We start from the raw sequence: 57,671 nt of genomic DNA, 5'->3' as shown, positions 1-57,671 counted from the left end.
AGTTGTATCCAGAATTTGCTCGTATTGCAGAAGAGGAAGGTTTCAAGAAAGTAGCTTCTGCTTTTAAATTGATTGCCAAGGTTGAGCAGGTGCATGAAGAGAGATATTTGAAACTATTGGCTAATTTGGAAGAGAATTCTGTTTTCGAAAAAGAAGAAAATGAAAAGTGGTATTGTCGAAAGTGTGGATATGTTCATGAAGGTAAAAAAGCACCAAAGAATTGTCCGGCATGCGAGCATCCTCAGGCGTACTTTGAGATTAAAGGAGAAAATTACTAGTATATTATATATGAAAAGAGACTCAATTGAGTCTCTTTTTTTTATTCTTTTAACAGGTCCGGGCGCAATCGCCTCGTCCTTTCGTAGGCTTGTTCTTCTTGCCATTTTTCAATTTTTTTATGGTCTCCTGATATCAATATATCCGGTACCTTCCATCCTCTGAATTCTGCAGGCCGAGTGTAGAGAGGTGGAGAAAGCAGATTGTCCTGGAATGAATCTGTGAGAGCAGAAGTTTCATCGCCCATAGCACCAGGTATAAGCCGGATTACGCTGTCTGCAATAATGGCGGCGGCTAATTCTCCTCCGGTTAAAACAAAATCACCAATCGAAATTTCTTTAGTGATAAAATGATCACGAATTCGCTGGTCAATTCCTTTATAATGCCCGCAAAGGATCATGATGTTTTCTTTTATCGATAAGGTATTTGCCGTTTTTTGATCGTAAAGATCACCATCGGGTGTGGTAAAAATGATTTCGTCATAGGTTCTCTGAGCAGTTAAAAACTCAATTGCTTTAACGATTGGCTCTAGTCTCATAACCATTCCCGCTCCACCGCTAAATGCGTAATCATCAACCTTTTTGTGCTTGTCTTCAGAGTAGTCGCGAATGTTGTGGATATGGATTTCGGCAATGCCATTATCCTTTGCTCTCTGAATTATGGAGTGATTAAGGGGGCTTTCCAGCAGCTCTGGAACAACGGTAAGTATATCGATTCTCATTTTTTAAATTTTGTGTAAAAGTATGCAACCCAAGCTTGGCTTGCAAGAGAAATTGAAAGACGATCCATGTAATTCTAAAAACAGGACAATATGTCATTGTGCTTTACGAATAAGCAGACAGGTTGTCGTAAGTTTCAGGGGTTTTTCTGTCATTAATCAGTAAAAATACCGGTTGGTATAAACTTTGGAAATAACAGGATGAAAATGAAAATTATTTTTGGATTCCGGAGCCCCAAGAAGATAGTATTAACTTATAAAAGGTAAACGTTATGACAATTTTAAGATACTCAAAAGGAACAAACGATTTTTTTACAAATCAAATAATGGATCAATTGTTTAGAGAAACAAATGGTAGTTTGCAAAATTCAGCACAAAGAGTTGCTTCTTTGAATCCACGTACAAATGTTGTAGATGAAAAGGAAAAATTTGTGATTGAAATGCTTATCCCGGGCTTTTCAAAAAAAGATGTGGCTATAAAAGTTGAAGATGGTTTTTTAAAAATTACCGGAGAGAAAGAGGACGTTGCAGATAGAACATACTTAAGAAAGGAATTTGGTGCAACTAAGTTGGAGCGAGCCTTCAAGCTTTCGAAAGGAATAGATCAGGAAAGTATTTCTGCAGAAGTTCGGGATGGAATTCTGTTTGTTAGTCTTCCAAAATTTAAGGAGGAAGAGCTTAAAGTTAAAGAGATTACAATTCAGTAATTTAAAAAAAAAATCAGATAGTTGTTTAGGCTTTTGTCAGGTGTGAGAATGCTAAGTAGGAAGCCGTAATCTGTTGCATGAATTGTTTATTTTACAAATAAAATAAAAATGTTAGATTTATTAATTTGTTAGTTTTAGTTAAGGGGTTCGTGTAGTGCATGAGCCTCTTTGTTTTTATAAGGAAAAGAAAAATGTTGAAAATCTTTGAGGATTAACACTTAATTAGTTAAATTCGTAAGGAATGGACCTAAAATTCCTTTGAAAATTGTATTGTTAACAAGGCACTTAAATTATTGAGTTGCTACTCTAATGCAAACTACATGAAAGCAAAAGATCTATCGAACCTCTCACATGAGAATGAAGAGAATGAAAATTTAGATACACCTGAAGCAGGTGGTGATTCTCATGAGAATGAATCTGTTGAAGAAAAAGCGACAGAGGATCAGTCTGTAATAATGGAAACTCCTGAAGATAAAAAGGAATCTTCCGAAATAATAAATGAGGATATGGAATCAGAAGGGGAGGTTCCCGAAATAGAAGTTAAAGACGACGAAGATGTTTCTGTGGCTGAGGTTGCAGAGGAAAAATCTGTTGATGATTCAGAAGATCAGAAAGAGATAGTAGAAGTGCAGGCAGAGCCCGATTATACAATAATGGAAAAAAGTGAGTTGGTTGACCGCTTAACTCTTTTGCTGGAGCATAAGCCTGCGAAAGGTTTAAAGGGCAAACTGGATGCAATAAAACACAATTTTTATAAAAAGCACAATGAAGAGGTTGCCGAAGCCAAAAAGAAATTTTTGGAGGAAGGGGGAAAAGAGGAGGATTTTGATTTCGGAAAAGATGAATTAGAGCTGAAAATGAAGGAACTGCTTCATGATTATAGAGGGAGCCGGATCGTTCAGACCCGAAATTTGGAAGAGGAAAAGGAAAATAACTTACAGATTAAGTATCAGATTATTGAGGATATAAAGGATCTGGTAAATAGAAAAGAAGCTTTTGATAAAACTTTTCAGGAATTTAGAGATTTGCAGAAAAAATGGCACGATACCGGTATGGTTCCTCAGGCAGCTCTTAAAGGTTTGTGGGATACATATCATCATCATGTTGAGAATTTTTACGATTATATAAAAATTAATAAAGAGCTGCGTGATCTCGATTTAAAAAAGAATTTGGCAGCTAAGGTTCGTTTGTGCGAGGAGACTGAAAAATTATTGGAAGATCCGTCGGCAGTGAAGGCTTTTAATACTTTGCAAAAATATCACGAACAGTGGAGAGAAATTGGACCGGTTCCCCGTGAACAAAAAGAAGAGATTTGGGAACGATTTAAGGAGGCCACAACAATAATTAACCGAAATCACCAGGAATTTTACGAAGGCTTAAAATCAGAACAAAAAACGAATCTTGAGAAAAAAGAGGTTCTGTGTGATAAAGTGGAATTAATAGCTAATTCTAATATTGAATCTCATAAAGATTGGAACTCAAGTTCTAAGGAGATTTTGGATTTGCAAAAAGAGTGGCGAACTATTGGTTTTGCACCTAAAAAAGACAACAATAGAATTTATCAGCGATTCAGAACTGCCTGCGATCTGTACTTCGATAAAAAGCGTAAGTTCTATTTGAATCTGAAGGATCAGCTTGGTGATAATTTGGAGAAGAAAACTGAATTGTGCGAGCTGGCAGAGAGTTTGCAGGACAGTACAGATTGGAAGGAAACAACAGACAAGTTAATCGCTATTCAAAAAGAATGGAAAAAGATAGGGCCTGTACCTCGTAAGGTTTCAGAAGAATTGTGGGTTCGATTCAGAGCTGCATGTGATAAGTTTTTCAGCAATAAATCGAAACATTTTGATCATGTAGATACTGATCATGCTGAAAATTTGAAACTTAAAGAGGAAGTGATTGATAAGATTCGAAATTTTCAATTTAGCGATGATGATGAGGAAAATTTAGCCGTTCTTCGTGAACTTCAGAAAGAATGGACACAAATAGGGCATGTTCCTTTTAAGAAGAAAGATAAAATACAGGAGGATTTTAGAAGAGCATTAAACGCTGTTTATGACAAGATGGATCTGGAAACAGAGGATAAGGAAGTTCAGAAATTTCAATCAAAAATTGATAATTTCCTAAGCATGAATCATTCTGAAGACAAAATTATTGGCGAGAGAAATAAAATTGTCGGTAAAATTAAGCAGCTGGAAACTGATATAGGCTTATGGGAAAATAACATTGGATTCTTCTCTGCCTCAAAAACATCTGATTCTATAGTTCAGGAAATTGAAGAGAAAATCGAAAAAGGAAAACAGAGTTTGAAACTTCTTCAGGAAAAATTGAAAGTTATTGATGGGTTGGTTTCATAGAATAAATTGATCGGAATAAATATCATCCTCCATTTTTTACAGTGGAGGATTTTTTTGATTAAATACAAAAGCTTTGAAGACTCTAACTATCAGATATATTTCAGGTTAATTTAGGGAAGAGTAAAACGTATGTATTTTCTCATTTTCTATATGGAAAATATCTGAAAAGCAGGATTCTCTAAATTTGATCTTGTGAAACATGGAAATAGTTTCCTAAAAATGCATAAATTAACTACTTTTGCACCTTTAATAATTCATAAAACGTTCAGCAAGTGTCAACAACCAAATACATCTTCGTTACAGGTGGGGTAACCTCCTCATTAGGAAAAGGAATAATAGCATCATCATTGGCTAAATTATTACAAGCCAGAGGTTATTCTGTTACCAATCAGAAACTGGATCCTTACTTAAATGTAGATCCAGGTACATTAAATCCTTACGAGCATGGTGAGTGTTTTGTAACCGATGATGGGGCTGAAACCGATTTGGATTTGGGACATTACGAACGTTTCACCAACATTCCTACTTCTCAGGCTAATAATGTTACAACAGGTAGAATTTACCGTAATGTTATTAATAAGGAAAGAAAAGGAGATTTTTTGGGAAAAACAGTTCAAATCATTCCTCATATTACCGATGAAATTAAGCGAAATATCAAAATGCTTGGTTCCAAGCATAAATTTGATGTAGTAATTACTGAAATTGGTGGTACTGTTGGAGATATTGAATCTTTACCATACATCGAAGCTGTTCGTCAGTTAAAGTGGGAATTGGGACGCGATGCCATTGTAATTCACCTTACGTTGGTGCCATATCTTGCTGCTTCGGGCGAACTAAAGACCAAACCTACTCAGCATTCTGTAAAATCATTGTTGGAAACAGGAGTGCAGCCGGAAGTTTTGGTGTTACGTACCGAGCACGAATTGCCTAATGATGTTCGCAGAAAGGTAGCATTGTTTTGTAATGTTGAACCAAATGCAGTTATTCAGTCGATTGATGTGAAAACAATTTACGAGGTTCCTTTAAAAATGAGAGAGGAAAAACTCGATGTAATTGTTTGCGAAAAGCTTGGTTTGGATTTAAGAAAAGAGCCTAAATTAATTGAATGGACTAAATTTTTGAATCGTTTACAAAATCCTAAATCAGAAGTTAAAATTGGTTTGGTAGGAAAATACGTTGAATTACACGATGCTTACAAGTCAATTGCCGAGTCGTTTTTACATGCGGGTTCGGTAAACGAATGCAAGGTAAATATTCAGTGGATTCACTCCGAAAAATTGACCGATAAAAATTATCAGGAAGAATTAAAAGACCTAAAAGGAATTTTGGTTGCCCCGGGTTTTGGTCACAGAGGTATAGAAGGAAAGATTCTTGCCACTAAATATGCCAGGGAAAACAACATTCCTTTCCTTGGAATTTGTTTAGGTATGCAGGTTTCGGTAATCGAATTTGCGCGTAACGTATTAAAATTGGAAGATGCCGATTCCTTAGAGATGAATCCTAAATCTCCTTATCCGGTAATCGACCTTATGGAAGAACAGAAAAACGTAACTGAAAAAGGCGGAACTATGCGTTTGGGAGCTTACGATTGTGTTTTGAAAGATGGTTCGAAAGCATTAAAAGCATACGGACAAAAGGAAATATCAGAACGTCATCGTCACCGTTACGAATTTAACAATGAATATTTAGAGCAATACGAAGCAGCTGGAATGAAAGCCACAGGAATGAATCCTGATACAGGTTTAGTTGAAGTTGTTGAGTTGGAAGGACACAAATGGTTCGTTGGGGTACAATTTCACCCCGAATACAAGAGTACTGTTATCAAGCCACATCCTTTATTTGTAGAGTTTGTGAAAGTGGCAATGGAGGAAAAATAAGAGTGTCACGAGTCTTTATGCATTTAAGGATCTCCGGGGAGGTGTTTTGAGAAGCATATGTACTCGTTACTTTTAAGAACATAAGATTAAAAAAAATACAAAATGGATAGAAATTCGATTTTTGGCTTGTTGATCATCGGAGCGATTTTGATTGGGTATACGTACCTGACAAAGCCATCTGAAGAGGAAATCAAGGCCATAAACACCAGAGACTCAATTGCGCGGGTTGATCGTTTGCACAAAGAAGAGGTCGAAGCTGCCAGACTGGAAGGCTTAAAGGCACAATATGCTAAAGTAAAAGAGGATACTGTTGCAATGAAAGAAACCTATGGTGCTTTTTCAGGTGCGGTAAATCAGAAGGAAGAATTCATTACTCTTGAGAACAAATTTGTAAAGCTAACTCTGAATACCAGAGGAGGACGAATTCAGAATGTTCAGTTGAAGGAATTCCAAACACACGATTCATTGCCATTGTTATTATGGGCTGAGAAAAACTCTAAGTTTGGATTAACCTTTTATGCCGAAAACAAGCCGATGAGTACTCAGGACTTGTTTTTTGTTGAAGCAAATGGTGCCACTTCTGTAAATGCAACTACCTCGGAAAAAGGGGTTAGTATGAGATTGATGGTTGGAGATGATAAGTACATTGAGTATAAATATACTTTGGCTCCCGATTCTTACATGGTTGATTTTACCGTGAATCTGGTAGGAATGCAGGATGTGATTTCGCGCAATTCAAATTTCGTTACTTTCAATTGGCAGGAAGATATCCCAAGACAGGAAAAAGGACGTAAGTTCGAAAACCAATACACAGCTTTGTATTACAAATTTTTCGAAGATGAAGTTGATAATTTGTCTGCTGCAGGAGAAAAAGAGGAAGATTTGGCTACAAAAGTAAAGTGGATTGGATTTAAGCAACAGTTTTTCTCTTCCGTTTTAATTGCTGGTGATGCTTTTAAAGGAGTGAAGTTGAAGTCTGTTGATATGGATGAAAACTCTACAATTTTGAAGAATTTCTCTGCTGAAATTTCGTTGCCATACGCAGGAACTCAATTGGAAACACATCCAATGAAATTCTATTTTGGCCCCAATAAATTTAATACTTTACGTGAGTACGGTAAGAATTTAGATGGTCATGATATCCAATTGCATAAGCTGATTAATTTAGGTTGGTCAATATTTGGATGGATAAACAGGTATTTTGTGATTCCAATCTTTAACTTCCTGGAAGGATTTATTTCTAATTACGGAATCATTATCCTGATTTTAACCATCATCATTAAGTTGCTTTTGGCTCCATTGACATACAAGTCGTATATGTCGACAGCAAAAATGAAGGTGTTGAAACCTCAGATTGATGCGATTAATGAGAAAATCCCGAAAGACAAAGCAATGGAACGCCAGCAGGCAACTATGGCTCTGTATAAAAAAGCAGGAGTAAACCCAATGGGTGGATGTTTGCCAATGTTGGTACAGTTCCCATTCCTGATTGCCTTGTTCCGATTCTTCCCGGCATCATTCGAATTGCGTCAGCAAAGTTTTCTTTGGGCAAGTGATTTATCGTCATACGATTCAATCATGAAACTACCTTGGGATATTCCATGGTATGGCGATCACGTAAGTTTGTTCTGTTTGTTGATGGCAGGTACCAACTTAGTGTACACCAGTATGAACGGACAGATGCAATCATCGAATCAGATGCCAGGTATGAAATACATGATGTATTTAATGCCGGTAATGTTCTTAGGATGGTTCAATAATTATGCATCAGGTCTTTCTTACTACTACTTTATTGCAACCTTATTTACTGTTCTTCAAACCATAGCCATTCGTAAATTTATGGTTGATGACGACAAGGTATTGGCCATGTTGGAAGCAAATAAGAAAAAGCCGGTTAAGAAATCGAAATTCCAACAACGTTTGGAAGAAGCCGCTAAGCAAAGAGGCAAAAAATAAGATCTTATTACATTGATATATAGAAAGAGCTCCGGTATTGGAGCTCTTTTTTTTTGTTTTGCAGTTCCCTCTCCTTCAGAAGAGGGCTAGGGTGTTTTTGCCAAAGGGCCAGGGTGAGGTGTTTCGAAAAGATCAGTCTGAGGTTTTTATATTGAGAGAAGTTTTACAATTAGTAAAAAGTAGGGAGAGGTATTATTCAATAATAAACGATTAAACACAGGAAGTTTAAGTTGAATATAAAAAACACTTTAACAGAAGATTATTTGTTTGTTATGATTTTAAAATGTGTCAGGCTGTGGCACTCCAAGTAAACAGTGAAGATGTAGATTTGTTGAATATAAATCATTGAAAAAAAAGTATAAAATATGATTAGCCGATATCCGATGGTGAATTCACTGTTTGCAGGTAAGCATCTCATTATTTGTGATGAAATGATTAGTTCCGTAAATAAGCAGGATAGTTGCTGTTGATTGTTATTTGTTTGTATCGTTAGATAGAAGGTGTGGTTATTAAGAGTCGGTCATCTTCTTTTAAATGAGAATGAATAGGGAATTATTTTTTTTGGTTGCATTAAATATGATTAACTTAAGTATTGCTAAAAATGAATAATCTCATACCTGTTTGAGCAATATCTTTAAAGCGAAAATAATTTGAATGAAAACCGGGATAAATGGTGTTGTAAGGATTACTTGATTCGTTCACGTAACATTTTACAAACGGGAAAATTGAATACAGCCAAATGTTGTCCCCTGATTATTTGTAAAACACGAAACAAACTATATCTGTCAAAATCAAAAATAAACAAGCATGGAAACTAAATTTGAAGCTTTTGAAAGTATTGGACTTTGCTTTAGTGGTGGAGGATATCGGGCCACGTTTTTTTCATTAGGAGTAATATCTTATTTAAATAAGATAGAATTTAAGAAAAAGCCACTCCTTAGCAATGTTGAGGCCATTAGTTCGGTTAGTGGAGGCACGTTGCTGGCAGTGGCTTATGCAAAAGCAGTTCAGGATCCCAATTTCAAATTCGATTCTTTTTACGATCGTTTTTATTCAACATTTACTCCCGGGTCAGACCGGCTGCTCGAAAATGCAATTTCAAAATTGGAGGATAATTCAGTCTGGAAGAACAGCTCGTACAAAAAGAGATCATTAATCAATGCTTTCGCTCTGGCCTATTCCGATCTAGATATATTTAAGGGGAAATTTGAGATGTTTAAAAATATGACCTCTTTAAATTTAAAGCATGTTTGTTTTAATGCTACTGATTTTTCTTTCGGATTGGCCTTTCGGTTTCAAAGTACCGGAAAGTTTGGAAACAATCCATTGAATTGTGCTGAGCTAAATAAGATGAACGGAAAAATTGACCTTGCAGACATTGTAGCGTCATCATCATGTTTTCCGATAGGTTTTGAACCATTGCTATTTCCTGACGATTACTTTAAAGACAGGAATGATTTAGACTATAAAGCTTTAAAAAGGCTGGACAACTTTGCCAAAGGTGTTGGTATAATGGATGGAGGAATCGTCGATAATCAAGGCATTGGCAGCATGATGAACATCAACAAATCCATGGAAGGGAAACGCGGTAAATCATTGGATTTAATTATTGTGAACGATGTAGGGAGTTATAAAATGGTTCCCTGGCTGAGCGATTCTTCTACCGATTCATCCCAGGTAACAGTTCAGAAAATGGCGCTGAAATGGCTAAACTACTTCAGGTTTCACTGGGCATATTGGGCAACTCTGTTGGCAGGCATTGTGTTGATGCTGATTAATTCTTTGGAATTGATTAAGGGCAGAGCCTGGCCGTCCATCTATGTGTTGGGGGGAGTAGTAACAGGTATCGGTTTTTGTTTATCCTTAATCGGTTTTGCAGCAGGGCATCTAAAGAGTGATGTGCTGGGAAAAGTGAAGTCAGTATTCGAGAAGAATGTTCCGGAGGAGTTGTTGGACGAAGTGATGTCTTTTCAAAGATTGGATATTGATTTGGTGAAAAGAATGCTGATTGAAAGAGCCACATCGGGGGCTAAAATGGTAAGTGATGTTTTCCTGAAACAAATCAGGCGGTTAAATTACAATTTGATTTACTCCAAAGAGGAATTGAAAAATAGAATCATTACATCCACTGTATATAAACTGAACGGCAAAGAAACCTTGTACAAAAACAATTTCAAGCACAACATACAAATCACCCCGGCGGGAAAACAACTGAAGCAGGTTGCATTAATAGCCTCTGAAGCTCCAACATCACTATGGTGGGATAAAGAGGATGTCTCTACCGACAGAATGGATTCTCTCATAGCATGCGGTCAGTTTACCACTTGCTACAACCTGATGAATTATATTTTAGAGCTGAAGGAGAATGATATCTCTTCGAAAGAAATAGATGACATGTACAAGCTGCTCGAAAAAGATTGGAGAAAATTCAATAAGAATCCATTGTTTATGGTGTAGCAAATTATCACCCGTTGAAATGGTTGATGCGATTTCATGAAAGTCAAAAAATCATGAAAAGCATCCGCCCGCAATTATCAAATTAAATAGTTTCAAAACAAACAAACCCAAATCATGAGAGTGAAAAATATAGGAGTACTGGCCGCATTGTTTCTGTTTACCGCCTGTGCCTCAATCCCAAAAGAGACAGTACTATTATCTCAAACCCTCGGCAACGATCTACAGATATTGCATCAATCGCACAACGATATTACCGATCTCTATTTCAAAAAAATTGAAAATGATATTAATTCTTTTGTTGATGATGTTTATGTGCCTTTTGTAATTCATTATGCATTAAAAAGTCAGTTACAGGATTACAAGGACGGAAAACCATGTTTGTACAGTGTAATTGAGCTGGCAGGAAAACAAGAAGGAGAAGAAGAAGCGAAAGCTGCAATTAATGATATGCAGGAATTTCTTGAAGCCGCTCAAAATCAGATATCCGGCAAAAGAAAAGAGTTGCTGTTGCCGATAAAACAGCAGCATTCCGAAATTACCAAATCAATCAATCAGTCGTACGAAAATGCGCTTACTGCCAATCGTACCATTACAGCTTACCTGCAGTCGTTGCGAAAATTAAAAGGAACACAGCAGGAAGCACTTTCAATGATCGGTTTAGAGGGGGCAGATACCCTGCTTACAAATTCATTAGTGAAAGTTTCGGAACAGGTTGAGAAGGCTGTTGCAACGGGGAAAAAAATCGATGCACAAAGCGATGATGCCTACAAACAAATCCAGAAAATAACGAATCAGATAAAAGAGATAACCAATAAAAAACAAAGCAATGGCGAAAAATAAATATGATGATTTATTTGCTGAAGCTGATGCAGCTTTTACCGGCAAATACCAACAGGAATTAAATAAATTAAAAGGATTATCGAAAGAAGAAGTTGATGCTCTTATCCCTAAAACCACCGATCCAAAAATATATTCAGATCTTATAAATGTGGTTGATCAAGCATCGAAAGACAATCTGTCGCAGGCCCAATTAATCCATAACATTAAAGAATTGGGAGATGTAGCTGTTAAAATTGCAAAGAAAATACCACAGTTCGCCGCTTTGCTGTAGCTTATTAATATGCTGATGAGTAGGTGTTTTGCACCTTGACGGCGGTTCTGTTTGAATGGATTTTTTTCACCCTGTCCTTCGTCCCGAATAGTTTCGGGATTCCCTTAAAAAAGGGAGAACAGAACCAGGCCGTTATTGCGAAGCCGAAGCATAAGGCAGTGGCAATCCCTTTCAAATTGAGTGAATCCCCGTTTGAATAAGACCTTGTCAGTGATTTCATATCTTCACAATGGTTTTACCTGCTCCTAAATTGTTTTTGTAATTTGTTCAACCGTAGATAGATTAAAGAACAATACTACTATCTTAAATTAAGTAATAATCTGTCAAGCTATTTCAGGAGAAGACACTATTGCCATCAAGGATAATGCTTGACATGCCAAAAGAGGAAAATCGTCCATTAAGTAGTACTATTAACTTCTGGACAGAGTGGAATGAAAACGATAAAAAAACAGACTATAACAAAGCTGTTGAGAATTATAGAAAACAAAGTAGAAAATAGCCAATTCTTTGTAACCTGTTATATTGTCAAGTTCAACGAGCAAGAACTTAAATCAAAATTTACCATAGAATAAGACTGCTTAAACAAGTGAACAAAATGTGACGATATTACTAGTAGCGGTAAATGATTATAAAGTCTCCTCCCACCCGAGGAGATTTTTTTATGCCTCTATCTGATAATATCCTCCCATTAAGTAAGCACTGTCAGGGCGAAAAGCCACTTACGGGTTAAATCGGTAAAATGGGAAGAAATGAAAGTTCGAAGCTAATTTGCAGCATCCCCCTTCTCCTAATTGCGCATATGTAGTTCTCTCTCCTTCAGGAGAGGGTTAGGGAGAGGTATTTTGATCTGGGCGGTTTGGTGTGTGGTTTTTAAACTGGATAGGTTGGGGAGAGGTATTTCGAAAATGCCAAACAGAGGTTTTTTGATTTTGTGCATGAATGTTTTCTGGTTTAACACCTCATCCCCCCAGCCCCTTCTCCTAAAGTAGAAGGGGGGCATTCCCCTGATTGCGGATTTGCAGTTCTCTCTCCTTCAGGAGAGGGTTAGGGAGAGGTATTTTGATCTGGACGGTTTGGTATGTGGTTTTTAAACCGGATAGTTTAGGGAGAGGTAGTTCGAAAATGCCAAACAGAGGTTTTTTGATTTTTCGAATGAATATTTTCTGGTTTAACACCTCATCCCCCAGCCCCTTCTCCTAAAGTAGAAGGGGGGCATTCCCCTAATTGCGCATTTTCAGTTCCCTCTCCTCCAGGAGAGGGTTAGGGAGAGGTATTTTGATCTGGACGGTTTGGTGTGTGGTTTTTAAACCGGATAGGTTGGGGAGAGGTATTTCGAAAATGCCAAACAGAGTTTTTTTGATTTTGTGCATGAATGTTTTCTGGTTTAACACCTCATCCCCCAGCCCCTTCTCCAAAAGTAGAAGGGGAGCATTCCCCCGATTACGCATTTTTAGTTCTCTCTCCTTCAGGAGAGGGTTAGGGAGAGGTTTTTTGTTTTTCCCTATTTAGCTTTCTTCTAAATAAATTTTGGCGGAAATTATGGGGTGTAAAACTCTAGTGAGCAAGCCAGTGAAGTTGGGAAGTTTTCAAATTATCTCCGCAAAGGCTTCCGTCTTTTAGTCCTCTTCTCATACGCAGTAAACAAACAATCTCATTTCCTAAATCAAATTAGCCATGGCTAAATTTACCAAAGAAGATGCGCTTAGCTATCACGAAGGCACACGTCCCGGAAAAATTGAAGTAATCCCAACCAAACCCCATTCCACCCAATTGGATTTATCGCTGGCCTATTCGCCGGGGGTTGCCGAACCCTGTTTGGCCATTGAGAAAAACCCAAAAGATGTGTACAAGTACACCGCGAAAGGAAATTTGGTGGCGGTGATCTCGAACGGAACGGCTGTTCTGGGTTTGGGCGATATTGGTCCCGAGGCCGGCAAACCGGTAATGGAAGGAAAAGGATTGCTGTTCAAGATTTTTGCCGATATCGATGTGTTCGATATTGAGGTAGATACCAAAGATGTGGATGAGTTTGTGAAGATTGTGAAGGGAATTGCACCCACCTTTGGCGGCATTAATTTAGAGGACATAAAAGCACCGGAGTGTTTCGAGATTGAGGACAGGCTAAAAAAAGAGCTGAAAATTCCCGTAATGCACGACGATCAGCACGGAACAGCCATTATTTCGGCAGCCGCATTGCTGAATGCGACCGAAATTCAGAACAAAAAACTGAGTGATATTCAACTGGTGGTAAACGGAGCCGGGGCATCGGCAGTGGCCTGCACGCGTTTGTATATTTCGCTGGGCGTTAAAAAAGAGAACATTGTAATGGTCGACAGCAAGGGGGTAATTCACGAATCGCGCAGCGATTTAAGTGCCGTTAAAAAGGAATTTGCTACCCGTAAAAATGTTCACACACTAAAGGAAGCCTTAGTAGGGGCAGATATGTTTTTGGGTTTATCGGTAGCCGATGTGCTCGCACCCGGAATGATTATGTCGATGGCAGCCAGACCCATTGTTTTCGCCATGGCCAATCCAAATCCCGAAATTGATTACGATTTGGCCATGGAAACCCGTAAGGATTTGATTATGGCTACCGGCCGGTCCGATCATCCCAATCAGGTAAACAATGTGCTGGGTTTCCCGTTTATTTTCCGCGGCGCATTGGATGTAAAAGCAACGGCAATTAACGAGGCCATGAAGATTGCTGCTGTGCGGGCTTTGGCAGCATTGGCAAAAGAGGATGTACCCGATATGGTGAACATTGCTTATGGCGAAATGAATATGAATTTTGGCCGCGATTACATCATTCCCAAGCCACTCGATCCAAGATTACTGACCATAGTTGCTCCGGCAGTTGCCAAAGCGGCAATGGATTCGGGCATTGCGCATGCTCCCATTACCGATTGGGAGGCTTATAAACTGCAATTGGAAGAGCGTTTGGGCCGCGACAATAAACTAATGAGGGCTTTAACCGATAAAGCCAGAAGGAGTCCGAAACGGGTGGTATTTGCCGAGGGAACTAATTTTAAGGTTCTGAAAGCAGCTGAAACCGTATTGCACGAAGGAATTGCTCAGCCTATTTTACTGGGAAATACGGAATACATCGAAAAATTAATTCAGGAAAACGATCTGGATTTGGGAAATGCACCTGTTATTAATTGGCGGGGAGCAGAGGAAAGAACCCGAAGAGAGGAGTACGCAAAGGTATTGTTTCAGAAACGCAGCCGAAAAGGTTTAACCTATTCCGAGGCCCTCGATAAAATGACGGATCGTAATTATTTTGGTGCCATGATGGTTGAAATGGGAGAGGCCGATGCTTTTATCAGCGGATCGACTTCGAAATATTCTGAAGCCATTCGACCAGGAATTCAAACCGTTGGTATTAAACCCGAAATCAATCACATTGCCGGCATGTATTTAATGATGACCAATAAGGGACCCATTTTTTTCTCTGACACAACGGTGAATCCCCGGCCTGATGCACAAACTTTGGTAGATACTACCTTACTGACTGCCGAAGCGGTTCGCAAATTCAATATCGAACCTGTAATTGCAATGGTTTCCTACTCTAATTTTGGATCGATACGTGAGGGAAGTCCGGTGCGGGTGCAGGAGGCGGTGAAAATTTTGCACCGCGACCACCCCGATTTAATTGTGGATGGTGATATTCAGATGAATTTTGCCTTGAATAACGAACTCAGAACCAAAATGTTTCCGTTCACGAAATTGGAGAACCGGAAAGTAAATACGATTATTTTTCCGAACCTAAGCAGTGGTAATATTGCTTACAAAATTATGCAGGAGTTGGGTGGAGCAGAAGCAATCGGGCCAATTCTACTGGGGATGAATAAATCAATTCACATTGTTCCCCTCGAAAGTTCGGTTCGCGAATTGGTGAATCTGGTTACCATTGCTGTGGTGGATGCGCAGGGACAGTAACAGGTGACAAGTACTTCAAGTGACAAGTAACAAGTAACAAGTAACAAGTACTTCAAGTGACAAGTAATAAGTACTTCAAGTAAAAGTAACAAGTTGCAAGTACTGCAAGTAACAAGATGCAAAACAGTTGAAAAGCTTCAGTTGAATATTTTAGGATTTTCGCTGAAGCTTTTTCCATTAACCGATTCATTTGTTGGATGAATGGTCGATAAATAACTTTTTTTTTCTGCATTCAATCCATGTCTGGAACCGACGGAAATAGATTTGTTTAAGGTTACCAATACAGGATTCTATCGGAATGCAAAAATTAGATATTAAAATTAGATAAACAAAGCAGGCTTGTTTAATTTTCCTTATCCATTGAATATCAGTAAAAAAGATGCATTAGTCAGATAATAGTCTCCTCTTACCAAAATTGTTTAGATTCTTTCTAAGTAAAGAACCTTCAAATTTGTTCTTTAGCAAAAATCTCCCGAAATTTTATTTACCGTTCAAAGAATATGTGAATGGCATTGAAGAAAAAAAGCAGTCTGATTTTTTTTGATGAACAAAATCATTGTTTTTCGAAAGTTTTACTTTTCGATGAATTATTAGATGTAAAAAGATAAGGGTACAGCATCTTTCTGTGACTGAGGAAGCGAAGCTGTGCCCATAAACCAACCACTCCTCCACGAGAGTAGATGCAATAGTCTTCAACCAACTATAGTCTATTTTCCTGCAGACCTTATTTACTTGTCAACCTTAATTCAACTAACATGCAAGCCTTCAAAAGACCTTACTTTTGGCATGCGATCTATACCCGGTCGCGGGCTGAAAAGAGACTTTATAAAGAATTGTGCTCAAAAAATATCGAGTGCTACCTTCCTTTACAAAAAGAGCTCCGACAATGGAGTGATCGTACAAAATGGGTGGAAGAACCCCTTCTTCGGTCCTATTTATTTGTGAAAGTCAGCGAAAGAGAATACTACAATGCTGTTAACTCTGTTTTTGCAGTCAGGTATGTAACTTTCGGTGGCAAAGCTGTGTCTATACCCGAACAACAAATTGAAGCACTCCAACTTTTTTTAGAAGATAAAAACCGCAAGGTTGATCTTTGTTCAGATCATCTGGAAAAAGGAGAGTTGGTTGAAGTTGTTGCAGGTCCTCTAAAAGGCATTCAAGGCGAAATCACACAAATAAAAGGAAAGAATCGGATTGTTATCCGCTTCGATTCTTTAGGAACTTGTGTTTATACAGATATTAGTCTGGATACCATTAAACAAGTTCAACCAGTCACGCACTAAAATTCCAGCAAATCTTATGAATAAAATAGAAATAGTTACCACAATAGGTATGGGGTATATTGGCCTGCCTACGGCTGCTCTTATTGCAAACAGCGGTATTAGGGTTCATGGAGTGGATGTAAACCCAAAGGTAGTTGAGGCCGTGAATGAAGGCCGGATTATTATTGTTGAGCCCGATTTGGATGGTTTGGTAAAAAGAGTGGTGGAGGATGGTTACTTAAGTGCTCACCTGCAGCCTGTGGAAGCCGATGTATATACTGTTGCTGTGCCAACCCCTTTTAAAGGCAATCATGAGCCGGATATTTCCTATGTGCTTGCGGCAGGCAATGCTGTTATTCCTTTACTGAAGGCGGGGGACTTGTTCATAATTGAATCAACATCTCCGGTAGGGACAACTGAGAAGGTAAAAAATTTGATTTATTCAAAACGTCCGGATCTGGAAGGAACAATTTTTATTGCCTATTGTCCGGAACGGGTATTGCCCGGCAATATTATTTATGAATTGGAACACAACGACCGGGTAATTGGTGGTATTAATGAAGAATCGACGGAACGGGCCTGCGAATTCTTTCAAAAATTTGTGACCGGAGAATTGCACCGGACCAATTCAAAAACTGCTGAAATGTGCAAATTGGTTGAGAATTCATCCCGCGATGTACAAATTGCTTTTGCCAACGAACTTTCAATTATTTGCGATAAGGCAGGTATTGATGTTTGGGAGTTGATTGAATTGGCGAACAGGCATCCGCGGGTTAACATTTTAACTCCCGGTTGCGGAGTAGGAGGACACTGCATTGCGGTTGATCCTTACTTTATTGTTTCGGAGTATCCCCTGGAAAGTCAGATTATTGGAAAAGCCAGAGAAATAAACAATTACAAGGCTTTTTGGTGTGTTGAGAAAATTAAGAATGCCAGTCTGCAATTTCAGCTGAAACATGGATACGAACCAAAAATTGCTTTAATGGGAATGGCATTTAAGCCAAATATTGATGATTTGCGCGAATCGCCTGCCAAATACATTGCGCAAAAAGTAATCGGATCCGAACAGAACGGAATCCTGCTTGTTGAACCCAATATTGATTCACATCCTGAATTTGAACTCTCTGATTATAAAAATGCTTTTGATGCTGCAGATATGATTGTTTATTTGGTAGCACACAGTGAATTTTATTCGCTGCCCAAAACAAAGGACAAACTAATTTTAGATTTCTGCGGCGTTACCAACAAGCAAACAGAAGAGATTGAAGCTGTACCTGTAGAAATTGTTGTAAAAGCTTCGAAGCATAAGTAAACAGTTAGCAGTAATCAGTTACTATCTATCAGTTACTGCCTGCCAATGTACCGCTCAGGAACAACCACATTTTTAGGAGCGGAGCAGTAAAAAATATTCACTTTTAAATGAACCGAATTATGAACGGGAATGGAAAATACAGGGTGTTGTTGGTTTTTGGAACCCGCCCCGAAGCCATAAAAATGGCTCCACTGGTAAAAGAATTTCAGAAGTATCCTGATGATTTTGAGACGATTGTTTGTGTAACCGGCCAACATCGCGAAATGCTTGATCAGGTACTTGATTTGTTTGATATTCAACCCGATTACGATCTTGAAATCATGAAGTCCGGTCAGGATTTATATGACATTACCAGCAGGGTGCTTATTGGAATGCGCGATGTGCTGAAAGAAGCCAGTCCCGATTTAGTATTGGTGCACGGCGATACATCCACATCTTCGACAACGGCTTTGGCGGCTTACTATCAGCAAATAGCGGTTGCACATATCGAAGCCGGTTTACGAACCAATAATTTGTATTCGCCATGGCCCGAAGAGGGCAATCGTCAAATTACCGGAAGATTGGCACAATGGCATTTTGCACCTACCATTATGGCTCAGAGAAACCTGATGGATGAAGGAATCAGCAAAAGCAGAATTGTTGTTACCGGCAATACCGTTATCGATGCTTTGCAGTTGACCCTTACCAAAATTCACCGTTCTTCGCGGGTGGTAATGAATATAATTAACGTGCTGCAGGCCAAAGGAATTCCTACCAGTTTAGTGGCCGACTGGGTATACCGTGCACGAAAAATGGTTTTGATAACCGGACATCGCCGCGAGAATTTCGGGAAGGGATTTTTAAATATCTGCGAATCGATTAAATTTTTAGCGGCGAAATATCCTGATGTCGACTTTGTGTATCCGGTTCATTTGAATCCGAATGTGCAGAAACCGGTTTACGATATTTTGGGTAAGAATCCGGTGAACGGAGATGTCGGTGCAAAAAACATTTTCCTGATTGATCCGATTGACTATTTGCCATTTGTTTACATGATGGATCTTTCATACCTGATTTTAACCGATTCGGGAGGAATACAGGAAGAAGCTCCGTTTTTAGGGAAACCGGTTTTGGTGATGAGAGATACAACCGAGCGTCCTGAGGCCTTGTCGGCAGGAACAGTAAAATTGGTTGGAACTGATTCTTATCGGATTATTGAAGCTGTGGAAATGCTTTTCGAGGAGGATGCCATTTACCGAAAAATGTCAACCGCCAGTAATCCTTACGGCGATGGAAATGCATGTATTAGAATAGTACAGGAATTGAAAAAAGCGATTGCAGTTCGGGAAAAAATTGTTGCTTAACTACATTATAAATGTCCGAATTAAAGAGTCAAACCATTAAAGGTGTATTCTGGAGTTTCCTTGAAAAATTTGGAAGCCAGTTCATTCTCCTGATTTCTCAGGTTATACTTGCCAGACTGCTGGAGCCGGAAGATTTTGGTTTGATAGGGATGCTGGCCATCTTTATTGGAGTTTCCCAGGCATTTATCGATAGCGGATTCGATAATGCACTCATTCAGAAAAAGGATGTGAATCAGACCGATTATTCAACGGTTTTTTATTTTAACATCGCAATAGGTTTTGTACTCTACTTCCTGTTATTTGCTGCCGCTCCTTATATTGCCGACTTTTTTCATCAGCCTTTGCTGATAGATTTAACGAGGGTTGTTTGTCTTGTTTTGGCAGTAAACTCTTTTGGCTTAATTCATTTGGTGAAGTTTAAAATTGAAATGAATTTTAAGTCCATTGCTCAGGTGGTAGTAATTGCCAACTTTTTATCGGCTTTTGTAGGAATAGGAATGGCTTTACTCAATCTTGGTGTTTGGGCGCTTGCTGGTCAAATTATTGGCATCTATTTTTTTAGAACTGTTTTGTTTTGGATAAAAAGTTCGTGGCGGCCTTCATTTATTTTTTCCATTCAATCTTTTAAGCAGCTGTTTCGTTTTGGTTCTAAACTGCTGCTGTCCGGCATTATCAGTCAAACTTTCGAGAACATTTACTTAATGGTAATCGGACGAATGTTTTCAGCATCAGCTTTGGGTTTTTACACGCAGGCAAAAAAACTGCAGCAGGTTCCGGTTACTACATTGGCACAGGTGGTGGGAAATGTAACCTTTCCGGCTTTTTCGAAAATTCAGGACGATAACGAAAAGTTGAAACAAGGATTTAGAAAACTGATTAAACTTTTGGTCTTTATTAATTTCCCTCTTATGCTGGGATTGGCTGTGGTCGCCAAACCATTATTGGTATTGGTTTTAGGTGCAAAATGGCTGCCGGCAGTACCTTACTTTCAGTTGTTGTGTATTGCAGGAATGATCTACACTTTGCACGCTTCTAATTTGAATATTTTAAAGGTAAAAGGCCGTTCTGATTTATTCTTGTACCTCGAAATCGTTAAAAAATCGATTGTGATACTTGCAATTATTATCGGATTGAATTGGGGAATAATGGGTTTGGTGATCGGCCAGATCTGTACCTCTTTCATTAGCTTTTTTATCAATGCTTTTTTTACAGGGAAATTGATTGCCTATACCATACCCAATCAACTTAAAGACGTTAGTCAAACCTTTTTAATCAGTCTTTTAATGGTTGCTTTTATGATGACAGGTTGGTTGATCGATAATGAAATTCTTTCTCTCTCTTACCAGATACTTATAGGTATCGGATCTTATTTACTGTTGGCAATAGCAACAAAACAAGAAGCTTTGACCGATGGATTACTGATTTTAAAAGAAGTAATACCCCTAAGAAGATGGAAAAACATAAAATATTAGTTACCCGGCCGCAATTGCCGCCATTAAATGAATTTATCCCTTTGTTAGAGGATATCTGGGACAGCAGGTGGCTGACAAATAATGGCAAATACCATCAGGAATTTGAAAAACAACTGGCCGTTTTTCTTGGAGTACCTTACGTATCCTTATTTTCGAACGGAACGCTGGCCTTAATGGCAGCCTTGCAGTGTCTGAAAATAAAAGGAGAAGTAATTACTACGCCATTCAGTTTTGTTGCCACAACCCACTCTTTATGGTGGAATGGAATAAAACCTGTTTTTGTTGATATTGAAGCTGATTACTGCAATTTGGATGCTAAATTGATTGAGGCCGCAATTACGCCTGAAACAACCGCAATATTGCCTGTTCACGTATATGGAAATCCGTGTGATGTTGATGAGATTCAAAATTTGGCCGACCGATATGGCTTGCGGGTAATTTATGATGCCGCTCATGCTTTTGGCGTGAAATACAAAGGATCCAGTGTTCTGAACTACGGCGATTTATCCATTCTTAGTTTTCATGCAACCAAAGTTTTCAATACCATCGAAGGCGGCGCCATCATCTGTCATGATTTGAAAACAAAAAAGCGAATTGATTATTTGAAAAATTTTGGCATTGCTGATGAAACAACCGTTGTTGCACCTGGCATTAATGCTAAAATGAACGAATTGCAGGCCGCTTACGGAATTCTGCAATTGAAATATTTCGATTCGGCAATTGACGGCAGACAGCACATTACTGAAAAATACCGCGATGGGTTGAAAGATATTGAAGGGGTTCGTTACCTCGAAAATCCGGTGGATGTTGATTACAACTATTCCTATTTTCCCGTTTTCATTGACGAATCGGAGTTCGGCAGATCGAGAGATGATGTATATGAAGAACTGAAAAAGCACAACATTTACGGCCGGCGGTATTTTTACCCTTTAATCAGTGAATTCTCAACATACCGGGGATTGCCGTCAGCAAAAGGTTTGGATATTGCTTACGAGATATCACGACAGGTAATTTGTCTTCCCTTGTATCCTGATTTACCCGATGAAGTGGTTGATACTGTTGTGTCTGTTCTTAAAGGGATGGCGCGGGTTGAGAGCAGAGAAATTGCTGTGAAGATATTGAGTCAGATTAAAAGAAAAATGGAGTAAAGCTATGAACAAGAAGAAGATATTACTACTTGGAGGTTCTTATTTTCAGGTGCCTTCTGTTCTTTCTGCAAAGAAGTTGGACTATCACGTAATTACCTGTGATTTTGCGCCTGAAAATCCCGGGCATCAATATGCCGATGAGTATTACAACATCAGCACTACGGATAAAGAATTGGTGCTCGAATTGGCTAAAAAGCTGGAGATAGATGGTATCGTAGCCTATGCCTCGGATCCTGCAGCACCAACTGCTGCATATGTATCCGAAAAAATGGAGCTGCCGGGGAATTCATACCAATCGGTGAAAATTTTGGCAGAGAAAGATTTATTTAGGAATTTTCTTCAAAAGAATGGATTTAACCTGCCAAAATCGAAAGGCTTTGAAAGCCTGGCAGATGCCTTGCTCGAAATAGATGATTTTACATTTCCGTTGATGGTAAAACCTGTTGATTCATCGGGAAGTAAAGGGGTTCGAAAGATTCATTCGGCGGGGGAGCTGGTAAGTGCTTTTGAATATGCGATGAGTTTTTCCAGAACCAAAAGGATTGTGATGGAGGAGTTTCTTGTTAAGAAAGGACCGCAGATTCATGGTGATGTATTTGTGTGCGGAGGGAAAATATGTTTTTGTTATTTGGGTGATCATCATTTCGATGAAAAAGTAAATCCATTTGTTCCTTACTCTACAACATTGCCATCGATCCATTCCACGGCTGTTTTGAGCCGTATTGAACTGGAACTGCAGCGCTTATTCGATCTTCTTGCTATAAAGCAGGGAGCCTTTAATATTGAAGTTAGAATTGATGAGGATGACCGAATTTTTTTAATGGAAGTCGGTCCTCGCAACGGAGGGAATTTGGTTCCTCAGCTGGAGCAGTATGCAAGCGGATTTAATATGGTGAATGCGACTGTTGAAGCAGCCATGGGAAAGAAAATTATTGTTGATCACATTCACAAAGAAGGCTTTTTTGCTTACTATGTTTTGCACAGCGATCGGGATGGTCTGTTAAAAGAAATAACTATATCTCCGGATTTAACTGAAAATATTCTGGAGAAGCACATTTTTAAAAACATTGGTGATTCGGTGATATCTTTTCAAGGATCGAATGCAACCATTGGCGTTCTTTTACTTCAATTTTCGTCGGAGGATGAGATGTATGAAAAGATAGACAACAGCGAAAAATACATTCAGATTGAACTCGAATCGGAAGGAATAATTTTTGTGAATAATGCGAACACAAATCGCTTAGCTATTTAAGTATGAAAGCAATTGGCGGCTATTTTGAGTTGGAAGTGGTTGGCGGACCAGGATATTACCCGGATCTGCTGCACTTGAATACCGGCAGAAATTGTCTCGAATATTTGCTTCGGGTCGGTAATTTCAAAAAAATATACCTGCCAAAGTTTTCCTGTAAAGTGCTTTTTGAACCCATAAAAAAGTTGAATGTAGAAGCTGAGTTTTATTCAATCGATCAGAATCTGAATCCTGTTTTAGATTTTTCACCAAAGAAGGATGAGGCGGTGCTTTACATCAACTACTTCGGAATTAAAGATGCTGTTCTTGAAGCTTTGAGTTATCAGACCGAGAATCTGATTGTTGACAATTCGCAGGCATTCTTTTCAGATAAAACATCGGCTTTTGGAACATTTTATTCGGCCCGTAAGTTTTTTGGTGTTCCTGACGGCGCTTATTTGTCAAGCAATTTGGTTTTAGAGGAAGAATTAAAAATGGATTATTCGTGGGATAGAATGTCACATTTGCTAAAGCGTTTGGAATTGGGTGCAGAAAGCGGCTATTCCGATTTTCAGAAGAATAGTTTAAAGCTGTCGGGGCAGCCGATTCTGCAGATGTCGGAGCTAAGCAAGTCTCTTTTAAGTCACATTGATTATTCCAAAGTAAAACAAATCAGAGAAGAAAACTTTCGGTATCTGCATCAGCAATTGTCCGGAGTCAATCGATTCAATTTTTCCGATTTGCTCGTAAATGGCCCAATGGTTTATCCTTTGTATGTAGAAAATGAAAATGTGAGAAAGGAATTACTTCAAAATAAAATATTTACAGCCTGCTATTGGCCAAATGTGTTGGAGGAATGTCCGGCAGACAGTTTGGATTACAAGCTGGCAAAATACATCCTTCCTCTTCCTGTCGATCAGAGATACAACAGAGAAGATATGGAGCGGATTTGTAATGTATTACTGGCTGTGTTGTAAAAAAACATTCAATAAATTCATAAAATATGACGACCCCTTTTGTTAGTATAAAAACGATTACCTACAATCATGAAAAATTCATTGCGCAGTGCATTGAAGGAATCATGATGCAGAAAACCAATTTCCCGTTTGAATACATTATTGGTGAGGATTGCAGTACGGACGGTACGATGAAAATTGTTCAGGAATATGCGGACAAATATCCTGATGTAATCCGGATCATCACCGATGAAAAAAATGTGGGCGCAGCAGCAAATGATCATAGAACTGACCTTGCCTGCAAAGGGAAATATGTTGCTTTTTGTGAAGGTGATGATTTTTGGACCGATCCGTATAAACTGCAAAAGCAGGTTGATTTTTTAGAAGCCAATCCTGATTACGGAATGGTACATACCAATTTTTCGTGTGTTAAAGATGGAAAAATAATAAAGAGTCTTCGGGGTGAGGAAATGTTACCTACGGGTGATGTTTTAGATGATGTATTAAAGGGAAATCATATTGCAACTGCAACGGTGTGCATGAAAAATGATTTGCTTCAGAAAATTAATATTGGGAAGAAAATTGTTGATGAAAAATGGAAAATGGGGGATTATCCGTTATGGATTGAAACAGCCGCCGCAACAAAAGTTCATTACATGAAAGACGATACCATTACTTATCGGATTCACGACGATTCGGTGACCCATAAATTAGATTGGAATGGAGATTATCGATTTTTTAAAGACAGATACATTATTAAAAAATATTACATCGGGAAATTCAACCGCAGGCATTTACTGCCTTATATATTAAATATTTATCATAGGGAACTTTTGAAATATGCTATTTTCTTAAAAAAAGAGGATTTAAGGGAGGAGTGCAGTACCTATTTTAAAGAAAAAGCCAAAGGGAATGAATATTTGTACCGAATACTTTCCAGATACAAAATGTTCGATTCTATTTTTTGTTTTTTGTATACATCCAGAAAGAAACTGAAGATTATTGCTTAGGCTAATTTACTCCTCTGTGACTGGTAAATATTGTGATGCGGGATAGTTAAAAATAAGGGTGATATGTGTTTACAAGGAAAGAGATTGTTAATACTTGGTGGTGCTTCTTTTCAGATCTCAAGCATTCTGTATGCAAAATTAGCTGGTTATTATGTAATTACATGTGACGATACACCTGAGAATCCGGGACATCAGTATGCCGATGAATATATTAATTTGAACACTGGCGATTTAAAGGGAGTATTGAATTTATCAAGAAAATTGGAGATTGATGGGGTTTTGGCTTGTGCCTCCAATTCAGCAACAACTACAGCAGCTTATGTGTCCGAAAAAATGGGACTTCCGGGGAATCCATACAAATCGGTGAAAATTCTTTCGGAGAAAGATTTGTATCGTAGTTTTTTACTCACGAATAAATTTAATACACCTAAGTATGGCGGATACAGTACTTTAAATGATTTTTCAGAAAAATCAGATGAATTCACCTATCCTGTTCTGGTAAAACCAGTAGATTCTTCGGGAAGTAAGGGAATTACTTTGGTGAAAGATTTATGGGAAATAGGCAAGGCAATTGATTATGCAATGAAATTTTCGCGAAGCAAACGCTTTATTGTTGAGGAATATATCGAAAAGAAATATCCTCAGCTCGATGGAGAAATTTTTATTTACAATGGTAAAATTACAACATACTATCTGGGAGATCAGAAAAATGACCTTGAGGTCAATCAATTTGTACCATCCAGTATCAATTATCCTTCTCTTTTGCCCAATGAGTTACACGAAAAAATAAAAGAAGAATTACAAAGAGTAATCGATTTGTTAAAAATCAAATTTGGTGGGGTTAATATCGAGGTGATTATTGATGAGAACGATCAGATTTATTTGATGGAGATTGGAACTCGTAACGGAGAGAATTTCATTCCGGAAATTATAAAATGTGCAATCAATGTAGACATGATAAAAATGAGTGTGGATGCCTGCATGGGAGTGGAACCAGAGATTAACAACCAAGAAGGGATCAATAAGTATTTCACAACTTATGTGATTCATTCCAATAAAGATGGGAAATTCAGATCGGTTAAATTGGATGATTCGATAAGGGATTATGTGCTTGAAATTAAATTGATGGTTGAAGAGGGGGCAGATGTTTTTCGGTTTTGCGGTTCGAATTGTACGGTTGGGATAGGTTTACTGGAGTTTCCTAATTTGGATACACGGGATCGGATCATGAATAAAATAGGAGAACTAATTGCAGTTGAATTGGAATAATGGAATTTGTTAATTCGCTGATGTAAATATGAAGTACATTGAAACAGGATTTTGGATGCTGGCTTTTTTTATTGCTCTTTTTTTAAAGAGTTATACAATTGGTGGTCAGGAAATGGCTTACATTTGGAAGTTGCCTTTACTTATTTTTCTATTTGTTGGTGTTCTGGGGCAGAAAGTCCATTTCAATTTTTTGATTCTCGGCTATCTTTTCGCGATTAAGAATCTGGTGAATACTTCTTTTTTCGATTATCCGGTTGATTCCATTATCAATTTCTCTAAATACTTAACCATACCCTTGGTGGTTCATTGGATTTATTTGAATATCAACAGTGTTGAAAGCCTGAAGAAATTACGGATGCTGCCGGTTTATCTGGCCAGCTTTCTAATTATTTCAAATATTCCTTACTATTTGGGTGTTTTTTCGGCTCCGGTAAGTAAAACCATGCTTTGGATGGAGGATACCTCTTTGGATGGTTTGGTTGGAATATTGGGAGCGCCGCATTATACCTCGGCTTTATTATCCATCGCCTGCATTGTTATTCTTGAGTTTATCGTTAAAAAAAGAGGCGGTATGCTGTTGAATTTAGTATTGGGACCTCTTTTAATTTTAGGATTATTCTTTCTTTTCAAAACCTACACACGAACCGGCTGGCTCATGTTTGTGGTTGGAGTCAGCATCCTTTTTGTACGAAAAATTACCTTTAAGGAAGCGGGTAAAATATTGGGTCTTATTGTTCTTTTATTTGTGGGTCTTATTGTGTTGTATCAAACCAACGAAGGCTTTCGCCGCAGAGTGATGGACGACAGGGCAGGGCAGGAAGATAAATCGGCTTATGAAACTGTAGGTTCCGGGCGTTTGCAAATTGCTCAGGTATATTTGGAAAATTTGTACGAAAGTAATTTTGTGACCTATTTGGTTGGGATGGGCATGCAGGAATCACAAAACAGATATGAGAAAAAGGATGGAATGCCTCTTTTTGCACACAATGGTTTTGTTCAGACTATTGTTGACAATGGAATACTCGGTTTTCTACTTTATCTGGTGTTCCTTTATTCAATTTTCAGGGAAATTTCCAAATCGAACAGTAGTCACAACCAATTGACTGCGGCAATTTTTTTTATGTTTATTTCCTGTTTGGTAACACAGCAGGCTAACTACTTTTTATTGGATCTGATTCTTTCTCTGTTCATCGGAATTTCATTGATCGAAGATAGGATTAACCGTTACATTGAAATAAAACAGCGGCTTTCATCAGTCGATTTGAAGACTCACTCAGCAACAATTTAAAACATGTATCATTTTCGCTTTATCACTTTAAATGATCTGAAGGAGATTGATTACTTCGGGAATTTTCCCAGTAATCAGTTCAACTGGATTTACAATTGGTTTTCTGTTTTCGAAAAGGTTGAAAACAATGTGCTTGGATATAACAAAAAAGCATTTATCGTTGCAGCTTATAAAGATGATCAGCTTGCTGCTGTAGTTCCTCTTGTGAAATTGTACAGAATCTATTTTAAAGTGGTTAAAATTGAATTTTTAGAGTTTATGGGACAACAATGGTCCAGTCTCGGGAATGATATTTTGAAGTTTGATGATTTGGAAGAATGCTTTTCATCTGAATTGATTTCGTGGATAAAAACAAATATAAAATTTCACTTCATCTTTTTTAAATACTTGCCCGAATCATCGGTTTTAGCCAACAAATACCGGTTGTTACATTACGCTGGTGCGCCTTTTGTTCGTGTAGATAAATACAGCAGTTATGAGGAGTTCTCGGATGCAGTATATGCAAGAAAATTTCGCGAAGATTTGCGAAGAACTTTGAGGAAAATTAAAAAAGAAAGTTTTGAGATCGAAGTTGGTTTTGAAGAGATAAACGAGGCTGGTTTAACCGAAATTAGACGAATAGCAAAAACGAAAGAAAGAGATGGGAAAAGTTTTTTGTACGGAGATGCTGAAAAAGAACAGTTTCATTTAAAAATGTATGAAATATTTCCTTCGCAGGTAGTATTCGTGAAATTTAATCAGCAAGTGGTAGCTTACGCAACAAGTATCGATTGGAATGGAGTAAGAATTGGGATTGACGCAGCCTTTGATCGGGATTACCGAAGATATGGTGTAGGAATCCATTGTGTTGATTCAATTATTCAGAATAGTTTTAAAGACGGCAAGCAGAAGATCTCTTTTGGTATGGGACTGGACAGCTATAAATTTCAGTTTACTGATCAGGTTGATCGATATTTTATGTGCTACGATTATAAATTTCGATTAAAGTCTTTGCTTGCCTTGCCTTATTTTTTGTATTGCTTAAAGAAAGAAGAGCAGCAGGTAATTAAAAACCTTCAAAATATAAATGGCAATGGAAGGATTTAAGAAAATACTTGGAGATATTTTGGGTATGGTTCTGCTTTTACTTTTTAAAAGTTATGGACTGAAAAAGTTTGACAAACATGTTTTGTCTATCTATTTTCACAACCCGTCTCCTTTTTTATTTCAAGGAATAATTCTGTTTTTAAGAGCTCATAATTTTCATTTTATCAGTGAGAAAGAATTGTATGATTTTGCGCTTGGCAGAGATGAGTTGAAGGAAAGGAAAGCCTTTGTTTCGTTTGATGATGCATGGAAAGGGAACTTAAAATTGATTCCAATAATTGAGAAATATCAAATTCCAATTTCAATTTTCGCACCCGTTAAACCGGTTGTGTCGGGGAATTATTGGTGGGAATACGTTCCTTATTTAAAAAGTAAGTATCCCGAAATAAGTGGTGCTGAGGATTTAAAAAGGATGAAAAACAGTGAGCGAATGGAATATGTTCGAAATGCTGCTGCCGAACGAATTTTAAAGAGGTCGGCTGTAAATCTGAAAGAACTGGAATATTTGCACAAGCATCCGCTTGTTACCATCGGATCGCATACCTATCATCATCCAATTGGTATTCAATGCAGCAATGAGGAACTGGCATTTGAGTATTCCGAATCGAAAAAAATTTTAGAGAGCTGGTTGAAAACGGAAATTAATTCATTCGCATATCCAAACGGCGATTACGATGAAAGGGATTTTGAATTCTTAAAAAAGAATGGCTATAAAATGGCTTTTACTACGAGTCCGGATCTAAGTAGGAAAAATAATGGCATGTACGAAATTCCCAGAGTTTCCATCAATACAAAAGGAGGGAAATACGAGAACATTGCACGCATGTTAGGTTTGTGGCATCAGTACATTCAACCTTTGCAATTGAAATTAAAATCAGAAAACAGAAAAGTCAGCGTTCAAATCGTAGATCAGTATTCTTGAAAATGAAACTGTTTTTCACCTTATAAACTTCATATTACATTTCTAATGAAAGAAGTATTATTTATTGCTCCTGGGAATACAAAAAGTAAAGGTGGAATCGGCTTGTGTGTAAATAATTATTCGAAACACATCAAACCATTTAAGCTGATTGTTTCGCATCGATTCAGCTCAAAAGTGTTGAATAGTATTTGGTTTCCTGTTTGTGTAATTGAATTGATATTTCGCCTTTTAAAAGATTCAGATATTAAAATTATTCATATTCACGGAGCATCGAAAGGTAGTTTTTACCGCAAATACATTCTGTTCTCGATAGTTCACAGGCTGTTTAACAAGAAACTGATCTATCATATCCACGGAGGTGGGTTTCGCGATTTTTATTTGGAATCACCGGTATTTATACAAAAGAGAATTCGTTACGTAATTCAGTCTGCGGATGTTGTTTTTTGCCTGACTGAAAAGTGGAAGCATTTCTTTTCCAGCGCTTTTCATCCGAAGCGTGTGGTGATTTTAAACAACATGATTATTCCTCCGGCTGAAGCCAATAAAATAGTGTTGAATGGCAAACTTCAGTTTCTCTTTTTGGGCTTAATTGGTGACAATAAGGGAATATTTGATTTATTAAAAACCATTTCGAAAAACAGAACCAATTTTGAGGGGAGACTAAGCTTAAAGATTGCCGGTAATGGAGAAGTGGCCCGGCTAAAAAAATATATTTCGAGATGGAAATTAGAGAATCTGGTACAATTTGAAGGTTGGGTAGATGCAGAGAAAAAAGATCAGTTGATGCGCTCATCGCACATTTTTATTTTGCCTTCCTACAAGGAAGGATTGCCCTTATCTATTTTGGAAGCAATGAGTTATTCACTGCCAATAATATCAAGTAATGCGGGAGGAATCCCTGATTTAATTTACAAATACAAGAATGGCATTTTAGTTGATGCCGGAAATGAGGACGCGATAAAAAAAGCCATTTTAAAACTACTAAACAACCATAATTTGATACAGATTTACTCTGAAAGGTCGGCAAAAGGGAGTGTTGACTTCTATCCTCAAAGCGTTTTAAAAACTCTATTTTCAATTTACCATGAACTACAGAGCACTAAGGGATTACTTATTGAGCAAAATTAAGTTTGGTTACCGGTTTTCAAAAGAATTACAGCGGATAGCCGACTTGTACTCAATTAGCGAATCTCAATTATTAGAACTTAAAAATCAGGAATTTGTAAAGCAATATCAAAATGCATTTACCAATTCTAAATTTTATAATAAGCTTTATCAGGAGCACGGATTGAACTTAAATTCAATCCAGTCAACTGATGATGCAAAATTGATTCCTATCATCACAAAAGAAGACATACGCCATAGGGTTGATGAATTGCTAACCTGTAATAAATTGTTTGTTTATACCGCTTATACCAGCGGAACAACCGGATCGCCGTTAAAGCTGTACCGCGATTATCAATCGGTTTGTAAAGAATATTCTTACGGATACTATTTTCAAAGTATGCACGGGTATCAGTTGGGCGATAAAGTGATTTCTATCAAAGGAGATTTAGATCAAAGTGAAATTTCCAGATACGATCGTTCATTAAATACCCTTCATTTGTCGAGCTATAATCTGAATGAAAAAAATATTAAGAAGTATTACCGGTTAATTAAAGATTTCAGTCCCAAGGTAGTAAAGGCATATCCATCCTCTCTGCAGATTCTTTCGGTAGAATTGTACAAAGCAGGACTCGATTTACAGATTCCGCTGGCTTTTACTTCTTCCGAAGTGCTGCACGATTTTCAACGAAGCATTATTGAGAAGGTTCTGCACACAAAAATTTTCGACTGGTATGGGAATTCCGAACAAACCATCTCTTTAGGTCAGGTAAAGAAGGATTTGTATCAGGATATTCCTTTGTATGCTCATATTGAGGTGCAGGAAAAGTGCATTATTACTACGGGTTTTATTAATAAGTCTTTTCCGTTGATTCGTTACAAAATTGATGATGTGATAAAATTGAAGTGCGACAGCAGCTGCATTCGTTGTTGTACCAGCCGAATTTTAGGACGGGATAATCAGTATGTGTTGTTGAAAAACGGGCAGCAAATCGGCCTTTTGGATCATGCCTTTAATTTTAGCAACGTAAAGAACATTCTGGGAGCACAAATAGTTCAGAATGCAGCAGGCGAAATAGATTTGAATATCATTCCGGATTATAATTTTACGGAGACGAATAAAGCAAACCTCATTAAGAATTTAACTCAGCTTTTGGGTGCTGATTGCAAGATTAATTACAAAGAAATCGGCGAAGACCAAATTATTCGAACAGTATCAGGGAAGTATAATTTGATGGTTTCGAACCTTAATTCTCAGAAGGGAAATCAGGTGATCAGAGAAATTATGCAGGAAACTTAAACCATAAACTTCGAATATGACTTATCGATTAATCAAAGATTTGATTGCTTATAAAATTAAGTTTGGAAGTGGTTTCGAAAAAGAGCTCAGAAAAATTATTGATTTGAACACTTGTTCGGAACAGAAATTATTGGATTTAAAAGAGAAGGAAATTGTAAAACAATTTCGAAATGCTTTTGAAAATTCAAAATTCTATAAAAATCTGTATCAGTCTCATGGATTAACTATTGATTCGGTTAAAAATTTATCGGATATAAATAAATTACCAATCATCAATAAATCGATTGTTAAAAAAAACAGTGCCGATATTTTAACCAAATCAAGGTTAATGGTTTTTAAAGCCTATTCGAGCGGTACAACAGGAACACCTCTCCAGGTCTACAGGGATTTTTTATCAACAATAAAAGAGTATGCATACGGACATTTTTTCCAGCAAATGCATGGTTATCATTTGGGTGATCCTGTTGTTTCTCTTCGAGGTGTACTGGATCGGAATACAGTTTCTTATTTCGATAAAAGCAATAATGTTTTGTACATCTCCAGCTTTCATTTGGGGGCGGATGAAATTGGCAGGATTCATAAAATGATCACTAATTTTCAGCCTAAAGTAATAAAGGCATATCCAAGTTCTATGCACATATTGGCCACAGAGTTGTACAAAGCCAATTTGGAATTAAACATTCCGCTTGCATTTACCTCTTCGGAGGTACTGCACGATTTCCAAAGAGAAATAGTAGAGAAAGTTTTCCATACCAAAATATTCGATTGGTATGGAAATGCAGAACAAACAGTTGCTTTTGGACAGTTTAATGATTCTTATTATCATGAGTTTCCATTGTATTCTCATACCGAATTTGCCGACAATCATTTAATAACAACCGGATTTATCAACAGAGCATTTCCTTTAATTCGTTATAAGGTAGATGATATAATTCAACTGGCACCCACAAGTAACGGAGCCTGTGTGGTTCAAAAAATAGAAGGTCGTGATGATGATTATGTGATTTTAAAAGATGGTCAGCGAATTGGACGATTGGATTTGGCATTCAAGAAAATAAATCAGCTTCTGGCGGCTCAAATTATTCAAAATACCGTGGGAGAAATAACTGTAAATCTGGTTCCAGATAAAGGGTTTACAAACCTAGACTGCACCCAATTGGAACAAAACTTAAGAGCTTTATTGGGGGCTGATTGTAGAATCAGGTTTGAAAAAATTGAAACGCAGGGATTGATCAGAAGCCACAGAGGGAAGTTTAATTTAGTTGTATCTCAAATTGAAAAAAAATGAGCCTGATTCAGAAGCAGATTGTGATTGTTGGTGCGGGACCACAAGCTTTATTTTTATTGCGGGAATATAGTCGGATAGGATATTTGGTTACTGTACTGGGGCGCAAAAACGAAATTGCCATGTATTCCCGTTACGGCATAAAATTAATTGTTGATACAAAAGAGGATTTGATTGGCAAATTGACAGATTTAGCCTCGAAAAATCAGATGCAGGATTGTATCGTAGCGAGTGGTTTTTACCTGTCTTTTCTGATGAAGAATTTTCCCGGGTTTTTCACTCTGTTTAATGTTGTACCTAATGATAAAGAGGCTTTATCTATTTTTTTGAACAAACTGCATACCTACCAATTGGCTGAGGAGATTAATTGCAAATACCCAAAATCAATTCTTCTGAGTCAATTGAATCACGATACCGATGACAGGCGTTTTACATTTCCGCAAATAGTAAAGTGGAATGAGGATATCTATTTGTATGAAAAACCAGCTTTCAAAACTAGTTTGGTGCACAATATAAAAGAGGTAAAGAATCTTTATCAAACTCTTGGCGAACGCGAAAAACAATCGCTGGTTATGCAGCAGTTTTTGGGAGCAGATTTACAAAATAATTACTCCTATGGAGCTTATTTCGATCAAGGAAATTTAGTGGCAGGCATTTGTGTGAATGAAGTCCGGCATTATCGTTCGGGAGTCTCTTCGGTTGTGGAAGAATATCGCGGCGGATTTGCCGAAATTATAGAAGAAAAATCCATTCAATTAATTGGCAAAACATTATTTACCGGTTTTTTAGATGTTGAATTTAAAATTTTTAATGGCGAGCCTTATCTTTTGGAGGTGAACCCCCGGCCGTTTGGTTTTATCCGGATCATGAAACTGAAATATCCTGATTTGATCCCCTATATTTTAGGAGAGTGCGTTAGTAATCAAAAGAATTCCAAACAGGTTCAATGGATGAATGTTCTGCGCGACATGGTTTTAATTGCTAAAAACCCGAGAAAGATAATGCACATGTTCTCAGTCCTGTTCAACTTCAGCAGCAGAACTTTTGATGTGTGGGATATCGGTGATTTGAAACCGTTTTTCCGACAGGTGAAACGCTGAAAGAAGACCAACAAAGAAAATATTCAATCAGATATACAAGGGAAATCGCAAAAGCAATGCGAAGAAATGCAAGAGCAACGTGAAGAAATGCATGGGAACGTCGAAGAAATGCCTGATCAACGCGAAGAAATGCATGGGAACGTGGAAGAAATGCAAAAGCAACATGAAGAAACGCATGGGAACATGGAAGAAACGCAAGAGCAACCTGAAGAAATACAAAAGCAACCCGAAGCAATGCAAGAGCAATGTATCAATGTACAAAGTCTGCATCTGAAATAAATACCAAACCAGTTAAACCATCAAAATCTCATGATCTCTCTTTGCCTAACACTCGACTACGAACTTTTTGGTTCTGGTCGGGGCGATGTTTTCAAGCACATCATTGAGCCAACCAATAGAATGTTGGGTATTTGCGAACAGCACAAGATTAAACTGACTATATTTTTTGAGGTGGTAGAATACTGGAAGCTGAAGGAAGCTTACGAGAGTGGCATTACAATGGGATATTCGTTGAATCCTGCAACTGCCATGAAAGAGCAAATACAGAGAGCTTATCAATTGGGGCACGATGTACAATTGCACCTGCATCCGCAATGGATTGATGCAAAATATGAAAAAGGGGAATGGTTGCTGAATTTGGATTACTGGAGGTTGCCTGAGGTGCCCGATCAGCCGGACGAAACCATTAGCATGGGATTGCCGGAACTAATCCGAAAGGGAAAAGAGACTTTGGAGTCCATTCTGCAACCGATAAATTCTGAATACAAGTGCAACATACTTAGGGCAGGAGGATACAATATCGATCCATCTGACCGATTACTGAAAGTTCTTAAGCAGCATTCCTTTATTGCAGACAGCTCGGTTTATTTTGGTGGAAAAGCGGAAGGCAATTTGTCGAGATACGATTATTCAAATATTTCAGAAACCAAAGCTTACTGGTATGCATCCAATAATTCTTTGATGAGTTCAAACGGCATTAGCAGTGGATTTTTGGAACTGCCAATTTTTGCTCAAAAGCGAAGACGAATCCTAAAATACGATGCAGTACGAATAAAATCTGCAATGCAGAATAAAGCCAATTCCTTGGAGAAATTTAAAAACAACAGCGCAAAGAAATCAAAATGGGAGACGGTTCAGTTTTTGCTTCAGGAAGAGGCCTTAACCTGGGATTTTTGTTTGTTCTCGAAAGGGAAAATGAGAAACTTTTTAAAAGCGGCAATCAGGCTTCAGAAACATTCAGCAATGCTGTTTCATCCCTTTGTTTTGGTCGGACATCCAAAGGATTTCTACTATCCGGATGCCTTGCTTTATTTGGCCAAACAAGCAGGAAAAAGGGAAATAGCATTCCATACTTTAAGCGAATTGCAGGAAAAAATAAAGCAACAGTAAGTAAAAACACCTCAAAATTCCCTTAAGAGGACTTTTCTCACGGAACAAGTTTTCTCAGCACATCTATAATTCAGAATATATGTACAAAGCAAGTTTCCAGAAACTTAGAAACTATATCGAAAGTCAGGAATACAAAGGCTGGGATCCATACGATGGCCTGAATTCCAAACTTTTTCAGTCCATTCCTTTTGTGAAAAACAGCAGGTTAATGCGATTGATTTGGATTCAGGCATTTAAAAAAAGTCCAATAAATTTCCGGGGTCTTACCAGAGTTGAGAAGGATTACAATCCAAAAGGTCTTGGTTTATTTCTTAGTGGATATTGTAAGCTCTATCAATTTGATCGAACACAGGAGGTAAGATCCCGGATTCATTTTCTGAGCGAAAAATTATTGGAAATGCAATCGAAAGGCTGGTGGGGCCCCTGTTGGGGATACAATTTTGATTGGCAGGCAAGAGCCTTTTTTCAACCCAAAGGCACACCATCGGTAGTTGTTACAACTTATGTAGGCTGTGCATTGCTGGACGCCTACGAAATATTGGGAGATGAAAAGTTGTTGGAGACCGCCATACGAATCAAAGATTTTATTTTGAAGGATTTGAACCGAACCTACGACGGAAACGGGGATTTCTGTTTTTCGTATTCTCCATTGGATCAAACTCAGGTTTTTAATGCTTCTCTTTTAGGAAGCCGGATGCTGTCGAGAATCTATCATTATACACAAGAGGAGGAAGTTTTGAATTGTGCAAAGCAATCGGTAAGGTATTGCATCAAGCACCAAAACTCCGATGGATCCTGGTCGTATGGTACTTTGCCTTATCATCGCTGGATTGATAATTTTCATACCGGATTTAATCTCGAGGCCTTATCCGATTATCGAAAATATGCTAAGGATTCTTCCTTCGACCGGCAAATTCAATTGGGATTGGATTACTATTTAGCCAATTTTTTTGCCGAAGACGGAACGCCAAAATATTACAGCAATTCAGTTTATCCAATTGATATACATTGTCCGGCTCAACTACCCATTACACTATGCAGCTTAAATGTGTTGGAAGAGAATCAGGAATTGGTTGATCGGGTTTTACAATGGACCATCAACAATCTTCAGGATCAATCCGGTTATTTCTATTTCCAGTTAGGGAAACGCGGAAAAAATAAGATTCCTTACATCCGATGGGCACAAGCCTGGATGTTTTTGTCCTTATCGAATTATTTAGTTGAAACTATAAAAATACCGGAATATGAAACGAGTCATGAGAAAAAGCTCACAAACACATGAATGACTGTTTGGCGAGTTCCATATGGCAAAAACTTAAAATTATACTCATATGAAAAAGAGAATTACGATAATGAACTCGCCGGTTGACGTGTTGACGATGAAGGAAACTCTTCATCTGATCGACGATTCTATTCGGGATAAAAAGCCAATTCAACACATTGTGGTAAATGCGGCCAAACTGGTGCACATGCAAACCGATACCGAGTTATACAAATCGGTAGTAGCCAGCGATATTATTAATGCGGACGGAATGGCTGTTGTTTGGGCCGCGGGATTATTAGGAGAACCTTTGCCGGAAAGAGTTTCGGGTGTTGATTTGATGCAGGAACTGGTTATTTTGGCTGCTAAAAAAAAATACAGAATCTTTTTCTTCGGAGGCAAAGAAGAAGTGGTATCCGAAGTGGTTCGAAAATACACGTCTGTTTTTGGAGAAGAAATAATTGCCGGTTTCCGAAATGGGTATTTTAACAAAGCTCAGGAAGCAGATATTGCAGCACAAATTGCAGCATCGAATGCAGATATTTTATTTGTAGCCATAAGTTCTCCAACCAAGGAGATTTTTCTGAATACCTACAAAGATCAGCTAAAAGTGTCCTTTATTATGGGCGTTGGCGGTTCGTTTGATGTAGTAGCAGGGAAAGTAAAAAGAGCACCTCTTTGGATGCAAAACTCAGGTTTGGAATGGTTTTACCGCTTTTTGCAGGAGCCCCGCCGAATGTGGAAAAGATACTTAACAACCAATTCTCTGTTTCTCTACTACATATTTAAAGAACGAATTCAAAAATTTTTCAGATAAACCCACACTTCTATTTTACAGAAGCAAGTGTGCATCTCTATTGTAAAAAATACTCAACTCAGAATACAGACAGCCGTTGACCAACCATCAACTTGAAAAGCTGGCTGTGGTCTTTTAAAATTTCACTTTAAAACCTTAAAACCATGATTAAAGGAAGAGAACAAACCCTTGCACGTTTGAGTACTCTCATGCAAGTAGGTTTATCAGTTGCTTGTTATTGGGTGGTGGCTTGGGCAGTTACTACCTATTTAAGACCGGTAAATATTGATATTCACGATAACAATACAATTTACCTGCTGATTATCGCCATTTGGTACACGCTGATAAAGGAGCTGAATCTGGGTAAAATGCTTCGGGTAAAAACCTACTCCGAATTGTTTGCCGAATATTTTGCCATGGTTGTAATAAGTTCAGGATTGCTGCATTTAGGAAGTTTATTCCTCACTGATTCCGTACCAACATTAATTCTGGCTTTGTTTGCCTGTTTAAATCTTGTAGTGCTTTTTGGCTTTCGGATGTTAAGTTACCGGATATTTAAATTGCTGAGAGGGAAAGGCTTTAATACCAGAAATGTTTTAATTGTTGCAGATGATGAATCGTATCTGCACTTTATCGACCGAATGCTTTTTATTCGCGATTGGGGATACAATGTTTGGGCGATTATGTCGGATGGAAAACACATCAAAAATAAATACGAGTCGCACGTTCGGGTTTTGCACGAGCATTTTCAGCTAAGCGAAATTATCGATGCCAATGTGGTTGATGAGGTAATTTACTGCAAGGGAAAGTTTGATAATGAAGAAGTCCGGGCTTTGATTTATGCCTGTTCCGAGGTTGGAGTTACGTTTCGTGTTTATTCCGAATTGTTAAGTGTTGTTAGTCAGCGATCTCATCTTACTTATTTTAAAGAACTTCCTTTTCTTACGTTCGCCAATAATACGAAAAATTACTTTGCCCTTAAGGTGAAGGAAATGCTCGATTTCCTGTTTTCATTTGTTATTGTGGTATTGATTTCTCCTGTCTTGTTAGCCATATCAGTGGCAATAAAAATTGAAGACGGAGGTTCCGTTTTTTTCCGTCAAAGGCGGGTAGGCCTGAATGGACGTATTTTTCATTGTCTGAAGTTCAGAACAATGGTTGAAAATGCTGAAGCCTTACGGGTGAAACTTGAAAATCAGAATGAACAATCGGGGCCGGTTTTCAAAATTAAGAATGATCCGAGGGTAACCCGTGTAGGTAGATTCCTTCGAAAAACATCTTTGGATGAGCTGCCTCAGTTCTTTAATGTTATCAGAGGCGAAATGTCGATTGTTGGTCCACGGCCGCCAATACCTTCCGAAGTTCAGCAGTATCAACGTTGGCAGCGCCGGCGATTAAGCATGAAACCAGGAATAACATGTATCTGGCAAGTGTCTGGCCGCAATAATATTCCTTTCGAGGAATGGATGAAACTGGACATGCTTTACATCGACACCTGGTCGTTAAAACTGGATTTAATACTATTTCTCAGCACCATTAAAGTTGTGTTCACTGGTGAAGGGCAATAGTTAATCTCAATATATTTAAACTAGAATCAACAAAAAAACCAAGACCATGAATAAAAAATATTTATTTCTGATGAGCCTCATTTTAGTAATGAGTATCATTTCCTGTCGATCAAAAAAAGATTTGGTTTACCTGCAGGACACCGGTGCTGAGATATTGGCAAGCGAGTTTACAACAAAAGTTCCCGAGTATCGGATCAAGACAAACGACAATCTATTTGTGAGTATTAAATCCTTAAATCCAGAGGTGAATCAATTGTATAATCCTGCACAAAGCGTTGGCGGAATAGGAGGCTCACAGCAATTATACAGCCAGCAATCCGATCAGTATTTAAATGGTTATCAGGTAGATTCAAATGGAAATATTTCTTTACCAATTCTGGGTGCAGTAGGGATTGCAGGACTTAGTCAGGCCGAGGCTCAGGCTAAGGTTCAGGAGAGGGCCGACGAATACTTAAAGGATGCAAGTGTTAAAGTAAAACTCTTAAATTACAAAGTAAGTGTTATGGGAGAAGTTGCTACTCCAGGCGTTTACTACAATTACAATAGCAGCTTAACTGTGCTGGAAGCCATTAGTATGGCGAATGGAATCACTGAATATGCAAAAATTGACCGTGTTTTGGTGATGCGAACCTCCGAGAAACAAAGTGAAACATTTCGTTTGGATTTAACAAAGAAGGATTTTCTAAAATCGAAAGCATTCTTTCTGCAGCCTAATGATGTTGTTTATGTAGAACCTCACAGGATTAAAAATACGAATATGAATTCGGCCGTTTACAGCATTTTGCTGTCAACAGTATCAACGGCAGTATTGATAACCAGTTTAATAATAACCAACAAATAAGCTGTTTCGCTTGGTGATTATTCTAACACAAAATTTATTTCAATGAAGTATGTAGATGAAGTAATGGATTATTTTGATCAAAAAGATGGTCCGGATGTGAAGGAATTTCTTTATCGATTGTTGTCGAAATGGAAGGTATTTGCAGTGTGCGGAGCCTTGGGGATATTGCTGGCTTATTTTATCAGCAAGTATTCGAATCCGGTTTACATGATGCGGAGTACTCTCTTAATTCATGTTGATGCAGGGGAAACCAGCGCACAAAGTATGTTTGATGGTTATAAAATTCAGGACAAAGCAAACATACAAAACCATTTAGAAATTCTTAAATCATATACCATTAACCGAAAGGCAATGAGAAACTTGGCTTGGAATCAATCATGGTATAAAAAGCAATTGTTTTCCAACAGAGGTTTATATAGACATGAACCATTCGAAGTTCAGCAAATGGACGGGGTTAATATAACCAACCTGCCAATTTCTATTGTTCAGATTGATGATAAATCTTATAAAATTAAAGTAGATGGGAAAGCTGATTATAAGGGTGATGAAGTACATGTTAAATTTGAAAAGGTAGCTTTTTTCGATCAGCTGTTTAAGAACAACTACTTTCATTTTATACTTAAGAAGAAAGAAGAGGGAATTGATAAGAATGAAAATTATTTTTTCGTTTTCAATAACTTAGATGCGCTTACTCTCGCGTATATGGAGAGTATGACTATTAGTGTAGCTGAGAAAAAGGCTGAATTGATTCATCTTCGAATAGATAATTCGGAACCGGAAAGGGGAGTTGATTATTTGAATGAATTGAATTGGGTTTACATTCAATTTGGTTTGATCGAAAAAAATAAGAAATCTGAAAGTACGGTACGTTTTATCGATTCTCAACTGGAGGGAATCGTGGATTCTCTTCAAATGGCAGGCCAGAGCTTTAGCAATTTCAGATCAAAAAACAGAATTGTTGATTTGGGGCAGGAGGCTGGTGTGATTGTAGCAAAAGTGGAGGATCTTGAAAGTCAGTTGTCCAAGGCTCAAATTACTTTGGATTACTATAAAAATCTGTTGCGTAATTTAGACGATGTAAATCAAATGAAACAAGTTATAGCACCTTCCATAACAGGTGTTACAGATCCTTCGTTAGATGCATTAGTGGCTAAATTGACTGATTTGTACGGAAAACGGGAAGTGCTTTCTTATAGTGTTCAGGAGAAAAATCCGAGTCTGGTTATCCTGAATAAGGAAATTCAGTTAATTCAGCAAAGTTTAGAGGAAAATCTTCAAAGCCTGGTGGCCAACTCTCGAATCGAAGTACAGAGTTTAAGCGCAAGAATGGAAACCGTTAGAGAGCAATTGGCCCGAATGCCAAAGCATGAGCAAAAACTGGTTAGTATGAAAAGGAACTTCGACTTAAACAACGAACTTTATACTTTTCTACTGAAAAAACGTGCGGAAGCAGCCATTGCCAAAGCATCTAATGTGTCCGATTCGCAAATAATCGATCCGGCAAGATTGGCGACTATTGTTAAAATAAAACCCAAAACAGCAATTAATTTACTAATAGGCATGTTTTTGGGGATTGGACTTCCTTTTTTAATCATTATTCTAAAAGAATTCTTTAATGATAATATCCAGAATAAGGAAGAAATCATGAAGAAGACACAACTTCCTATTTTGGGGACTATTGCTCATAATAAATACAACGAAGCAGTTCCTGTGTTTTATCATCCCCGATCGGCTATATCTGAGTCTTTTAGAACCTTGCGGACAAATCTAACTTATGTACTGCCCAATAATCCGACTAAAATTATTGGGATTCATTCAACAATACCCGAAGAAGGAAAATCATTTGCGGCAGTTAATCTGGCAGCCATTGTTGCCATGAATAACAAGAAGGTGTTATTGATTGGAGCTGATTTACGAAAACCAAAAATTGAAATCGCTTTTGATTTGGATAATGCGCTTGGTTTAAGCACTTATTTAATCAGTCATAGCAAATGCAGTGAAATCATTCAGAAAACACACATCAAAAACCTTCACTGTGTAACCTCAGGACCTGTGCCGCCAAATCCGGCTGAGCTATTGGAAAATGGCAGGTTTGAGCAATTGTTATGCGAAGTGGAAGGGAAATACGATTATATATTTATCGACAATGCGCCTCTTTCCATGGTTACGGATGGAATCATTACAGGCAAATTTACAGATGCTAATTTGTTTGTTCTTCGTAAAGGATTCAGTCATCGGGAACAGATTAGTTTTGTGAATCAGTTGGCTGTAAAAGGCACTTTGTCGAACGTTTCATTGGTATTAAATGATGTTTCCATGAATGGTTATCAAGGCAAATCCTCAAGAAATACAAGTGGAAACGGTTATTATTATGAAGACAGTTCGCCGGGAATAGTTCGAAGGTTGTGGGAGAAAGTCTCCAGTAATTAAAAGAGTAAATAAATGGCCTGAACAACAATTCAGGCTATTTTTGTTCGTTAATCATTGAGAAAGAATAAAAGAATTCTATATTTTTATAAGTGATTGATACTTAAAATATTCTCTTTATGATTATAGCTGTAGATTTTGATGGAACCATTGTACATCATAAATATCCTGAAATTGGAAGTGAAATTCCATTTGCTGTCGAAAGTCTGATCGCATTGCAAAAGGAAGGTCATCAAATTATTTTATGGACATACAGAACGGAAGAAAATCTTTATGAAGCGGTTGATTACTGTGAAAAGAGAGGATTGGAATTCTATGCTGTGAACAGCAATTATCCTGAAGAGGAATTTGATGACACCATTAGTCGTAAAATTTATGCTGATTTATACATTGATGACCGCAATTTTGGTGGATTGCCGGAATGGGAGCACATATTCAGAAGCATTTCCACACAAAATTATATTTCGCATAAAGAATCAAAAACTAAAAAGATGTTTAGTCGGTTGCTCGATAAAATTTTTGGTGATTGATTATTCTATGTTAGCTAATTTAACTTTCTAAAAGTCATATTAGCGAACGATGAATGTTTGGTTGCTGATTTTTTTCCTATTGAAGAACGCGTTAAAGTTTCTCTTCATTTAAAGTGTCAACAATCAAATTCAGATCAATAAGAAACCTGAATTTTAACTTTCTTCTTTTTAATAAGTTCGTTTTTAAGTTTCCGGGCCAATTTTTCTCCCATTCCTCTTTTTACAGCAACGAATGACGAGTGATCGAGAACATCAATTTTTCCCAATTCCTCTTTTTTCAGATTTCCAACCTTACAAAAGAATCCAACCAAGTCAATTTTATTTATTTTCTCTTTTTTTCCCAAACAAATGTAAAGAGTCTCCCATTCAGGTTCTGCCGGTAATGGTTGATCTTCTGCCAGTTCAAGCACTTCAATGTTTTCAGGAATAAATTCCGGAGGTGTTTCGTCCTGAGCAAGTACCAGGTAGGAAGTTCCTTCGGCATTCATTCTGGCTGTTCGTCCGTTTCTATGTGTAAATGCTTCTTCTACTCTTGGCAGTTGGTAGTGAATCACATTTTTAATTTCAGGAATATCCAATCCTCTCGAAGCAAGATCGGTAACAATCAGCAGGTAATGACTTCCATTTCGGAATTTTAGAAGGGCTCTTTCCCGATCATCCTGTTCCAATCCGCCATGAAAAACATCACATTGAATGCCTTCATTTAAAAAATGTTTTCCAATTCGTTCCACAGCATCACGGTGATTGCAGAAAACTAAACTTGGCTGATTTCCCAAATGACAAACCAATTGAAAAAGAGTCGCCAATTTGTCTTTTTCTACAGATATTACTTTCTTTTGATCCAAAGCAATCGGTTTTGCATTGGGAATAAAGTCCAGTTCGATGAGCGAATTTAGCCTGGTAAAATCCGGAATATCGATATTATTGGTAGCAGAGGTTAGTATTTTTTTAATTTTAGACGGCAGAGCTAGTGTAACTTCCTTCATCTCTTTCTGAAAGCCTAATTCAAGAGATTTATCAAACTCATCCAGTATCAGAGTTTTAATATTTCTGCAATCAAAATTTCCTCTTCGAATATGATCGGCTATTCTTCCAGGAGTACCAATAAGCACGGCAGGAGGAGTTTTTAAGTTGTTTTTTTCGGTTGACATTGGATGCCCGCCGTAGCAGCAGTTTACCTTAAAATCAGTCCCCATACTTTTAAAAACACTCTCTATTTGCAAAGAAAGTTCTCGTGCAGGAGTTAAAATCAGGGTCTGAACAGCATCTGTTTCAGAATCCAGTTCAGCAAGCATTGGCAGCAAAAAAGCCAAAGTTTTTCCCGACCCTGTTGGGGATACCAAAAGCAGATCGCTGTTTTTGGTATAGGCTTTCGCGCATTCCTTTTGCATCTCATTCAATTCCTGAATAGATAGCTTTTCTAAAATCTTTTTAGTATCCATGTTTTTTGCTTGCATGGCGCAAAGATAACAAAAACTCGATGCCCGAAAGTTTGGGATCCCGAATAGTTGGAAATAACTTTTGAACGTGTATTATTTAGTGCTTTTTTTGCTGGAAATCAAGATTTGGAATTTTTATTCAAGACTGAAAAGTTGTAGGTTTGTGAAACAAATCACATTACTTCAGACTTGTTATTATGCAAGGAAAAAACCTACTCTCTTTTTATCAGAAACAAAAGAAAATAAAAGAGCTGAAAAGTCTTCTCCCGGAAGTCTTTGCAGGAGATCAATTAGATATTCAGAAGCTTAAAATTTATTTGGAAACTAATCAGTTCGTTGATGAATCGAACTATGGCTTAACATGGTTCGGAAAAGAGAATGCAGCAATGCAAGCCCGAGAAGAAAGTACGGACAAACTGGTTTTTGATAAAGCAAAATCTGTTCAGCCAAAAACGACTCAAAATCTGTTTGTAGAAGGTGATAATTTAGATGCTTTACGTTTACTGCAGAAAGATTATTCGGGTAAAATCAAATTGATTTATATCGATCCGCCCTATAACACAGGTAATGATTTTGGTTATAATGACCGGTTTAAAATCCGCTCGAATCAGTACCTTGAATTTTTGGATGGTACCGGCATTGAACGGGTTGATTTTGGACTGAAAAATCAAATTGAAAGTGGCGAAGTTCACACCAATTGGTTGAACATGATTTATCCGCGATTGATTTTATCCCGACAGCTGTTAACCAATGATGGTGCAATAGCCGTTTCTATTGACGAAAGTGAGAAGGCTAATGTGCAGCTGATTTGTAATGAGGTTTTTGGAGAGGATAATTTCATTGGGTGTTTTATATGGATCAATCGAACAAACTCTAATGTTTCGGGTAATTTATTTGCCGCAAATCATGAATATATTTTGCTCTATGCCAAAAATACAAAGGAAGTTAAGTTGAAAGGAGAGCTCAAGGATTTATCCAATTATTCAAATCCTGATAACGACCCAAATGGAGATTGGATTCCTGATAATCCGTCAGCAGCAAGCGGCAATTCCAATTCCCGTTTTGTGATTGCCAATCCCTTTACAAAAGAGGAATATTTACCTCCATCGGGACGATATTGGGCTTTTTCGAAACTGCGTGTTGCCGAGTGGTTCGATTCAGGAAAGTTGATCTTTCCCAAAGAGGAAGGAAAGCGCTTTTTGCTGAAAAAGTACAAGTCGGAGCTCAAGAGTATTTTTAATCCCATTTCATCAGTTATTACTGATATTCCAACAAGCAAAGGAACCCGGGAATTGAAAGAATTATATCCCGAAGGCTTGCCCTTTAAATATCCAAAACCAACCGATTTACTACTTGTGATTTTGGAGCAGTTAAGCGATGATGGCGATTTGATTTTGGATCTTTTTGCCGGCTCGGCGTCAATGCCTCATGCTGTTTTCAAATTAAACGAAAAGCAAGCTTCTAAGCGCCGTTTTATTTGCGTTCAGAATACAGAATTGGTAAAAGAGGATTCTGATGCTGGCAGAATGGGTTTTTCTACCATCTCAGATTTGGCAAGAGATCGAATCGTGCGAGCCGGAAAGTTGTATCCTAAGCTTGATACAGGGTTCCGATTTTATAGAATTGAGAAATAAAACAAAGAGAGTAATGTCGGTATATTTTTGAAATTCAAACCGCTTTCATTCTTCATTGGGCTTGCTCTGATATCGTTATACAGAAAGCTTTTATTGAAGTGATACGGATCGGGATATTTTTACAAAATGGATATTGAAAATCTAATTTAGTTTTTATACTTTCGAGATAGATTAATCAAATATACAACAAGCATATTTGCAGAGATTTAAATACTTACACAACAACAATATAACAAAACGACAATGACTAAAATGAAGGCTCTTGTAAAGTCCAAAGCAGAAAAAGGCTTGTGGATGGAAGAAGTTGATGTTCCTAAAGTAGGAGTAAACGATGTTCTTGTAAAAATTAGAAAAACAGCTATTTGCGGTACCGATCTTCACATTTATAAATGGGATGAATGGGCACAGAATACCATTAAACCGGGAATGATTATCGGGCACGAGTATGTTGGAGAGGTAGCTGAAATTGGAGCCGGTGTTACTGGTTTTAAAATTGGCGACCGTGTAACAGGCGAAGGTCATATAGCTTGCGGACACTGCCGAAACTGCCGACGCGGACGTAAACACGTGTGTGAACACACCGTTGGAATTGGTGTAAATATCGACGGTATTTTTGCCGAGTATGCAGCCATACCATCGTCGAATTTGATGAAAATGAGCAATGACATTAGTGATGAGCTTTTGGCGATCATGGATCCATTTGGAAATGCAACACATACTACTCTTTCGTGGCCTATTATCGGAGAAGATGTATTGGTTACAGGTGCAGGTTTAATTGGAAGTATGTGTGTGGCAATTGCAAAATTTGCTGGAGCCCGCTACGTTGTGGCAACCGAAACTAATCCTTACAGAATTGAGTTGGCTAAGAAAATGGGGGCCGATCGTGTAATTAATCCTTTAACAGAGAGTCTTGATGACGCAATTAAGGATTTGGGTATGATTGGTTTTGATATAGGGTTGGAGTGTTCAGGTGCACCAGCAGCTTTTGGCGATATGGTTTCTCATATGTACAACTCAGGTAAGATCTCTCTTTTAGGTATTTTGCCTCCGCAAACAAAAGTAAATTGGAACGATATCATTTTCAAAGGACTTCAGTTAAAAGGAATCTACGGACGTGAAATGTACGAAACATGGTACCAAATGGAGCAGATGTTGATGAGTGGATTGGATTTGTCTCCAATGATTTCACATCGCTTTAAAGCTGATGAATTCCAAAAAGGATTTGATATTATGGAAGAAGGAAATTGTGGGAAAGTGATTCTCGATTGGGAATAAATTTTCTTAAAAATATAGTTTAAAGCTCAGGCATTGCCTGGGCTTTTTTTGTAATCTGAAAATATTTGTCTTGCACAGTAAGCTTGTTTCATCGATTTATGATCGTTTTTGGAAATTTTATTTCGATTTTGATTCATCCATTTATCTTTTTTAAGTGTCTATTAGTTAGAGTCTTTGTAAGACCTTGATTAGTTTGATGTAAAATATAGAGGGAAATTGGTTATGGTGAATATGCGATATTGCTCTGAAAAAAACATATTGAATGTAGAATTGATTGGGAGAATTGATTTTAAGGAGATGAGTGCTTATTGTGAAAAAATCAGTAAGGACAATAACTTGCCCGGTTCATTGCGGATTTTAGAAGATGCTACTCTTGCAGTATTTGATTTTGACATCGATAAAGTGGATCAGATTAATCAAATTATGGTGAGTCAGATTGCCGGCAACAGGATTATTATACACGCTCTGTTGCGCACAGAACCTATTTCAACAGCATATGGAATGATAAGTGAAATGGCTAATAATGATCCTCGTTACAATGCTAAGGTGTTTTCAACATGGCAAATAGCTATGGATTGGTTGCAAAGCAGGTGATTTTGTATTAGATCATTTATCAAAATTAAGAAACAGCTATTTGTTTAAATATTATTTCCCGTTTATCTATAGAAAAAGAATGCATGCTCAAATGAGCCAGAATATCCGTATTTTAATGCAGAAACTATATAAATCCCGGATATTATGGAACAGGAATTTTACCGCATACCTATAGCTGCAATTCACAAGCCAATAAAAGAAGCTGTAACACTGAGCTTTCAAATACCAGATGAACTGTTATCGGTTTTTAAGTTTCATCCGGGACAACACCTTTGTTTTCGGTTTGATGTAAACAACAAGGAAGAACTTAGAATGTATTCCCTGCACAACTCGCCGTATGTAAAAGGTTTGTATCAGGTAACAGTAAAGATTCAGAAAGACGGATTGATTTCCAATTACATAGCGGACAATTTAAAAGCAGGAGATATTGTAGAAATATCCACTCCTCAAGGAGATTTTACGGTAAATCCGGATGAAAAGGCCGGTAAGTCCTATTATTTGTTTGCTGCCGGAAGTGGAATTACGCCAATTTACTCAATGTTAAGTTCCATATTGCTGGCAGAACCAAATAGTAAGGTGTTTTTGCTTTATGGAAATAGGAGTATTCCCGAAATTTTATTTTACAATGAATTATTGGAGTGGCAGGCAAAATATCCTGATCGTTTGAAAATTACTCAAACCCTTTCGAAACGATTTCTGGATTTCTCACTGACTCCATGGGATGGTAAACGTGGCCGGATAAATGAGGAGTTGGTAGAATCTTTTCTTCTTGAAAATGCAGCCGCTCCTGAAAATTCAGAATATTATATCTGCGGACCGGATGGAATGAATCAAATGGTTAGTGATACGTTGATTGATATGGGAGTCTCGTCAAAATTCATTCATTTTGAGTATTTTTCCACTCAGGCTATTGAGTACGAAGAGGGACTAACTGCAGTGGAGAATGCTTTGGTGGATGCAGCAATCAGGAATGAAAAATTTCAGCTGCACTTAGCGCAGGGCGAAACCATTTTAGAAGGATTGAAAAGAATTGGCGCCCCTGCTCCTTATTTTTGTCAGGGTGGTATTTGTGGTACCTGCAAAGCTCATCTGATTGAAGGGGAGGTGAAAATGAAGGCAACAATGGCTCTGAGTGCCGAAGATGTAAAGAACAATGTAATCTTAACCTGTCAGTCGCTGGCGCAAACTGCCAAAGTGAAAATAGAGTTCAAATAATATGAAGCGGTGAGTCTGCGCAAAAACAGCACAACACTCACCGTTAATTTATTCTTGAAACAGTTTCGATGCTTCCTCCAGTAACTGTTCGGTAACTTCAGCGATATTGTAAAGCAAAACCAATTTTTGGCGTTCAGTTCCCCGTTCAATTTCAGTAATTTTTTGTCCTAAATTATCAATGAATGTTTTAAGACTTTGGGTCGGGTCACAAGCTTCCGACTTTTGTAAGCCACTGACAGCTTTGCTTAATTCTGATTCTATACTTCCAAACATTTCCCACTGATCATCGCTGATGTAGTTTTTGATGTCGCGGTGTGCTCCTAAGGCCGATAAATAGGATAGTAATGCATGATTGAGATAAGTTAAAGCAAAGGCATGTTTTTGAAATTTCTGATGTTTTTTTGGCTCCAGTTTCATTCCCCGCCACGATAAAGCAAGTGCATTATCAGCCTGATTTGCACGATACCTGGCAATGCGGTAATTCAAATCATCCTCATTTAATTCTTTGTATTCCTGCAAAATGGAGGTGAAATAGTTTCGGTTCTTTTCCAGGGCAGTTGAAAGTAAGTTGGGCAAACGCTTGTATTGCCAATCGGGCCACATAAAGCGAACCACTATTATAGCCAAAACGGCACCAATAATAGTATCCATTACCCGCGCTTCCATAACAACAATCCCTTTTCCTGCAATCAGATTAAAAGCCGCGATGACAAAAATGGTAACAAACACAACCGCTAGAGCATAGTTTTTTCGCAGCCACACAAAAAAGGCATAAGCAGCTACCAGCAGCAAAATTACCTGTCCGGCAAGAGTAGGAAGTATTTGTACAAACAATACACCAGTCACAACACCACTCAGAGTTCCAATAATTCTTTGAAACAGTCTTTTCCGGGTTTCACTGTAACTTGGCTGGCATACAAATAAACTGGTTAGTAAAATCCAATATCCTTTTTCCAAATGAAAACCCAAAATCAGAAAATAGCCAATCAAAAAACAGGTACTCAACCGGATGGCATATCTAAATCGCGGATGTGACCAGTTCAATTGCTCTCTTAGTTTTTGCCATAAGCTTTTGGTATCTCTGTCAACCTTAGGAAGTAATCCCGAATCTAAATAGTAACTCATGTTTTGTAATGAAAGATGAGATTGTGTAAGATTTTGGAGCAGCAAGCTAAGATTAGTACTTTTTGTTGTAGGATTTTGTTTTTTAATTTTATCCTTCAAGGCTGCAATTGTCCATTTGAATGAAATCGGATGCTGATAAGTTGTTCCCATTAACAAGCTTTTCGAAACCTCGTGGCAGGCAAGTGATAATTGCAGTAATAATTGCCCCAAACCTTCCAGAACTTCCGTGTTGTCTGCTTCATCACTTATCAGGTCGTATCGTTCGTGACTCGAAGAAGCTCTTTCGTGCAAACTTTGCAAGAGTACAAATTTATGCAGGTAAGGGCGCAGTTCGTTCGGATTATCCAAAGCATCGGAGTAGGAGTTGAGTACATTTTTGCACCTTTCCAACGAGTTGATGAATTGAATATTTAAGGTAGCCAAACGACCTCTGATTTTTTCCTGCGACTTGGAATCACTTGGGAAAAGCCGGGCTTTTTCCTTCATGTACAGGCTCAGATCTTCGAATCCCTGAGCCAATTGCTCTTCCAATAGTCTGTTTGGACGAAGAATAAGTAAAATAAGAGACAGTATTCCATAACACAAGGCACCCGCAGGCAAAAGCAAAGGTTGCCAGTACCAGTTTGGCGAAATCTCAGCACCCAACATGGTATAAATAGCAACGAGTAAAGCACCAAACGTAACGCCTCTGTATCGCTCACCCAGTCCACCCAAAACAATAAATGTAATGGTGGAACCAATTAATCCAATGCCAAACAGAATTGGATAAGGAAGCAGTAATTCGACCGATAAACTCGAAATAATGAAACTAATAATGGTAAGAATCAGCGTTTTCACACGTCCTTTGGGATGATCATCGGTTTCGGAAAGAGCACCAGCCAGAGCACCCAAAGCCAGAGTGAAACCCATATTTGCAGAACCAGTAACAACAAATGGAATCAGCAGCATACTCATGGCAATTGCTGCTTTTAGCGCCAGCAATCTGTTTGGATACCTCCATAAATTCTTAATCATGAATTCATACCATCCTTTTCCCTGAAATCTGTCAAGTGTCAATTTGTTCTTCATGTATCGGTTTTTGTTTTTCAAATACAAAGATAACAGAAGCAAATAAGTATACTGCCCGATCGTATTAATTTAGCTTTGCAATTTGCTAAATCCAAACAGTATCTATGACCTGCAAGAGTTTTAATAAATCCTTTTATTGAAAAGCTTCGGGCAATATGCCAGCCAATAAAAAAAGTCTGCTACTGGTTTTAGATATTTTGTACACACCTCCCCCAAAAATATGTCTTCTATGTGCAGCGAAAAAGTCGTTTCAGCTGGCTAAAGCCACAAATATCCAGTTATTATATTGTTCCTTTAACGTAAGGGATATAAGACTCTTTTTATATGATGTTTGAATGAGCTTTATGTGCTGATAGATAGCTCGTAATCAAAAAGTGAATGTTAATCAAAAGGATACATAAACTTAACATTGATATGTTCGGTTATTTGATATTTTGTATATTTTTGATGCTCAAAACAACCATTTTGTACACGCTTCTTGAAAAAGTTCATTTTCAAACTATTTTTTTAATTACTACTAAGCCTATGTTTTCATTTTACACATGTAAGAGGTGGTGTCTGGTGACATTACTTACTTTATTTATGATGTCCGCCCAAGTCAGTTTTGGTCAGGGATTGGAAAATTTTGATACTTATCCATATTCATCAACGTCTTATTCTAATGCCATCCCAGATTGGATTGGAGTTAATGAGATTACATGGAGTTTGGATGTTGGTGCAAAAGGTGCAAGTATTACCGGCATCACGCCATTAATTGGATCAAATGGAAAGAACGGATTTCCGAAAGGTGGAATTTTAACTTCGTCATCCATTACTAAAGGAGTAGGAAATTTAAGTTTCAAGTACAAAAAAGCTTTTTCAAGTAATTCTCAAATTTCAATTTACATTAATGACATTTTAATAGAGAGCATTAGTGCTGAAAGTACTGATGTTGCTAACTATTCCAAAGAAATAAATGTAGATGGAGACTTTACTTTTAAGTTTCAAACAACCGAACGAACTTTAATAGATGATATAGAATGGACTGCCTATGGATCTGCTCCGGTTCAAAGTTCGGCAAAGACCATAACATCATTTGTGATTGATGGCAAAGCCGGAACCCTTAACGAAGGCGAACATACAATTGGTGTAACTTTACCGGAATCGACTAATGTAACAACCCTTAGTCCTGTAATTGAAATATCCGATAAGGCAACTGTTTTGCCGGCAAGTGGTGCATCTCAGGATTTTACAAATCCGGTGACTTATACTGTAACTGCAGAAGATGGATCGAGTCAGGAATACGTGGTGACAGTAAGTGTTGAAATACCAGTAGTTTCGAGTTTACTGATTAACGAATTAGATTGCGATCAGGCAAGCACAGACACAAAGGAATTTGTTGAATTGTACGACGGAGGAGCCGGGAATACTTCTTTGGATGGATACGCTTTGGTTTTTTACAATGGGAGTAATGATTTGTCTTATGCAACTTATGATCTTGCCGGGCAGACGACCAATGCACAAGGTTTTTTTGTAATCGGAAGTACCGAGGTTGCAAACGTAAATTTGTCTCCATCAGGTTTTTCGCTTCAGAATGGAGCCGATGCTGTTGCCTTGTATAAAGCGCCGGCAGCAGATTTTCCAAATAATACAGCTGTAACAACAGAGAATTTAGTCGATTTTGTAGCTTATGATACCGATGATGCAGATGATCCTGGATTGTTGGCAGGAATAATCGAAGGCGGACAAATTAACGAGAATGCTTCGGGCGATATGGTAAATCATTCCATATACAGGGCAACTGACGGAGAAGGCGGAGCTAGAAACACTACCGCTTTTATTGCAGGAATTCCAACTCCCGGAAAATCAAATGCCAGCACTGGGACTGCAATAACTGTTGATTTGGCTTTATCTGCCGCAACAGCCAGCGAAGCCGATCAAACAGTAATTACTTTAACAGCAACTGCAAGTGAAGCGGTAAGCGAAAGCCAGACTCTTGATGTGAATATTTCCGGTACGGGAATTACAGCAGGAGATTATACGCTGTCAGCAGCACAATTTACATTTGCGGCAGGCGAAAGTACGGCAAGTGCAAGTCTTACCATTGTTGATGATGCTGATGTTGAAGGCACTGAAAGCATGACGGTTTCCATTACGAATCCTTCTTCAGGAATTCAGTTGGGAACAACAGTAAGTGCAGTTCTTAGCATAGCAGATAATGATAGTGCAGGTAATGACGGAACGGAAACGAGTCCTTTTACTATAAACGAGGCTTTGGCTTTGTCCGAAACTTCTGCCGAGTATTATGCCTATGGTTATATTGTTTCGGTAGGTACTGATTTTGAAGCACCATTTACAAACGCTTACTATATTTCTATTGCTGATTCTCAGAATGAGACCAATTTTGACCATTGCCTGAATCTTAAATTGGAAGCAGGAGCAAATCGTGATACCTGGAATTTACAGGATCATCCTGAAAATTTGGGCAAACAAATTAAATTTGACGGATTTAGAGATACGTACAGTGGTCATGCTTCCTTCGAAGGAAATTCGGTAATTGTTAATCTATCAGGGGAACCAACATTGACTTCTGTAAATTTGGCTTTATCTGCCGCAACAGCCAGCGAAGCCGATCAAACAGTAATTACTTTAACAGCAACTGCAAGTGAAGCGGTAAGCGAAAGCCAGACTCTTGATGTGAATATTTCCGGTACGGGAATTACTGCAGGAGATTACACACTTTCAGCAGCACAATTTACATTTGCGGCAGGCGAAAGCACGGCAAGTGCAAGTCTTACCATTGTTGATGATGCCGATGTTGAGGGCACTGAAAGCATGACGGTTTCCATTTCGAATCCTTCTGCAGGAATTCAATTGGGAACAAATGTTAGTGCTTCAATTAGTATTGCTGATAATGATGGAAGCACCGGAAGCATTTTGGCTAACTACGTTTATTTGGCTCCGGAAACCAATGGAGATGGAAGTGTTGTAGTGAACCTAACACCAAAAGAATATGTACAGACAGTAAGTCCAAGTCATCATATGGGAAGTGTGAAAATTCCGGCCGATTATTACAGCAGTGCTGTTGGATTTAACGGAACTGCATTGCGTGAGCATATTCATACCATAATTGAGACCGGAGCAGAAGCTCAATCGTACAGCACCGTTTGGAACATGTGTGAAGATGGCGATCAGAATCCGAAAGATGCTTCACAAGTCTGGCAAATGTATATTGAAGAAGGTATTGCAAAAACAGCTCACGTATCGGGTAGTACAGGATGGAACAGAGAACACACCTGGGCTAAGTCGCATGGCGGTTTTGGGACTTCAGATGGGCCAGGTACCGATGGTCATCATTTAAGAGCTACCGATGCTCAGGAGAACAGTGTGCGTGGCAGTCGTGATTTTGCCGATGTGGCTCCGGGATATACTCCACCTAAATCAGCAAGAGGTGATGTTGCCCGTATGATTTTCTACATGGCAACCCGTTGGGATATGACCGTTGATGATCAGTGCAAGGAAACTGAATCGGCAGCCCGTCACGGAAAGCTGTCCGATTTATTGAAATGGCACGAGGAAGATCCTGTTGATCCGTATGAAGTAAGAAGAAATAATGTGATTTATGGGTATCAGCACAATAGAAATCCGTTTGTTGATCATCCTGAATTGGTGCAGTACATTTTTGGAGAAGCCAAGGCGCAGGAATGGAATGGCGGAATTGGTACAGAGCCTGCTAAAATTAAAATTACAGGAACATTGGCCGATTTCGGCATGGTGAAATTTGGTGAAGAGTCATCCGTTCAGACTTTTACGGTATCGGCAAATTCCTTAACCGAAAATGTGAGCATAACATCTCCGCAGCATTTTCAGATATCCAAAGACGGCACCAACTATTCTTCCTCATTGGCTTTAACCGTTGCGGATGGAACTATTGCAGAGACCACAATATCTGTGAAATTTGTTCCCGAATCAGCTGTTTCAGCAAAGGTGACAGGAGATTTGAAAATTACAAGCGGCGAAAATTCCAAGTCGATAGCTGTATCAGGTACCGAGGGAGATCCGGCATTGGTTCCTCTTGCATTTTTACACGAGGATTTCGAAACGGATACGCACAGCAATTGGATCTTGAAATCGGAAATTGGCGACAGAAATTGGGCAATAACAGAATTTTCAAGTAATAAGTACATGCAAATATCGGCCTACAAAGCCACTGGTAAAGTGGTTTCGTGGTTAATTTCTCCAGAATTGGATCTGGATGCCTATAATAATGAGAAACTGACTTTTAAAACCAAGAATGGTTATTTTAAAGGTCTTGCGTTAGAAGTGTTAATTTCTACAGATTACGATGGCGGCGATGTAAGTGCAGCCACCTGGCAAAAATTGGATGCCGCAATTGATGAAAGAAACAATACTGCTTATGGAGCCGACTTTGTAGAATCCGGCGATATCGATTTGTCTGCATACGAAGGAACAGCATACATCGCTTTTAAATATACCGGCGACGGCAGTTCTGTTACTACAACCTATCAGGTAGATGATGTGGTGGTTGAAGGAAATAAAATTCCATTAACTGGAAGTTTGGGAAGCAATCTTATTGCTGATTTGGAATTTCCGTTTACTGAAGTTAGAGCTGTTAGTGAGCCGATGTTATATGAATTAAATTTTGATAAAATAGAGGGAGATATCAGCATTCAGGCCAGCGATAATTATGAAATTTCTTTAGATGGAAGTACTTATGAATCAAAGCTAAGTATTGACCAATCAGAAGTTTCACCTGTATTGATTACAGTTCGCTTTGCTCCAAAAACAGCTGTTATTAACGGATCTGCAGGAACGATTACTCACAAAGCAAAAGCGGCCGAATCGCTTGTTGTCGCTGTAAGCTCTTTGGCATCAACCGAAATTGCTGACGCTTCAACTTTGGGTAGAGATAAAACCCTTGATATTGTATCGTGGAATGTGGAGTGGTTTGGATCTCCAACAATGTCGAAACATGCATCTTCTTTCGATGAGCAGTTGACTGCTGTTTCCGAGAAAATTATTGAATTGGATGCCGATATTTATGCCATTCAGGAATTGGTTTCCGATAATGTAAATGGTGATTTTCTGCAGCCTTTGGTTGAGAAGCTAAATGTTTTGGCGGGAGAAGATTTGTATGCGGCCAGTATGGGTGCAAGATATTCTCACGACGATTCAGCACCAAGTACAGACTATCCGGCTCAGCGCATTTGTTACATCTACAACCAAACAACAGTGAGTAACTTAGGCGATTTCTCGATGTTTACGGATTTATACCCCGATACATCTACCGCATCCATTGATGGGTACACAGGCGATGCTTCCAGTTTCTGGGCTTCGGGACGTTTGCCATATCTATTCGAAGCAGAGGTATTCATTGATGGCATGAAAGAGAACATCAAGTTGGTGAACATTCACGCCAAGTGTTGTCAGGATAGTCACTCCCGAAAATTGGCTGATGCTAAATTCCTGATGAATGAGTTGAATACCAACTATTCCAACGACAATTTGGTGATTTTGGGTGATTACAACGATTATTTAGAAGGAAGTATGACCAGCGGGGCTTCCTCTCCTTATGCATCATGGTTCGAAACCAAAGATTATTTCGATCATGTAATTACTTCAAGTACCAATATCGATCACATTACCATTTCCAATGAATTGTACGATGAATATCAGGTTCTGACCAACAATACAAGCGAGGAGAATGTCAGCATATCCGATCATCATCCTATATTGCTGCGTTTAAAATTACGTTCGGACAAAATCAGTAAAAAATCGCAAACAATCACTTTCGAGGCTCTTGCTGATAAAACTTACGGTACTGCTGCTTTCGAATTAGTAGCAAGTGCTTCATCAGGATTGGAAGTCAGTTTCGAACTGGTATCAGGCCCGGCAACCCTATCCGGAAAAGAACTGACACTTACCGGAGCCGGAACAGTTGTTGTAAAAGCGGTGCAGGCAGGTAATGAGAACTACGAAGCAGCAGAAGCAGTAAGCAGAACGTTTACCGTAAATAAGGCTTCTCA

Annotated in this window: 41 protein-coding genes (1 of these 41 running past the window's edge); 38 read left to right on the top strand and 3 right to left on the bottom strand. The window is 38.2% G+C overall.

Going from position 1 to position 57,671, the window contains the following annotated elements; all coding sequences use genetic code 11:
- Positions 1 to 278: the 3' end of a rubrerythrin gene (rbr, locus tag GQR60_RS00205; RefSeq protein WP_124991013.1), read on the top strand. The gene continues 301 nt to the left of window position 1, outside the view; 278 of the gene's 579 nt are visible here — the last part of the coding sequence; the start codon falls outside the window, past its left edge; it ends in the stop codon at positions 276 to 278.
- A 41-nt stretch (positions 279 to 319) separates the two neighbouring features.
- Here rbr and trmD read toward each other — a convergent pair whose 3' ends face one another.
- A complete protein-coding gene (gene trmD / locus GQR60_RS00200; protein WP_101308950.1) occupies positions 320 to 997 on the bottom strand; it encodes a tRNA (guanosine(37)-N1)-methyltransferase TrmD in 678 nt (225 codons plus the stop codon).
- 269 nt (positions 998 to 1,266) lie between these two features.
- Here trmD and GQR60_RS00195 point away from each other — a divergent pair, with 269 nt between their 5' ends.
- From GQR60_RS00195 to GQR60_RS00040, 32 genes are all read left to right on the top strand, one after another.
- Positions 1,267 to 1,701, top strand: coding sequence for an Hsp20/alpha crystallin family protein (locus tag GQR60_RS00195; RefSeq protein ID WP_124991012.1), 435 nt, complete (start codon positions 1,267 to 1,269; stop codon positions 1,699 to 1,701).
- 320 nt (positions 1,702 to 2,021) lie between these two features.
- Positions 2,022 to 4,058 (top strand): DUF349 domain-containing protein, encoded by a 2,037-nt coding sequence (locus GQR60_RS00190; protein WP_124991011.1) that lies wholly within the window; start codon positions 2,022 to 2,024, stop codon positions 4,056 to 4,058.
- Between the two features lie 272 nt (positions 4,059 to 4,330).
- The gene (locus tag GQR60_RS00185; protein WP_124991010.1) at positions 4,331 to 5,935 is read left to right on the top strand and encodes a CTP synthase; all 1,605 of its coding nucleotides are present in this window, start codon (positions 4,331 to 4,333) and stop codon (positions 5,933 to 5,935) included.
- A gap of 102 nt (positions 5,936 to 6,037) precedes the next feature.
- On the top strand, positions 6,038 to 7,891 hold the full coding sequence (gene yidC, locus GQR60_RS00180; protein ID WP_124991009.1) for a membrane protein insertase YidC: 1,854 nt from the start codon (positions 6,038 to 6,040) through the stop codon (positions 7,889 to 7,891).
- Between the two features lie 807 nt (positions 7,892 to 8,698).
- Entirely contained in the window at positions 8,699 to 10,348 is a 1,650-nt protein-coding gene (locus GQR60_RS00175; RefSeq protein ID WP_124991008.1) for a patatin-like phospholipase family protein, read from the top strand.
- A gap of 114 nt (positions 10,349 to 10,462) precedes the next feature.
- Entirely contained in the window at positions 10,463 to 11,188 is a 726-nt protein-coding gene (locus GQR60_RS00170; RefSeq protein ID WP_124991007.1) for a hypothetical protein, read from the top strand.
- Positions 11,175 to 11,459 carry a hypothetical protein gene (locus GQR60_RS00165; protein WP_124991006.1) on the top strand — a complete coding sequence of 95 codons (285 nt, stop codon included), beginning with the start codon at positions 11,175 to 11,177 and terminating at the stop codon, positions 11,457 to 11,459. Before GQR60_RS00170 ends, GQR60_RS00165 begins: the two co-directional genes overlap by 14 nt.
- Before the next feature lie 1,674 nt (positions 11,460 to 13,133).
- Positions 13,134 to 15,398 carry an NADP-dependent malic enzyme gene (locus GQR60_RS00160; protein WP_124991005.1) on the top strand — a complete coding sequence of 755 codons (2,265 nt, stop codon included), beginning with the start codon at positions 13,134 to 13,136 and terminating at the stop codon, positions 15,396 to 15,398.
- 755 nt (positions 15,399 to 16,153) lie between these two features.
- Positions 16,154 to 16,681 carry a UpxY family transcription antiterminator gene (locus GQR60_RS00155; protein ID WP_124991004.1) on the top strand — a complete coding sequence of 176 codons (528 nt, stop codon included), beginning with the start codon at positions 16,154 to 16,156 and terminating at the stop codon, positions 16,679 to 16,681.
- A 16-nt stretch (positions 16,682 to 16,697) separates the two neighbouring features.
- On the top strand, positions 16,698 to 17,972 hold the full coding sequence (gene wecC / locus GQR60_RS00150) for a UDP-N-acetyl-D-mannosamine dehydrogenase (RefSeq protein WP_124991003.1): 1,275 nt from the start codon (positions 16,698 to 16,700) through the stop codon (positions 17,970 to 17,972).
- Between the two features lie 107 nt (positions 17,973 to 18,079).
- Positions 18,080 to 19,315, top strand: a complete 1,236-nt coding sequence (gene wecB / locus GQR60_RS00145; protein WP_225441290.1) for a non-hydrolyzing UDP-N-acetylglucosamine 2-epimerase — start codon at positions 18,080 to 18,082, stop codon at positions 19,313 to 19,315.
- Positions 19,316 to 19,326: 11 nt separating this feature from the next.
- A complete protein-coding gene (locus tag GQR60_RS00140; protein ID WP_124991002.1) occupies positions 19,327 to 20,787 on the top strand; it encodes an MOP flippase family protein in 1,461 nt (486 codons plus the stop codon).
- Entirely contained in the window at positions 20,766 to 21,935 is a 1,170-nt protein-coding gene (locus tag GQR60_RS00135; RefSeq protein WP_124991001.1) for a DegT/DnrJ/EryC1/StrS family aminotransferase, read from the top strand. Before GQR60_RS00140 ends, GQR60_RS00135 begins: the two co-directional genes overlap by 22 nt.
- A 4-nt stretch (positions 21,936 to 21,939) precedes the next feature.
- Positions 21,940 to 23,187: an ATP-grasp domain-containing protein gene (locus GQR60_RS00130; protein WP_124991000.1), complete on the top strand. Its 1,248-nt coding sequence runs from the start codon at positions 21,940 to 21,942 to the stop codon at positions 23,185 to 23,187.
- 2 nt (positions 23,188 to 23,189) lie between these two features.
- Entirely contained in the window at positions 23,190 to 24,140 is a 951-nt protein-coding gene (locus GQR60_RS00125) for an aspartate aminotransferase family protein (RefSeq protein WP_124990999.1), read from the top strand.
- Positions 24,141 to 24,166: 26 nt separating this feature from the next.
- Complete coding sequence (locus GQR60_RS00120) at positions 24,167 to 25,129, top strand: glycosyltransferase (RefSeq protein ID WP_124990998.1); 963 nt, start codon at positions 24,167 to 24,169, stop codon at positions 25,127 to 25,129.
- A 63-nt stretch (positions 25,130 to 25,192) separates the two neighbouring features.
- On the top strand, positions 25,193 to 26,398 hold the full coding sequence (locus tag GQR60_RS00115) for an ATP-grasp domain-containing protein (protein WP_124990997.1): 1,206 nt from the start codon (positions 25,193 to 25,195) through the stop codon (positions 26,396 to 26,398).
- 28 nt (positions 26,399 to 26,426) lie between these two features.
- Positions 26,427 to 27,686 carry an O-antigen ligase family protein gene (locus GQR60_RS00110; RefSeq protein WP_124990996.1) on the top strand — a complete coding sequence of 420 codons (1,260 nt, stop codon included), beginning with the start codon at positions 26,427 to 26,429 and terminating at the stop codon, positions 27,684 to 27,686.
- A 3-nt stretch (positions 27,687 to 27,689) separates the two neighbouring features.
- Entirely contained in the window at positions 27,690 to 28,772 is a 1,083-nt protein-coding gene (locus GQR60_RS00105; RefSeq protein ID WP_124990995.1) for a GNAT family N-acetyltransferase, read from the top strand.
- Positions 28,759 to 29,694 carry a polysaccharide deacetylase family protein gene (locus GQR60_RS00100; protein ID WP_160463371.1) on the top strand — a complete coding sequence of 312 codons (936 nt, stop codon included), beginning with the start codon at positions 28,759 to 28,761 and terminating at the stop codon, positions 29,692 to 29,694. The genes GQR60_RS00105 and GQR60_RS00100 overlap by 14 nt, the downstream gene beginning before the upstream one ends.
- Positions 29,695 to 29,739: 45 nt before the next feature.
- Positions 29,740 to 30,822 (top strand): glycosyltransferase family 4 protein, encoded by a 1,083-nt coding sequence (locus GQR60_RS00095; RefSeq protein WP_124990993.1) that lies wholly within the window; start codon positions 29,740 to 29,742, stop codon positions 30,820 to 30,822.
- Positions 30,779 to 32,098: a phenylacetate--CoA ligase family protein gene (locus GQR60_RS00090; protein WP_160463370.1), complete on the top strand. Its 1,320-nt coding sequence runs from the start codon at positions 30,779 to 30,781 to the stop codon at positions 32,096 to 32,098. Before GQR60_RS00095 ends, GQR60_RS00090 begins: the two co-directional genes overlap by 44 nt.
- Positions 32,099 to 32,114: 16 nt before the next feature.
- The gene (locus GQR60_RS00085) at positions 32,115 to 33,386 is read left to right on the top strand and encodes a phenylacetate--CoA ligase family protein (RefSeq protein WP_124990991.1); all 1,272 of its coding nucleotides are present in this window, start codon (positions 32,115 to 32,117) and stop codon (positions 33,384 to 33,386) included.
- On the top strand, positions 33,383 to 34,483 hold the full coding sequence (locus GQR60_RS00080) for a hypothetical protein (RefSeq protein ID WP_124990990.1): 1,101 nt from the start codon (positions 33,383 to 33,385) through the stop codon (positions 34,481 to 34,483). Before GQR60_RS00085 ends, GQR60_RS00080 begins: the two co-directional genes overlap by 4 nt.
- A gap of 66 nt (positions 34,484 to 34,549) precedes the next feature.
- Complete coding sequence (locus tag GQR60_RS00075) at positions 34,550 to 34,762, top strand: hypothetical protein (protein ID WP_124990989.1); 213 nt, start codon at positions 34,550 to 34,552, stop codon at positions 34,760 to 34,762.
- A gap of 30 nt (positions 34,763 to 34,792) precedes the next feature.
- Positions 34,793 to 35,872 carry a polysaccharide deacetylase family protein gene (locus tag GQR60_RS00070; protein ID WP_124990988.1) on the top strand — a complete coding sequence of 360 codons (1,080 nt, stop codon included), beginning with the start codon at positions 34,793 to 34,795 and terminating at the stop codon, positions 35,870 to 35,872.
- Positions 35,873 to 35,951: 79 nt separating this feature from the next.
- On the top strand, positions 35,952 to 37,154 hold the full coding sequence (locus GQR60_RS00065; protein WP_124990987.1) for a glycoside hydrolase family protein: 1,203 nt from the start codon (positions 35,952 to 35,954) through the stop codon (positions 37,152 to 37,154).
- Between the two features lie 49 nt (positions 37,155 to 37,203).
- A complete protein-coding gene (locus tag GQR60_RS00060) occupies positions 37,204 to 37,950 on the top strand; it encodes a WecB/TagA/CpsF family glycosyltransferase (RefSeq protein WP_124990986.1) in 747 nt (248 codons plus the stop codon).
- Between the two features lie 143 nt (positions 37,951 to 38,093).
- On the top strand, positions 38,094 to 39,497 hold the full coding sequence (locus GQR60_RS00055) for a sugar transferase (RefSeq protein ID WP_124990985.1): 1,404 nt from the start codon (positions 38,094 to 38,096) through the stop codon (positions 39,495 to 39,497).
- Between the two features lie 46 nt (positions 39,498 to 39,543).
- Positions 39,544 to 40,338, top strand: coding sequence for a polysaccharide biosynthesis/export family protein (locus GQR60_RS00050; RefSeq protein WP_124990984.1), 795 nt, complete (start codon positions 39,544 to 39,546; stop codon positions 40,336 to 40,338).
- 42 nt (positions 40,339 to 40,380) lie between these two features.
- Positions 40,381 to 42,768: a GumC family protein gene (locus GQR60_RS00045; RefSeq protein ID WP_124990983.1), complete on the top strand. Its 2,388-nt coding sequence runs from the start codon at positions 40,381 to 40,383 to the stop codon at positions 42,766 to 42,768.
- A 116-nt stretch (positions 42,769 to 42,884) separates the two neighbouring features.
- Complete coding sequence (locus GQR60_RS00040; protein WP_124990982.1) at positions 42,885 to 43,295, top strand: BT0820 family HAD-type phosphatase; 411 nt, start codon at positions 42,885 to 42,887, stop codon at positions 43,293 to 43,295.
- A gap of 134 nt (positions 43,296 to 43,429) precedes the next feature.
- Here GQR60_RS00040 and GQR60_RS00035 read toward each other — a convergent pair whose 3' ends face one another.
- Complete coding sequence (locus tag GQR60_RS00035; RefSeq protein WP_124990981.1) at positions 43,430 to 44,737, bottom strand: DEAD/DEAH box helicase; 1,308 nt, start codon at positions 44,735 to 44,737, stop codon at positions 43,430 to 43,432.
- A gap of 194 nt (positions 44,738 to 44,931) precedes the next feature.
- On the opposite strand from GQR60_RS00035, the gene GQR60_RS00030 reads away from it, so the two are divergent.
- The 4 genes from GQR60_RS00030 (at position 44,932) to GQR60_RS00015 (ending at position 49,452) form a co-directional block, all read left to right on the top strand.
- Entirely contained in the window at positions 44,932 to 46,368 is a 1,437-nt protein-coding gene (locus GQR60_RS00030; protein ID WP_124990980.1) for a site-specific DNA-methyltransferase, read from the top strand.
- Between the two features lie 243 nt (positions 46,369 to 46,611).
- Positions 46,612 to 47,643 carry an L-threonine 3-dehydrogenase gene (gene tdh, locus GQR60_RS00025; RefSeq protein WP_225441289.1) on the top strand — a complete coding sequence of 344 codons (1,032 nt, stop codon included), beginning with the start codon at positions 46,612 to 46,614 and terminating at the stop codon, positions 47,641 to 47,643.
- 222 nt (positions 47,644 to 47,865) lie between these two features.
- Positions 47,866 to 48,237: a hypothetical protein gene (locus tag GQR60_RS00020; RefSeq protein WP_148096526.1), complete on the top strand. Its 372-nt coding sequence runs from the start codon at positions 47,866 to 47,868 to the stop codon at positions 48,235 to 48,237.
- A 144-nt stretch (positions 48,238 to 48,381) separates the two neighbouring features.
- A complete protein-coding gene (locus GQR60_RS00015) occupies positions 48,382 to 49,452 on the top strand; it encodes a ferredoxin--NADP reductase (protein ID WP_124990978.1) in 1,071 nt (356 codons plus the stop codon).
- A 48-nt stretch (positions 49,453 to 49,500) separates the two neighbouring features.
- Here the strand turns inward: GQR60_RS00015 and yccS are convergent, their stop codons facing one another.
- Positions 49,501 to 51,645, bottom strand: coding sequence for a YccS family putative transporter (gene yccS / locus GQR60_RS00010; protein ID WP_225441288.1), 2,145 nt, complete (start codon positions 51,643 to 51,645; stop codon positions 49,501 to 49,503).
- A gap of 585 nt (positions 51,646 to 52,230) precedes the next feature.
- Between yccS and GQR60_RS00005 the strand changes: the two genes are divergently transcribed.
- Positions 52,231 to 57,671: endonuclease (locus tag GQR60_RS00005; RefSeq protein WP_160463369.1), on the top strand; the 5,441-nt coding region annotated here is incomplete at its 3' end.

It is taken from the genome of Labilibaculum euxinicum, assembly GCF_009795715.1.
GTDB classification, from domain to species: Bacteria; Bacteroidota; Bacteroidia; order Bacteroidales; family Marinifilaceae; genus Labilibaculum; species Labilibaculum euxinus.
The sequence above is the reverse complement of the archived record's forward strand: the minus strand, read 5'-3'. Positions and strand labels throughout refer to the sequence as shown.

Bases quoted from the DNA above. Each gene is read 5' to 3' on its own strand.
- GQR60_RS00030 (WP_124990980.1), top strand. From the start codon at position 44,932: ATGCAAGGAAAAAACCTACTCTCTTTTTATCAGAAACAAAAGAAAATA.
- GQR60_RS00020 (WP_148096526.1), top strand. From the start codon at position 47,866: ATGGTGAATATGCGATATTGCTCTGAAAAAAACATATTGAATGTAGAA.
- GQR60_RS00110 (WP_124990996.1), top strand. From the start codon at position 26,427: ATGAAGTACATTGAAACAGGATTTTGGATGCTGGCTTTTTTTATTGCT.
- GQR60_RS00100 (WP_160463371.1), top strand. From the start codon at position 28,759: ATGGAAGGATTTAAGAAAATACTTGGAGATATTTTGGGTATGGTTCTG.
- GQR60_RS00065 (WP_124990987.1), top strand. From the start codon at position 35,952: ATGTACAAAGCAAGTTTCCAGAAACTTAGAAACTATATCGAAAGTCAG.
- GQR60_RS00055 (WP_124990985.1), top strand. From the start codon at position 38,094: ATGATTAAAGGAAGAGAACAAACCCTTGCACGTTTGAGTACTCTCATG.
- tdh (WP_225441289.1), top strand. From the start codon at position 46,612: ATGACTAAAATGAAGGCTCTTGTAAAGTCCAAAGCAGAAAAAGGCTTG.
- GQR60_RS00090 (WP_160463370.1), top strand. From the start codon at position 30,779: ATGAACTACAGAGCACTAAGGGATTACTTATTGAGCAAAATTAAGTTT.
- GQR60_RS00170 (WP_124991007.1), top strand. From the start codon at position 10,463: ATGAGAGTGAAAAATATAGGAGTACTGGCCGCATTGTTTCTGTTTACC.
- wecC (WP_124991003.1), top strand. From the start codon at position 16,698: ATGAATAAAATAGAAATAGTTACCACAATAGGTATGGGGTATATTGGC.
- GQR60_RS00040 (WP_124990982.1), top strand. From the start codon at position 42,885: ATGATTATAGCTGTAGATTTTGATGGAACCATTGTACATCATAAATAT.
- GQR60_RS00155 (WP_124991004.1), top strand. From the start codon at position 16,154: ATGCAAGCCTTCAAAAGACCTTACTTTTGGCATGCGATCTATACCCGG.
- GQR60_RS00115 (WP_124990997.1), top strand. From the start codon at position 25,193: ATGTGTTTACAAGGAAAGAGATTGTTAATACTTGGTGGTGCTTCTTTT.
- GQR60_RS00160 (WP_124991005.1), top strand. From the start codon at position 13,134: ATGGCTAAATTTACCAAAGAAGATGCGCTTAGCTATCACGAAGGCACA.
- yidC (WP_124991009.1), top strand. From the start codon at position 6,038: ATGGATAGAAATTCGATTTTTGGCTTGTTGATCATCGGAGCGATTTTG.
- GQR60_RS00140 (WP_124991002.1), top strand. From the start codon at position 19,327: ATGTCCGAATTAAAGAGTCAAACCATTAAAGGTGTATTCTGGAGTTTC.
- GQR60_RS00070 (WP_124990988.1), top strand. From the start codon at position 34,793: ATGATCTCTCTTTGCCTAACACTCGACTACGAACTTTTTGGTTCTGGT.
- GQR60_RS00195 (WP_124991012.1), top strand. From the start codon at position 1,267: ATGACAATTTTAAGATACTCAAAAGGAACAAACGATTTTTTTACAAAT.
- GQR60_RS00050 (WP_124990984.1), top strand. From the start codon at position 39,544: ATGAATAAAAAATATTTATTTCTGATGAGCCTCATTTTAGTAATGAGT.
- GQR60_RS00105 (WP_124990995.1), top strand. From the start codon at position 27,690: ATGTATCATTTTCGCTTTATCACTTTAAATGATCTGAAGGAGATTGAT.
- GQR60_RS00120 (WP_124990998.1), top strand. From the start codon at position 24,167: ATGACGACCCCTTTTGTTAGTATAAAAACGATTACCTACAATCATGAA.
- GQR60_RS00015 (WP_124990978.1), top strand. From the start codon at position 48,382: ATGGAACAGGAATTTTACCGCATACCTATAGCTGCAATTCACAAGCCA.
- GQR60_RS00060 (WP_124990986.1), top strand. From the start codon at position 37,204: ATGAAAAAGAGAATTACGATAATGAACTCGCCGGTTGACGTGTTGACG.
- GQR60_RS00175 (WP_124991008.1), top strand. From the start codon at position 8,699: ATGGAAACTAAATTTGAAGCTTTTGAAAGTATTGGACTTTGCTTTAGT.
- GQR60_RS00165 (WP_124991006.1), top strand. From the start codon at position 11,175: ATGGCGAAAAATAAATATGATGATTTATTTGCTGAAGCTGATGCAGCT.
- GQR60_RS00135 (WP_124991001.1), top strand. From the start codon at position 20,766: ATGGAAAAACATAAAATATTAGTTACCCGGCCGCAATTGCCGCCATTA.
- trmD (WP_101308950.1), bottom strand. From the start codon at position 997: ATGAGAATCGATATACTTACCGTTGTTCCAGAGCTGCTGGAAAGCCCC.
- GQR60_RS00045 (WP_124990983.1), top strand. From the start codon at position 40,381: ATGAAGTATGTAGATGAAGTAATGGATTATTTTGATCAAAAAGATGGT.
- yccS (WP_225441288.1), bottom strand. From the start codon at position 51,645: ATGAAGAACAAATTGACACTTGACAGATTTCAGGGAAAAGGATGGTAT.
- GQR60_RS00080 (WP_124990990.1), top strand. From the start codon at position 33,383: ATGAGCCTGATTCAGAAGCAGATTGTGATTGTTGGTGCGGGACCACAA.
- GQR60_RS00075 (WP_124990989.1), top strand. From the start codon at position 34,550: ATGCAAGAGCAACGTGAAGAAATGCATGGGAACGTCGAAGAAATGCCT.
- GQR60_RS00085 (WP_124990991.1), top strand. From the start codon at position 32,115: ATGACTTATCGATTAATCAAAGATTTGATTGCTTATAAAATTAAGTTT.
- GQR60_RS00095 (WP_124990993.1), top strand. From the start codon at position 29,740: ATGAAAGAAGTATTATTTATTGCTCCTGGGAATACAAAAAGTAAAGGT.
- GQR60_RS00125 (WP_124990999.1), top strand. From the start codon at position 23,190: ATGAAAGCAATTGGCGGCTATTTTGAGTTGGAAGTGGTTGGCGGACCA.
- GQR60_RS00035 (WP_124990981.1), bottom strand. From the start codon at position 44,737: ATGGATACTAAAAAGATTTTAGAAAAGCTATCTATTCAGGAATTGAAT.
- wecB (WP_225441290.1), top strand. From the start codon at position 18,080: ATGAACCGAATTATGAACGGGAATGGAAAATACAGGGTGTTGTTGGTT.
- GQR60_RS00190 (WP_124991011.1), top strand. From the start codon at position 2,022: ATGAAAGCAAAAGATCTATCGAACCTCTCACATGAGAATGAAGAGAAT.
- GQR60_RS00130 (WP_124991000.1), top strand. From the start codon at position 21,940: ATGAACAAGAAGAAGATATTACTACTTGGAGGTTCTTATTTTCAGGTG.